The sequence below is a fragment of the Lactonifactor sp. BIOML-A5 genome, assembly GCF_009677585.1.
Classification (GTDB): Bacteria; Bacillota; Clostridia; order Lachnospirales; family Lachnospiraceae; genus Lactonifactor.
Genome location: NZ_WKYV01000006.1, coordinates 229100 through 285652, shown reverse-complemented (window position 1 = coordinate 285652; position 56553 = coordinate 229100). Strand labels below are relative to the sequence as shown.

Annotated in this window: 67 protein-coding genes; 53 read left to right on the top strand and 14 right to left on the bottom strand. The window is 44.3% G+C overall.

From position 1 onward, the window contains the following. Positions 1–3 precede the first annotated feature (3 nt). The 9 genes from GKG41_RS07300 to GKG41_RS07260 are packed head-to-tail and all read left to right on the top strand — an operon-like array spanning position 4 to position 8661. Positions 4–315, top strand: a complete 312-nt coding sequence (locus GKG41_RS07300) for a hypothetical protein (protein ID WP_154257866.1) — start codon at positions 4–6, stop codon at positions 313–315. A gap of 44 nt (positions 316–359) precedes the next feature. After that, positions 360–2381, top strand: a complete 2022-nt coding sequence (locus tag GKG41_RS07295; protein WP_154257865.1) for a V-type ATP synthase subunit I — start codon at positions 360–362, stop codon at positions 2379–2381. Then, positions 2378–2857, top strand: a complete 480-nt coding sequence (locus GKG41_RS07290) for a V-type ATP synthase subunit K (protein ID WP_072854613.1) — start codon at positions 2378–2380, stop codon at positions 2855–2857. The genes GKG41_RS07295 and GKG41_RS07290 overlap by 4 nt, the downstream gene beginning before the upstream one ends. Positions 2858–2896: 39 nt before the next feature. Beyond that, a complete protein-coding gene (locus GKG41_RS07285; protein ID WP_154257864.1) occupies positions 2897–3490 on the top strand; it encodes a V-type ATP synthase subunit E family protein in 594 nt (197 codons plus the stop codon). Between the two features lie 29 nt (positions 3491–3519). Then, entirely contained in the window at positions 3520–4491 is a 972-nt protein-coding gene (locus GKG41_RS07280; RefSeq protein ID WP_154257863.1) for a V-type ATPase subunit, read from the top strand. After that, entirely contained in the window at positions 4484–4804 is a 321-nt protein-coding gene (locus GKG41_RS07275) for a V-type ATP synthase subunit F (protein WP_072854616.1), read from the top strand. The genes GKG41_RS07280 and GKG41_RS07275 overlap by 8 nt, the downstream gene beginning before the upstream one ends. A gap of 21 nt (positions 4805–4825) precedes the next feature. Continuing rightward, positions 4826–6592, top strand: a complete 1767-nt coding sequence (locus GKG41_RS07270; RefSeq protein WP_072854617.1) for a V-type ATP synthase subunit A — start codon at positions 4826–4828, stop codon at positions 6590–6592. After that, positions 6592–7965, top strand: coding sequence for a V-type ATP synthase subunit B (locus GKG41_RS07265; protein WP_072854618.1), 1374 nt, complete (start codon positions 6592–6594; stop codon positions 7963–7965). Before GKG41_RS07270 ends, GKG41_RS07265 begins: the two co-directional genes overlap by 1 nt. Before the next feature lie 33 nt (positions 7966–7998). Then, the gene (locus GKG41_RS07260) at positions 7999–8661 is read left to right on the top strand and encodes a V-type ATP synthase subunit D (protein WP_072854619.1); all 663 of its coding nucleotides are present in this window, start codon (positions 7999–8001) and stop codon (positions 8659–8661) included. A gap of 806 nt (positions 8662–9467) precedes the next feature. Here the strand turns inward: GKG41_RS07260 and GKG41_RS07255 are convergent. The 3 genes from GKG41_RS07255 to GKG41_RS07245 form a co-directional block, all read right to left on the bottom strand. Beyond that, on the bottom strand, positions 9468–10343 hold the full coding sequence (locus GKG41_RS07255) for a YitT family protein (RefSeq protein ID WP_154257862.1): 876 nt from the start codon (positions 10341–10343) through the stop codon (positions 9468–9470). A 110-nt stretch (positions 10344–10453) separates the two neighbouring features. Continuing rightward, positions 10454–11854 carry an MFS transporter gene (locus tag GKG41_RS07250; protein WP_154257861.1) on the bottom strand — a complete coding sequence of 467 codons (1401 nt, stop codon included), beginning with the start codon at positions 11852–11854 and terminating at the stop codon, positions 10454–10456. Between the two features lie 514 nt (positions 11855–12368). Then, positions 12369–13241, bottom strand: coding sequence for a YitT family protein (locus GKG41_RS07245; protein ID WP_072854622.1), 873 nt, complete (start codon positions 13239–13241; stop codon positions 12369–12371). Between the two features lie 134 nt (positions 13242–13375). On the opposite strand from GKG41_RS07245, the gene GKG41_RS07240 reads away from it, so the two are divergent. From GKG41_RS07240 to GKG41_RS07200, 9 genes are all read left to right on the top strand, one after another. Next, positions 13376–13999, top strand: coding sequence for a hypothetical protein (locus GKG41_RS07240; protein WP_154257860.1), 624 nt, complete (start codon positions 13376–13378; stop codon positions 13997–13999). Positions 14000–14123: 124 nt separating this feature from the next. After that, on the top strand, positions 14124–15305 hold the full coding sequence (locus tag GKG41_RS07235) for an SAM-dependent methyltransferase (protein WP_154257859.1): 1182 nt from the start codon (positions 14124–14126) through the stop codon (positions 15303–15305). Continuing rightward, positions 15286–17742 (top strand): hypothetical protein, encoded by a 2457-nt coding sequence (locus GKG41_RS07230; protein WP_154257858.1) that lies wholly within the window; start codon positions 15286–15288, stop codon positions 17740–17742. Before GKG41_RS07235 ends, GKG41_RS07230 begins: the two co-directional genes overlap by 20 nt. Before the next feature lie 19 nt (positions 17743–17761). Then, positions 17762–18877 (top strand): aminopeptidase, encoded by a 1116-nt coding sequence (locus GKG41_RS07225; RefSeq protein ID WP_154257857.1) that lies wholly within the window; start codon positions 17762–17764, stop codon positions 18875–18877. 264 nt (positions 18878–19141) lie between these two features. Further along, positions 19142–19663 (top strand): sigma-70 family RNA polymerase sigma factor, encoded by a 522-nt coding sequence (locus GKG41_RS07220; RefSeq protein WP_154257856.1) that lies wholly within the window; start codon positions 19142–19144, stop codon positions 19661–19663. 16 nt (positions 19664–19679) lie between these two features. After that, positions 19680–21776 carry a beta-propeller domain-containing protein gene (locus tag GKG41_RS07215; RefSeq protein WP_173015649.1) on the top strand — a complete coding sequence of 699 codons (2097 nt, stop codon included), beginning with the start codon at positions 19680–19682 and terminating at the stop codon, positions 21774–21776. A gap of 105 nt (positions 21777–21881) precedes the next feature. Beyond that, positions 21882–23273 carry an asparagine--tRNA ligase gene (gene asnS / locus GKG41_RS07210; protein ID WP_154257854.1) on the top strand — a complete coding sequence of 464 codons (1392 nt, stop codon included), beginning with the start codon at positions 21882–21884 and terminating at the stop codon, positions 23271–23273. 31 nt (positions 23274–23304) lie between these two features. Continuing rightward, positions 23305–24357, top strand: a complete 1053-nt coding sequence (locus GKG41_RS07205; RefSeq protein ID WP_154257853.1) for a metallophosphoesterase — start codon at positions 23305–23307, stop codon at positions 24355–24357. A gap of 19 nt (positions 24358–24376) precedes the next feature. Further along, positions 24377–25912 carry an ATP-binding protein gene (locus GKG41_RS07200; RefSeq protein WP_173015650.1) on the top strand — a complete coding sequence of 512 codons (1536 nt, stop codon included), beginning with the start codon at positions 24377–24379 and terminating at the stop codon, positions 25910–25912. Between the two features lie 83 nt (positions 25913–25995). Here GKG41_RS07200 and GKG41_RS07195 read toward each other — a convergent pair whose 3' ends face one another. The 4 genes from GKG41_RS07195 to murC all read right to left on the bottom strand — a co-directional run bounded on the left by GKG41_RS07195 (position 25996) and on the right by murC (position 30964). Next, on the bottom strand, positions 25996–27171 hold the full coding sequence (locus GKG41_RS07195) for a ribose-phosphate pyrophosphokinase (protein WP_154257851.1): 1176 nt from the start codon (positions 27169–27171) through the stop codon (positions 25996–25998). A 2-nt stretch (positions 27172–27173) separates the two neighbouring features. Further along, positions 27174–28163, bottom strand: a complete 990-nt coding sequence (locus GKG41_RS07190) for an ATP-binding protein (protein ID WP_226903771.1) — start codon at positions 28161–28163, stop codon at positions 27174–27176. A gap of 17 nt (positions 28164–28180) precedes the next feature. After that, positions 28181–29281, bottom strand: coding sequence for a DnaD domain protein (locus tag GKG41_RS07185; protein WP_154257850.1), 1101 nt, complete (start codon positions 29279–29281; stop codon positions 28181–28183). A 303-nt stretch (positions 29282–29584) separates the two neighbouring features. Further along, positions 29585–30964, bottom strand: coding sequence for a UDP-N-acetylmuramate--L-alanine ligase (gene murC, locus GKG41_RS07180; RefSeq protein ID WP_154257849.1), 1380 nt, complete (start codon positions 30962–30964; stop codon positions 29585–29587). Between the two features lie 301 nt (positions 30965–31265). Here murC and GKG41_RS07175 point away from each other — a divergent pair, with 301 nt between their 5' ends. The 3 genes from GKG41_RS07175 to spoVG are packed head-to-tail and all read left to right on the top strand — an operon-like array spanning position 31266 to position 33978. Then, positions 31266–32540: a glucose-1-phosphate adenylyltransferase gene (locus tag GKG41_RS07175; protein WP_154257848.1), complete on the top strand. Its 1275-nt coding sequence runs from the start codon at positions 31266–31268 to the stop codon at positions 32538–32540. After that, entirely contained in the window at positions 32537–33652 is a 1116-nt protein-coding gene (gene glgD, locus GKG41_RS07170) for a glucose-1-phosphate adenylyltransferase subunit GlgD (protein WP_154257847.1), read from the top strand. Before GKG41_RS07175 ends, glgD begins: the two co-directional genes overlap by 4 nt. Before the next feature lie 38 nt (positions 33653–33690). Further along, entirely contained in the window at positions 33691–33978 is a 288-nt protein-coding gene (gene spoVG / locus GKG41_RS07165; RefSeq protein WP_072854483.1) for a septation regulator SpoVG, read from the top strand. 45 nt (positions 33979–34023) lie between these two features. Here spoVG and GKG41_RS07160 read toward each other — a convergent pair whose 3' ends face one another. The 6 genes from GKG41_RS07160 to GKG41_RS07135 all read right to left on the bottom strand — a co-directional run bounded on the left by GKG41_RS07160 (position 34024) and on the right by GKG41_RS07135 (position 39706). Beyond that, the gene (locus tag GKG41_RS07160) at positions 34024–34257 is read right to left on the bottom strand and encodes a helix-turn-helix transcriptional regulator (RefSeq protein WP_154257846.1); all 234 of its coding nucleotides are present in this window, start codon (positions 34255–34257) and stop codon (positions 34024–34026) included. Positions 34258–34378: 121 nt separating this feature from the next. After that, complete coding sequence (locus GKG41_RS07155) at positions 34379–35758, bottom strand: RsmB/NOP family class I SAM-dependent RNA methyltransferase (RefSeq protein ID WP_154257845.1); 1380 nt, start codon at positions 35756–35758, stop codon at positions 34379–34381. Positions 35759–36059: 301 nt separating this feature from the next. Beyond that, the gene (locus GKG41_RS07150; protein WP_173015651.1) at positions 36060–37340 is read right to left on the bottom strand and encodes a tyrosine-type recombinase/integrase; all 1281 of its coding nucleotides are present in this window, start codon (positions 37338–37340) and stop codon (positions 36060–36062) included. A gap of 158 nt (positions 37341–37498) precedes the next feature. Further along, a complete protein-coding gene (locus GKG41_RS07145; RefSeq protein ID WP_154257843.1) occupies positions 37499–38806 on the bottom strand; it encodes a DUF4041 domain-containing protein in 1308 nt (435 codons plus the stop codon). 48 nt (positions 38807–38854) lie between these two features. Beyond that, entirely contained in the window at positions 38855–39214 is a 360-nt protein-coding gene (locus tag GKG41_RS07140; RefSeq protein ID WP_243141043.1) for an ImmA/IrrE family metallo-endopeptidase, read from the bottom strand. 69 nt (positions 39215–39283) lie between these two features. Continuing rightward, positions 39284–39706 (bottom strand): helix-turn-helix transcriptional regulator, encoded by a 423-nt coding sequence (locus GKG41_RS07135; protein WP_154257841.1) that lies wholly within the window; start codon positions 39704–39706, stop codon positions 39284–39286. A 205-nt stretch (positions 39707–39911) separates the two neighbouring features. Here GKG41_RS07135 and GKG41_RS07130 point away from each other — a divergent pair, with 205 nt between their 5' ends. The 26 genes from GKG41_RS07130 to GKG41_RS07000 all read left to right on the top strand — a co-directional run bounded on the left by GKG41_RS07130 (position 39912) and on the right by GKG41_RS07000 (position 54132). Continuing rightward, positions 39912–40100, top strand: a complete 189-nt coding sequence (locus GKG41_RS07130) for a helix-turn-helix transcriptional regulator (protein WP_347563354.1) — start codon at positions 39912–39914, stop codon at positions 40098–40100. Positions 40101–40150: 50 nt separating this feature from the next. Then, on the top strand, positions 40151–40345 hold the full coding sequence (locus GKG41_RS07125) for a DNA-binding protein (protein ID WP_347563353.1): 195 nt from the start codon (positions 40151–40153) through the stop codon (positions 40343–40345). Continuing rightward, on the top strand, positions 40330–40545 hold the full coding sequence (locus GKG41_RS07120; protein ID WP_154257840.1) for a hypothetical protein: 216 nt from the start codon (positions 40330–40332) through the stop codon (positions 40543–40545). Before GKG41_RS07125 ends, GKG41_RS07120 begins: the two co-directional genes overlap by 16 nt. Before the next feature lie 286 nt (positions 40546–40831). Next, positions 40832–41110, top strand: coding sequence for a hypothetical protein (locus GKG41_RS07110; protein ID WP_154257838.1), 279 nt, complete (start codon positions 40832–40834; stop codon positions 41108–41110). Further along, a complete protein-coding gene (locus GKG41_RS07105; protein WP_154257837.1) occupies positions 41100–43076 on the top strand; it encodes an AAA family ATPase in 1977 nt (658 codons plus the stop codon). The genes GKG41_RS07110 and GKG41_RS07105 overlap by 11 nt, the downstream gene beginning before the upstream one ends. Further along, complete coding sequence (locus GKG41_RS07100) at positions 43076–43324, top strand: hypothetical protein (RefSeq protein WP_154257836.1); 249 nt, start codon at positions 43076–43078, stop codon at positions 43322–43324. Before GKG41_RS07105 ends, GKG41_RS07100 begins: the two co-directional genes overlap by 1 nt. Then, positions 43321–44040 (top strand): hypothetical protein, encoded by a 720-nt coding sequence (locus GKG41_RS07095; RefSeq protein WP_154257835.1) that lies wholly within the window; start codon positions 43321–43323, stop codon positions 44038–44040. Before GKG41_RS07100 ends, GKG41_RS07095 begins: the two co-directional genes overlap by 4 nt. A gap of 1 nt (position 44041) precedes the next feature. Next, the gene (locus GKG41_RS07090) at positions 44042–44266 is read left to right on the top strand and encodes a hypothetical protein (RefSeq protein WP_154257834.1); all 225 of its coding nucleotides are present in this window, start codon (positions 44042–44044) and stop codon (positions 44264–44266) included. Continuing rightward, positions 44259–44417, top strand: a complete 159-nt coding sequence (locus GKG41_RS07085; RefSeq protein ID WP_154257833.1) for a hypothetical protein — start codon at positions 44259–44261, stop codon at positions 44415–44417. Before GKG41_RS07090 ends, GKG41_RS07085 begins: the two co-directional genes overlap by 8 nt. Before the next feature lie 5 nt (positions 44418–44422). Next, entirely contained in the window at positions 44423–45388 is a 966-nt protein-coding gene (locus GKG41_RS07080) for a recombinase RecT (protein WP_154257832.1), read from the top strand. Positions 45389–45392: 4 nt separating this feature from the next. After that, positions 45393–45692 carry a hypothetical protein gene (locus GKG41_RS07075; protein WP_154257831.1) on the top strand — a complete coding sequence of 100 codons (300 nt, stop codon included), beginning with the start codon at positions 45393–45395 and terminating at the stop codon, positions 45690–45692. Next, complete coding sequence (locus GKG41_RS07070) at positions 45679–45978, top strand: hypothetical protein (protein ID WP_154257830.1); 300 nt, start codon at positions 45679–45681, stop codon at positions 45976–45978. Before GKG41_RS07075 ends, GKG41_RS07070 begins: the two co-directional genes overlap by 14 nt. Then, positions 45975–46649: an MBL fold metallo-hydrolase gene (locus GKG41_RS07065; protein WP_154257829.1), complete on the top strand. Its 675-nt coding sequence runs from the start codon at positions 45975–45977 to the stop codon at positions 46647–46649. The genes GKG41_RS07070 and GKG41_RS07065 overlap by 4 nt, the downstream gene beginning before the upstream one ends. A 13-nt stretch (positions 46650–46662) precedes the next feature. After that, on the top strand, positions 46663–47472 hold the full coding sequence (locus GKG41_RS07060) for a hypothetical protein (RefSeq protein WP_154257828.1): 810 nt from the start codon (positions 46663–46665) through the stop codon (positions 47470–47472). Between the two features lie 69 nt (positions 47473–47541). Beyond that, entirely contained in the window at positions 47542–47745 is a 204-nt protein-coding gene (locus GKG41_RS07055; RefSeq protein WP_154257827.1) for a hypothetical protein, read from the top strand. A 14-nt stretch (positions 47746–47759) separates the two neighbouring features. After that, entirely contained in the window at positions 47760–48146 is a 387-nt protein-coding gene (locus GKG41_RS07050; RefSeq protein ID WP_154257826.1) for a hypothetical protein, read from the top strand. A gap of 40 nt (positions 48147–48186) precedes the next feature. After that, entirely contained in the window at positions 48187–48900 is a 714-nt protein-coding gene (locus tag GKG41_RS07045) for a hypothetical protein (RefSeq protein ID WP_154257825.1), read from the top strand. Between the two features lie 56 nt (positions 48901–48956). After that, on the top strand, positions 48957–49265 hold the full coding sequence (locus GKG41_RS07040) for a hypothetical protein (RefSeq protein WP_154257824.1): 309 nt from the start codon (positions 48957–48959) through the stop codon (positions 49263–49265). 3 nt (positions 49266–49268) lie between these two features. Beyond that, positions 49269–49694, top strand: coding sequence for a single-stranded DNA-binding protein (locus tag GKG41_RS07035; RefSeq protein WP_347563356.1), 426 nt, complete (start codon positions 49269–49271; stop codon positions 49692–49694). Positions 49695–49709: 15 nt separating this feature from the next. Then, entirely contained in the window at positions 49710–50111 is a 402-nt protein-coding gene (locus GKG41_RS07030; RefSeq protein WP_154257822.1) for a hypothetical protein, read from the top strand. Beyond that, positions 50089–50628 carry an ERCC4 domain-containing protein gene (locus GKG41_RS07025; protein WP_347563355.1) on the top strand — a complete coding sequence of 180 codons (540 nt, stop codon included), beginning with the start codon at positions 50089–50091 and terminating at the stop codon, positions 50626–50628. Before GKG41_RS07030 ends, GKG41_RS07025 begins: the two co-directional genes overlap by 23 nt. Before the next feature lies 1 nt (position 50629). Then, entirely contained in the window at positions 50630–50989 is a 360-nt protein-coding gene (locus GKG41_RS07020; RefSeq protein ID WP_154257820.1) for a hypothetical protein, read from the top strand. Further along, entirely contained in the window at positions 50976–51368 is a 393-nt protein-coding gene (locus GKG41_RS07015; protein WP_154265113.1) for a hypothetical protein, read from the top strand. The genes GKG41_RS07020 and GKG41_RS07015 overlap by 14 nt, the downstream gene beginning before the upstream one ends. Beyond that, a complete protein-coding gene (locus GKG41_RS07010; RefSeq protein ID WP_154257818.1) occupies positions 51355–51912 on the top strand; it encodes a CHC2 zinc finger domain-containing protein in 558 nt (185 codons plus the stop codon). The genes GKG41_RS07015 and GKG41_RS07010 overlap by 14 nt, the downstream gene beginning before the upstream one ends. Then, positions 51905–52309 carry a hypothetical protein gene (locus tag GKG41_RS07005; protein ID WP_154257817.1) on the top strand — a complete coding sequence of 135 codons (405 nt, stop codon included), beginning with the start codon at positions 51905–51907 and terminating at the stop codon, positions 52307–52309. The genes GKG41_RS07010 and GKG41_RS07005 overlap by 8 nt, the downstream gene beginning before the upstream one ends. Continuing rightward, positions 52309–54132: a hypothetical protein gene (locus GKG41_RS07000; RefSeq protein ID WP_154257816.1), complete on the top strand. Its 1824-nt coding sequence runs from the start codon at positions 52309–52311 to the stop codon at positions 54130–54132. The genes GKG41_RS07005 and GKG41_RS07000 overlap by 1 nt, the downstream gene beginning before the upstream one ends. Here GKG41_RS07000 and GKG41_RS06995 read toward each other — a convergent pair. Further along, entirely contained in the window at positions 54129–54329 is a 201-nt protein-coding gene (locus GKG41_RS06995; RefSeq protein ID WP_154257815.1) for a hypothetical protein, read from the bottom strand. The two genes, GKG41_RS07000 and GKG41_RS06995, sit on opposite strands and share 4 nt — an antisense overlap. A 53-nt stretch (positions 54330–54382) precedes the next feature. Between GKG41_RS06995 and GKG41_RS06990 the strand changes: the two genes are divergently transcribed. The 6 genes from GKG41_RS06990 (at position 54383) to GKG41_RS06965 (ending at position 56390) form a co-directional block, all read left to right on the top strand. Continuing rightward, entirely contained in the window at positions 54383–54643 is a 261-nt protein-coding gene (locus GKG41_RS06990; RefSeq protein WP_154257814.1) for a hypothetical protein, read from the top strand. 97 nt (positions 54644–54740) lie between these two features. After that, complete coding sequence (locus tag GKG41_RS06985; RefSeq protein ID WP_154257813.1) at positions 54741–55079, top strand: hypothetical protein; 339 nt, start codon at positions 54741–54743, stop codon at positions 55077–55079. A gap of 26 nt (positions 55080–55105) precedes the next feature. Beyond that, the gene (locus tag GKG41_RS06980) at positions 55106–55252 is read left to right on the top strand and encodes a hypothetical protein (RefSeq protein ID WP_154257812.1); all 147 of its coding nucleotides are present in this window, start codon (positions 55106–55108) and stop codon (positions 55250–55252) included. A gap of 59 nt (positions 55253–55311) precedes the next feature. Beyond that, complete coding sequence (locus GKG41_RS06975) at positions 55312–55551, top strand: hypothetical protein (RefSeq protein ID WP_154257811.1); 240 nt, start codon at positions 55312–55314, stop codon at positions 55549–55551. 190 nt (positions 55552–55741) lie between these two features. Beyond that, entirely contained in the window at positions 55742–56002 is a 261-nt protein-coding gene (locus tag GKG41_RS06970; protein ID WP_154257810.1) for a hypothetical protein, read from the top strand. 157 nt (positions 56003–56159) lie between these two features. After that, the gene (locus tag GKG41_RS06965; protein ID WP_072854922.1) at positions 56160–56390 is read left to right on the top strand and encodes a helix-turn-helix transcriptional regulator; all 231 of its coding nucleotides are present in this window, start codon (positions 56160–56162) and stop codon (positions 56388–56390) included. Positions 56391–56553 lie beyond the last annotated feature (163 nt).

Below are 56553 nucleotides of genomic sequence, written 5' to 3'. Positions count from 1 at the left end.
GATATGGTGGTAGAAGAAACGATTAAAGCGATTAAGGAAACGGAAGTCCAGGCAGAACAGATAGTAAAGGACGCCGAACAACAGTGCGCACAGATTCTCGAAAAGGCAAGAGAGGACGCACTAGCTTTAAAAGTGGAACGAGAGAAGGAAGCTAATCGGAAAGCGGACAAATTAAAGGAAGACGCCAAAGCAGAAGGTGATCAATTTGCCGCAGAAGCTTCCAAGAGGGTGGATCAGGATATTGAACAGTTGAAAAACCTGGCCCAAAAGAAAAAAGAAGATGTTGCGAAGATGATTGTTACACAGCTAATCTGACGCAGGCATGTTCGAAAAGTTAAAAGTAAAGGAGGGATGCGGATATGGCAATTATGCAGATGCAAAAAGTAAGTATCTGCGCGCTGAAAAAAGACCGGAAGGCGATTCTGGAAAAGATTCAGTCCATGGGGATTATGGAGATCACCCCTGTACTGGAGGATGAAGAAGGTCTGGAAAAGCTGAATACAGCCAGCTCCAGGGCGGTTTTTGATAAGAGAGCTCAGGTTGCGGATCAGGCTCTGGATGTGTTAGACCTTTATGTGCCGGAAAAGAAGTCCATGTTATCCAGTCTTGAAGGTAAGGCTCTGATTGACAGGGAATCCTACGAGAAACTGCTGGAAGACAAGGGAAAGATCCTGGAAAAGGCAGGAAAGCTGGTCTCTATGAATAAAGAGATCGCGGAGAAACGATCTACGATTTTGAAGCTGGAAAACCAGATTGAGGCAATAACGCCGTGGCTGCCTCTGGATATTCCCATGAATTTTGACGGAACCTCCAGGACGGCTGTTTTAATAGGCACCATTTCAGGGGCTTTGACCCTGGAGCAGGTCTATGCCGTTTTGGCAGAACAGGCGCCGGAAGTTGATGCCGTAGATGTTTCCGTAGTTTCCGCTGATAAGGATGTCGCCTACATTGCAGCAATCTGCCTGAAGAATGAGGCGCAGGAAGTAGAAAATGCCCTGCGGACAGGTGGATTTGCCAGATTATCCGTAAAGTCAAGAGATATACCTAGTGTATATAAGCAGAAACTGGAAGAGAAAATTGAAAAACTGAATAAAGAAATAAGCGAAACTGAGGCAAAAATTGCCGAATATGCGGCAGCGAGAAGTGAATTCCGCCAGGTATCCGACTATTTCCGGGTAAGGGCTGAAAAATACGAGGTACTGGGTACTCTGCCGCAGTCTAAAAAGACATTCCTGCTTGGAGGCTTTGTGCCGGCAAAGGTTGTTCCGGCTCTTGAGAAGGAAATTGGTGAACGATTTGACTGTACTCTGGACGTTGAGGACGTGAAGGAGGATGAGGAAGCACCTGTTCTTCTCAAAAATAATAAAGTATCACAGGCAGTAGAGGGGGTTCTGGATTCTTACGGGCTGCCTGCCAAGGGAGATGTTGATCCCACGGGAATAATGTCTATATTTTATATTATCTTTTTTGGAATGATGTTATCCGATGCTGCGTACGGTTTAATTATCTCAGTGGTATGTTTTGTATTGCTGAAGAAATATCCGCGCATGTCCAGAGGTATGTATAAGAATCTGAGCCTGTTTATGTACTGCGGTATTTCTACCATAGTCTGGGGCGTATTATTCGGAGGCTACTTTGGAGATGTGGTAACGGTAATTGCAAGGGTGTTCTTTGAGAAGGATGTTGTGATACCTGCCCTTTGGTTCGTTCCCCTCAATGATCCCATGAAGTTATTGATTTTCGCAATGATCTTTGGTTTAATTCACCTGTTTACCGGACTGGGAATCAAAGGGTATATGCTTCTCAGAGACAAGGCATACCTGGATTTCTTCTGTGATGTGGTACTTTGGGTGTTCCTGTTAGCAGGACTTTTGATCATGCTGATCCCAAGTGCAATCTTTGCGTCTATCATCGGAACACAGCTGGTATTCCCGGCTGCAGTGAATATGCTTGGTAAGGTATTGGCAATTATCGGCGCAATCGGTATTCTGTTCATGTCCGGGCGTTCTTCCAAGAATTTTGCCCTGAGACTGGGACTTGGGGCCTATGATTTATACAATATTACGGGCTGGTTAAGCGACGTATTGTCCTACTCCCGTCTGCTGGCACTGGGCCTTGCAACCGGAGTCATCGCTTCCGTAGTAAACCAGATGGGAAGCATGGGCGGAAAGAGTGTATTCGGAGCAATATTATTCATAATTGTATTTATCTTCGGACACATTTTCAGTATGGCTATTAACATGCTGGGTGCCTATGTGCACACAAACCGTCTGCAGTTTGTAGAATTCTTCGGTAAGTTCTACTCAGGGGGCGGAAAAGAATTTGAACCATTTCACTCAGATACAAAATATGTTGATATTAAGGAGGAAACTTATCTATGAGCGAGTATATAGGAATTGTTTATGCATTACTGGGTGCGGCAGCAGCAGTATTTCTTGCAGGTGCGGGATCATCCATGGGAGTTGGTATTGCAGGTCAGGCGGCAGCCGGAGTTATTTCGGAAGATCCAAGTAAATTTGCCAAAGTTCTGATTCTGCAGCTTCTGCCCGGTACACAGGGTATCTATGGCCTGCTGGTTGGATTTATCGTATTATCTAAAATTGGTTTATTAGGCGGATCTATGGCTGAAGTATCTGTACAGACCGGACTGCTGATTCTGGCTGCCTGTCTGCCAATCGGTATCGTTGGTCTTGTTTCCGGTAAATATCAGGGAAAAGCAGCCGCTGGAGCTATCGGCGTTGTTGCTAAGAAACCTGAGCAGTTCGGTAAAGCAATGCTTTTCCCGGCCATGGTTGAGACATATGCCATCCTGGCTCTGCTGATTACGATCCTTGTAGTAAGTGCTATTCAGGTTTAATTTATTTCGTTACAAACTAAGTAAAAGGAGAGCTTGAGAATGACTGGATTAGAAAAAATGAAAAACCAGATTCTGGAAGAAGCAAAAACCTCCGCCGACGAAAAAATCAAAGATGCTAACGCGAAAGCTGAAGAGATTCTGGCTGCAGCCAGAGAGGAAGCAGAAAAAACAGCTGAGCGTATCTCCAAAAAGTCTGAAGCAGATATCGCTAACTATAAGGACAGGGTAAAATCTTCCTGTGACCTGAAAAAGAGGACCGCAGTACTGGAAGCAAAACAGGAGATGATATCTGAAGTTCTGGATAGAGCATTCGAGATGCTTAAGTCTATGGATGAGGCAGAATATTTTGGCATGCTGAAAAAGATGCTGGAAAAATATGTCCTGCCCCAGGAAGGAGAGATTTATTTTTCATCTGCCGATCTGGAAAAAATGCCGGAAAGCTTTAAGAGAGATATTGATGCTGTCGCAAAAGCAAAAGGCGGCAAGTTGACCCTTTCTAAGGAAGGCAAGAGGATAGAAGGCGGGTTTGTACTTGCTTATGGCGGAATCGAAGAGAACTGTACTTTCAAAGCCATCTTTGATGCGGAGAGAGACAGACTTTCAGATAAAGTACATGAAGTATTATTTGTATAAGCGCAGAACCGTAAAAAGGAGGATTATACATGTCTGATATAGATTTTACCTATGCGGTTGCGCGAACACGTGCGTTGGAGGTGCATCTGTTTTCCGCATCCACCATCGAGCAGCTTCTGGCCTGCACTACCTATGAGGAGTGTCTTGACTTTTTGCTGGAAAAGGGATGGGGAGATGATGACACACCCAGAGACGCAGAATCGATACTGTCCAGGGAAAGGGAAAAAGCCTGGGAGACGGTCAGGGAGCTTGCTCCGGATATGTCCATGTTTGACGTGCTTTTTTATCCGAACCTCTTTCACAACCTGAAAGCGGCCATTAAGGAGGTGTGCACGTCAGAGACTAACGCACATATCTTTTATGAGGACAGCCCGATTTCCGGGGAACAGATGATGGAAATCATCCGGGAAAAAGATTTTGGGCGTTTGCCCCAGAGTATGGTGAGAGCGGCGCAGGATGCATATGACACCCTTCTCCATACCAGAGACGGACAGTTATGCGATGTAATTGTGGATAAAGCGGCATTGGATGCTATCTATGCGGCAGGGAAGGCAGCAGAGGATGATATTATCCGGGATTATGCCGAATCTGTGGTAGCGGTAGCAGACATTAAGATTGCCGTACGTGCGCAGAAAACCGCGAAAACAGCAGAATTTATGAAACGGGCGATGGCAGACTGCAGTACCATCAGTGTGAATGATCTGATTCGTGCTGCGGGCAGCAGTATGGAAGCGATCCAGGAATACCTTTCCGGCACCGTATATGCCGCAGGGGCAAAGGCTCTGGAGGAGTCAACCTCCGCCTTTGAGCGCTGGTGTGATAACCGTATCATTGAGACCATTAAGCCTCAGAAATATAACTCCGATTCCGTAGGACCTATTTTCGCCTATGCCATCGCGAGAGAAAATGAGATTAAGACGGTGCGAATCGTTCTCACAGGAAAACAGAATGATTTACCTGTGGATTCTATCCGAGAAAGGGTAAGGGAAATGTATGTATAAGATTGCAGTAGTAGGCGACTATGACAGTATCTACGGCTTTGCAACCTTGGGACTTGATACATTTCCAGTAACAGCCCCTAAGGAAGCCGGAGAAAAATTGAACCAGTTGGCAGGCAACGGATATGGAATCATCTATATTACAGAGGTACTTGCGGCTGAGATTAGACAGGAAATAGAAAAGTATCAGGACCAGGTAATGCCTGCAATCATCCTTATTCCCGGAGTGAACGGGAACACGGGAGAAGGCATTGAGAACGTGAAGAAATCTGTAGAACAGGCCGTTGGTTCCGATATTCTGTTCAGTAATAATTAGAAAGGTGGGTGATTCGTCCCAATGAGTAGAGGTACGATTAAAAAAGTAGCAGGGCCGCTGGTTATTGCCGAGGGTATGAGAGATGCGAACATGTATGACGTGGTTCGTGTTAGTAATCAGCGTCTGATCGGGGAGATCATCGAGATGCACGGAGATCAGGCATCTATTCAGGTATATGAGGAAACTTCAGGCTTAGGACCGGGAGAACCGGTGGAGTCTATGGAGGTTCCCATGTCTGTTGAGTTAGGTCCTGGACTCATTGCCAGTATCTATGATGGTATCCAGCGTCCATTGGATGATATTATGAAGATTTCAGGAAACAGCTTAAAGCGTGGTGTTGAGGTTGCTTCCCTGAAGAGAGATAAAAAGTGGACATTTGTTCCAGTTGCAAAACCAGGGGATGAGGTTGAAGCCGGAGATGTGCTGGGAACAGTTCAGGAAACCATTGTTGTAACACAGAAAATCATGGTTCCCTATGGAATAAAAGGTAAAGTAAAAGATATAAAAGCGGGTGAATTTACGGTAGAAGAGGTGGTTGCCACCATCGAGACTGCTGACGGAGACAAAGAGCTTACTATGATGCAGAAATGGCCGGTTCGTAAGGGCCGCCCCTATCTGAAAAAGCTTCCTCCGGAGATGCCTCTGGTAACCGGACAGCGTGTGGTGGATACCTTCTTCCCCATTGCAAAAGGCGGTGTAGCTGCCGTTCCCGGTCCATTCGGAAGCGGTAAGACAGTGATTCAGCATCAGCTGGCAAAATGGGCGGAGGCTGACATCGTAGTTTATATCGGGTGCGGTGAGCGTGGAAATGAGATGACAGACGTTCTGAACGAGTTCCCTGAACTGAAAGACCCTAAGACGGGGCAGTCTCTGATGGAGAGAACCGTTTTGATTGCCAATACTTCTGATATGCCCGTTGCTGCCCGTGAGGCTTCCATCTATACAGGTATTACCATCGCTGAGTATTTCCGTGATATGGGATATTCCGTAGCTCTTATGGCTGACTCCACCTCCCGCTGGGCCGAGGCTCTCCGCGAGATGTCAGGACGTCTGGAGGAAATGCCCGGTGAAGAAGGTTATCCGGCATACTTGGGAAGCCGTCTGGCTCAGTTCTACGAGAGAGCCGGACATGTAATCTCTCTGGGGAAGGATCAGAGAGAAGGCGCACTGTCTGTTATCGGCGCTGTATCGCCTCCCGGAGGTGATATCTCCGAACCTGTATCTCAGGCAACTCTGCGTATTGTTAAGGTATTCTGGGGACTGGATGCATCTCTGGCCGCAAAGCGTCACTTCCCGGCCATTAACTGGCTGACCAGCTATTCTCTGTATGTGGATAATATGGAGCACTGGTTTAACGAGGAAGTAGCGGCTGACTGGATGAGCAACCGTCAGAAACTGATGGGACTTCTTCAGGATGAGGCGGAACTGGAAGAAATTGTTAAGATGGTAGGTATGGATGCACTGTCACCCTCTGACCGTCTGAAAATGGAAGCGGCAAGATCTATCCGTGAAGACTTCCTGCATCAGAACTCCTTCCATGAGGTTGATACGTACACATCCCTGAGAAAACAGTACCTGATGATGAATCTGGTAATTGCATTCTATGAGCAGTCAGTAGATGCCCTGGAAAAGGGTGCATCCGTGCAGAAGCTTATCAGCATGGAGGTACGTGAAAAAATCGGACGTTTCAAATACACTCTGGAGAATAATCTGGAGGAAGAATATAAGAAAATCAGCGATGAACTGGTTACAGAGATCGCTAATGTATTAGGGAAGGAGGACTTCTAATGCCAAAAGAGTATAGAACCATACAAGAAGTTGCAGGTCCTCTGATGCTGGTGCAGGGTGTAGAGAATGTACACTTCGATGAGTTAGGTGAGATCGAATTGGCCAGCGGAGAAACACGCCGCTGCAAAGTACTGGAAATTGATGGAAGCAATGCGCTGGTTCAGCTGTTTGAGAGTTCTACAGGTATCAACCTGTCTAACAGTAAAGTAAGATTTTTGGGACGAAGCATGGAACTGGGGGTATCCGGCGATATGCTGGGCCGTGTATTTGACGGTCTGGGACGCCCGATTGATGACGGACCTGAAATTCTGCCGGATGAGAGAAGGGATATCAACGGTCTGCCCATGAATCCCGCGGCCAGAAGCTATCCCGAAGAGTTTATCCAGACAGGTGTTTCTGCCATTGACGGTCTGAATACCCTGGTTCGTGGTCAGAAGCTGCCTATCTTCTCAGCATCGGGTCTTCCCCATGCCAATCTGGCGGCTCAGATAGCCAGACAGGCTAAGGTTCGAGGGTCAGGAGAACAGTTCGCCGTTGTATTTGCAGCCATGGGTATCACCTTTGAGGAATCCAACTTCTTCATTGAGAGTTTTAAGGAGACAGGTGCTATTGACCGTACCGTTCTCTTTATTAATCTGGCAAATGACCCTGCGGTAGAGCGTATCGCGACTCCCCGTATGGCCCTTACCGCCGCAGAATATTTAGCATTTGAAAAAGATATGCATGTTTTGGTTATCCTGACAGATATCACAAACTATGCGGACGCTCTCCGTGAGGTTTCCGCAGCCCGTAAAGAGGTTCCGGGGCGCCGTGGATATCCGGGATACATGTACACTGACCTTGCCTCATTATATGAAAGAGCAGGGAGACAGAAAGGAAAGAACGGAAGTATCACTATGATACCGATTCTCTCCATGCCTGAAGATGATAAGACACATCCCATCCCTGACTTAACAGGATACATCACAGAGGGACAGATTATCTTAAGCCGTGAATTATACAGAAAAGGCATTACGCCGCCTATCGACGTACTCCCCTCGCTGTCACGTCTGAAGGATAAAGGTATCGGTGAAGGAAAGACACGTGCCGATCATGCCAATACTATGAATCAGCTGTTTGCTGCGTATGCCCGAGGCAAGGATGCCAAAGAGCTTATGGTAATTCTGGGTGAGGCTGCCCTCTCTGACATGGACCTTATCTATGCCAAGTTTGCTGATGCATTTGAGGAAGAATACGTATCACAGGGGTATATGTCCAACCGGGATATTGAGGAAACTCTCCGTATCGGCTGGAAATTGCTCTCCATTCTGCCGAGAAGCGAACTGAAACGTATTGATGACAAGTTCTTAGATGAGTACTACGGTAAATTCTAATGTTTCAGGAACTACTAAGAAAGAGGTGATTGTGTGGCATCTACCCAGGTGAATCCAACCCGTATGGAGCTGACCAAGTTAAAGAAAAAGCTTGTCACCGCTACCAAAGGCCATAAGCTTTTGAAAGATAAGCGTGATGAGTTAATGCGTCAGTTCATGGATTTGGTTAGGGAAAATATGGCCTTGCGCCAAAAAGTAGAAGCCGGCATCCTTTCCGCAAATAAGAACTTTGTCATTGCAAGAGCAGGTATGTCTGAGGAGATCTTAAATACGGCTCTGATGGCTCCCAAACAAGAGGTGTATCTGGAAGGCTCAAAGAAAAATGTCATGAGCGTTGATGTCCCGGTCTTTGAATATAAGACCAGGACAGCCGATGACAACGACATCTATTCTTACGGCTTTGCCTTTACCTCAGGGGATCTGGACGACGCAGTGAAGTCTCTGGCAGACATACTGCCCGATATGTTACGGCTTGCAGAATGTGAAAAGGCTTGTCAGCTGATGGCGGCTGAGATTGAAAAAACCCGCCGTAGAGTAAATGCTCTGGAACATGTAATCATTCCGGAGACCAGAAAGAATATTAAGTATATTACCATGAAGTTGGATGAGAATGAGAGAAGTACTCAGATTCGTCTGATGAAGGTAAAGGATATGATGCTGGAAGAGGCGCATCATTACAAAGAGAGAGGGTATTGATAGAATACCTTTGGCTTTGTTGGATAGGGGATCTGCTGCTTGAAAGAGCGGCGGATCCTTTTTTAATGTCAATTTAGAGTTTGACTTCCGATGCTTTAGAGCTTCTAGTCGGAAGGTATGGGGTGGCTGGGGGACGGTGAGAGGAATTCTGCGGCGGCGGGCTGGAAGAGCTGGGGGAGGAAGGGCTGGGGTCCGGGGACACCTCCGTCGTGAAGAGAGTCTAAGGCAAAACCGGAATCCTCTCCGGAGCACCGTTCGTATGGCCAAAGAATGCTTTATGTGCATTCTCTGCCCATGCTCACTTTTTTTTGGCCCGGACTGCCGAAAAAATCTCCTGCGGGAATCCCGGTTTTGCCTAAGACTCTCTATTCACTCCTGCGGAATCGTCCGCGGACCCCAGCCCTCCCTCCCCCAGCTCTTCCAGCCCGCCGCCGCAGAATTCCTCTCACCTGGGTATGGGAAAGTTCCAAGGGGCAGGTTCACCAGAGACATTGAGCTAACAAAAATGATAACAAGGTGTAAAGTGTACAACTCACGACCTTCCCTACCCGTTTTCCGTGAATGTGAAGGGAGTCTCAGCCAGGATATAGAAGGGATCACCGGGGAGACAGGGCCAGGGCGTAGGAAAAGGTCAGGGAGGTTAAGCGGAGCCTCGAGCTGACCTTTTCCTACGCCCTGGCCCTGTCTCCCCGGTGATCCCTTCTATATCCGTCCGTCTGCGACACCCTTCTCTTGACCATCCGTCTGCGACACTCCGTCCGCCGACTATATAACCTCGAACTTCACATACACAAAACCCATCATTTTTACAGATGCGGCTGAAAATACCCTTCTATTGCTGACACTGTCTGAAAGGCAATAAAGGAATGGGGATCCAGGGCATGAACCTTCCGTCTTAGTTTATTGACCTCATATTTGGAGAGTACGGTCATATAAACATGCATTTTTGTATGGCTGTATACTCCCTGCCCGGTCCATTCGGTGCCGCCGCGGCTGAGATCTTGGGTTATGACCTGTGCTACTTCCGGGTTAGAGGTTACAATGAATGCGCTTACCTTTACGGTCTGATAATGAAACCGATCCAGGGCAAAGGAGCTGGTGAAGGTAAAGATGGCGGAATATACTACAACTTCGAAGTCATAGAGAAACAGACAGGTTGTAAATACAAAGATTGCCACGATGACTACTACCTTGCCAACGCTGAAATTTGGTCTTTTTTGGGCAAAATACATGCCCAGGATATCGAGTCCGCCGCCGGAGCTTCCTTCCCGGAGGATCATGCCTGCGCCGAAGCCTGCCACAACGCCTCCGATGAGACAGGCGGTCAGGGGATCGCTGATAATGGGTTCCGGGGGTACCGGGATCAGGGAAAAGAACAGGGAGATCAGGGCAGTGGTGATTACTGTTTTCACAAAGAAAAACTTGCCCAGCTTGAGGAACGCCAGAGTGAGCAGGGGAATATTTATAAGAAATAAGATGATACCAGTAATGTCAAACCCCCTGGGCAGGGCCACATGAGCATAATCTACCAGCAGAGTCCGGAGGATCTGGGCGATACCGGTGAAGTTGCCGCTGTATAAATGCATGGGGGTGATAAGCAGGTTGTAGGGGAGTACAAAGATGATGGCACCTACCCCAACCAGAAACTGTTTTTTTATAAACTCTTTCTTAGCCGTATCCATAAGCTACCTCCTAAAATGGGCCATGATTCATTTTGATATATAAGAATTATATCATGAATCATGGCTCATTCATAGGCTGTTAAAGTCTGGATTTGTAACTGCCGGAAACTTTATTCCTTCACTTCTGCACGTGTCCTCACGGATGTCAGGCCAATAATAAAGATAAGGAACAGGCAGATACCGAAGATCAGAAAGATCATGCCAAGAGACTCTTCCAGTGGTGCATCGCGGTTCAGAATTACACCTGACACAGCGCCGCATACAGTGCCTGCGGCAGAACCGGCAAAAATCAGCATGCCTTGAGCAGCCCCATAATTTTCTTTTGGCATGGTGGACTGAAGGTAGGGGGTGTTCACTACCTGGTCACAGGCGTATCCGGCACCGCCTATCAGGGTCGTAATATAAATAAGGATAACCGATGAGCTGGGCGTCAGGAAAAAGGCCCATGCGAGAAGCGGTATGGCTCCGCAAAGTCCCATGAAGATATAAATTTTCTTGTAGTTCTTAGCACTCTTAGAAATGTACAATCCTACAAAGGAAGCAAGCACGGCACTGCAAATGGTCTGGGGCATGGCAAAGGTGGAGCTTACGGTCACTGACACCTTCATGACATTCTGCCCGAACAGAACAAGATAACCGCTTACCACTACTATGTACATGGTATATAGAAAATGACAAATCCAGGCAATGCGGAACTCTTTGTATTTAAAAAGCCTTACGGAGACTACCGGGTTCTTTGCATTATATTCAAAAATGATCAGCGCGATGAAGCCCACTATTCCTATGATCAGAAGAGCGATACCTATAGGAGAGGTTCTTGGGAAAATAACATTTCCAAAGTTCAGGAAAAATACAATGGAGCAGATGCTGACTACCAGAAGGAAAAGCCCCAAGATATCAATTTTATTATTTTCAGAGACAACTCCCAGCTTAACATGTGGATAGCAGGAAGCATAGAGGCAGATGACCACGATACCAAGGGGGATACCCACAAAAAACGGTCCCCGTACCAAACCGTTGTCAGCCAGAACCCCGGCCAGAAGAGGGCCGGCAAGCTGTCCTACTGCCGCAGCCGTTGCCAGATAGCCAATGTATTTGGGCCTTTCCTCAATGGTAGTAACGTCTGCAATCATGGAAAAAGAGGCGGAGACAAAGAAGCCGCCGCAGATTCCGGTGAGCGCCCAGAATACCATGAGCATCCAGCCGTTCGGGGACATACCTGTAATTGCTGCACATATGAGGAAGCCGGCCAAAGAAAAGATGGTGATCCATTTACGGCCCAAGGTATCACCAAGTTTTCCCGACACCGGGGAGGCAATCATAAGGCCTACAGAGCTGAACACCAGTACAGTGGCGTAAATATCCATAGCATTAAGTCCGCCTAAGAGCCTGGGAAGAGTCAGGCCGCAGCCCATGTTGGCAAACATGTAATTGAAATACATAATGATGGAGGCGAGGATTACCAGCCTCTTTTTCTTTGGATCTAAAACAATATTTACTTCGTTATTCATTTTACCCTCCTCTTTTAAGTAGTACCGTCAAATAAACGGGGTTTGGATTCAGCCCTCAGCTGGCTGTACATGATTCCTGGAGTGAGTAATAACTCATATGCCATATTATCAGCACCCGCATCGCCCCCCTTCGATCCTTTTACAGTCCTTTATGCAATAATTATAATCGGCTTCTTATGTATTCGCCTAAAATTAACCAAACACGTACTTTCGGTCAGATTCATTTTGCAGAAAAGCATTTTCTGTAAATGCAAATTTCGTTAAATGACTAGATTTTTTATTTTTTCAGACAACAATAGGAATACCTGCACATAAGGAGGCGGAACGTGAACTTGAACGACAAAAAAACATCCCCACCGGAGTCTTCAATGTTTTAAAACATTGACTCCAATGAGGATGTCATTTACCCTTGCAGATCCCATCTGCAAAAGCTCTATATTTAATTTTAGGGTCACGTCTTTACCCCGCTGATAAGTTTAGGAACAGGTAATTTTTACCCCGCAGTTTATCGGTTTTACAACCGAGACTCGTAATTGCCGGATACCTCAGTCACCTGCTGGAATACGATAAAGGCTTTGGGATCAATTTCCCGTACCTTCCGCTTCAGCTGACCCATCTCATATTTAGAAATGATCGTCATAAATACGTAAGTATCCTGGTGTGTATATGTACCTTCTCCCCGCCAGGTGTTGGCACCCCGGCCCAGGTCATGGGTGATAATGGGCCCCACATCAATATTCTTGGTGAAGATTGTTGCGGACATTTTGATATTCTGGAAATGTGTTTTGTCCAGAGCAAGGGAGCAAATAATGGTAAAAATTGCTGAAAAAATAACGGTTTCAATATTATAAAGGAAGGCGCATATCGTAAAGATAACAGCAGCCATCATCATGGTGATTTTGCCCACGCTGAAATTGGGATTTTTCTTAGTGGCATACATACCTACAATATCCATACCGCCGCAGGAACCGCCGTAACGGAGGATAATACCGCCCCCGAATCCGCTGACGACACCGGCTACCAGACAGCCTGCCATGGGATCACTGACTAAGGGTTCTGCAGATACCGGGATGATGGAGAAAAAGATTGTCATCACCGTAACATTAATTATTGTCTTGTAGAAAAAAGTTCTTCCCAGCGTTTTAAACGCCAGAACAAACAAGGGTATATTGATCAAATACAGGATAATACCTGTCCAGTCGAAGGTCATCTTAATGTGTGCGTAATCTGATAAGAGTGTCCTCGCAATCTGCGCAATACCCGTGAGATAACCACTGTATAAATGCATTGGAGTGGTTATGAGGTTGTACGGAACTACGTAAAGGAACACGCCGATGGTGATGATCAGCTGGTCCTTCCAGAAGTCCTTGCTCTTTAGTTCATTCATTTTCATCCTCCCAAAAAATTTTCATATACATGAAATAAATAATATAAATTTCTCCCAGCCCAATTATAGCACAAAGTATTCCCAGGGACTATACTATATATAGTAAAATATAATTATTTTTTAAGGGGAAAACAGTGTATTACGAAAAACCATTACCATTTTATATGACTTATCCGTATGCTGATATGTATGACCAGGAATGGATGCTGGAACAAGAGATGGAAAAAATGAAATCCTATTACCCAAAGAATGCAGCTATGGTACAGAAATTCGTGGAAGACGCCTGTGATAAGATAGAATATGAAGGAAGTATGATATACGATGAATACCCAGACCGGTTTATGATGAATCAAATGTGTGATCACATCTACAGCCAGGTAAAAGAGGAAAATGCTCGATTGGAAATGATGGAATTGGAAAAGATACAAAAGGAAGAAGAGAAGGTAATACCTATAGAGCTTCCGGAACGGCTGAGAAGAGAGCTGGAAAGGGAGAAGACACCCGGGGAAGACAATATGTATGAAGAAAATAAAATGTATGAGGAAGATAAAATGTCTGGGGAGGATCCGGAAGAGGAAATGACAGGGGATCCGGGATATGACCAGGAGAAGATAAAAAAAATCGAAAAAGATATGGCTGAAAAAATGCAGACCCAGGAGATTTCAGATCGGGCGCTGAGGGAACTGGTACAGGTTTTATTCTTTAATGAAGTGTACAGAAGACGCTGCAGAAGACGCAGATGCAGACGTTATTTTTAGGAATATTAGGTCTTGTGGTTTATCTTTAAAACCTTTACAATAATATCATGAATGAGCCGTGAGTTTTTCTCACGGTTCTTCTGAAGTGACAATAGGACAAACTCTCGCAGATGGAGATTATTATATGACAGATTTAATAGAATTTTTAAATAGATATGTAGAGCAGGGGCTGCATCAGATGACAATCAGCGGCCCAAGGAATAAAGAAGGGATTCGTAAGATTAAGATACGTCCGGTTATGTTGAAAGGTGAGCTGAAGTACCAGGTGTCTGAGACTCTGGGACAAAAGGAGCTGCACCATAATTATAGGAAGGAAGAGCTTATTCCCTATGTACAGCAGAAGATGGAAGGGCAGTTTCGGCAGCTTCAGATGGAGGGCGGCAGCGCCCGGGGAAGTGTACTGGTGAGCAAAAAGGGGAAAATGACGATCCAGGTGAAGGAAATGCAGGTATCCTGCTGCAAACAGGAGGTTTCTCTGGAGCATAACCGCAAAAAGAAATATCTTCTACAGGAAGGAATCCCTGTACCGTTTTTAATAGATCTGGGAGTTATGAACCAGGAGGGAAGGATACTCAAACCCAAATACGATAAATTTAAGCAGCTGAACCGTTTCCTGGAATTCATTGAAGATGTTCTTCCGAAACTTGACAGGGAGAGAGAGATTACTGTCCTGGATTTTGGCTGCGGAAAATCTTATCTGACCTTTGCCATGTATCATTACCTGAAGGAATTAAGAGGGTATGATGTAAAGATTATAGGCCTGGATCTTAAAGCTGATGTGATAGAGACCTGCAGCGGTCTGGCCAGAAAATATGGGTATGAGAAACTCCAGTTTCTCCAGGGGGATATTGCTTCCTACAAAGGTACCGGCCGGGTGGATATGGTTGTGACCCTGCATGCCTGCGATACTGCCACGGATTACGCTTTGGCAAAAGCGGTAGCATGGGATGCCTCTGTGATTCTGTCGGTTCCCTGCTGTCAGCATGAGCTAAACGGCCAGATATCTAATGAAATACTGGAACCAGTCTTTTCCTATGGGATTTTGAAGGAACGATTTGCTGCGATTCTCACCGACGGACTCAGGGCCAAGATTCTTGAGAGCCAGGGCTATGACACCCAGATACTGGAATTTATAGATATGGAGCATACCCCCAAGAACCTGCTGATTCGGGCGGTAAAGAGTTCTAAGGGAGTTAAACCGGGGAACCAATACCGGGAATGTATGGAATTCTTCCATGCCAGGCCCACTCTGGAGCATTTGCTGTGTGCAGGAGAGGAGGCCGAAGATGAAGCGAATTCTAACTAAGATTGGCATTTTGGCTGCTTTGTTTGTAATTGCCGTGCTGGTGATAAGCAGCAGAATGAACAAACAGACAACGGATAATAAGACAGATTTGGAGGCTGCCAGTCTGCCGGTGCTGTCGATGGAAATCGACGGCAATGAGCTGAATCAGCTGCTGGGATATAAGCAGGAGATGCAGGTAGACTTTATGCGGGACAGTCTGACACCCATAGATACGGATAAAGAGATTACGCTGGCAATCACCCCCTGCGGCCATAAGATAAAGAGCGTAGCCTACGAGGTACGTACCTCAGATGGAAGTAAGGTGGTAGAAAATGCAAAGATAAAATCATTCTCTAAAGAGGAAAATACGCAGAAAGCTACGTTTGCCATACAGCAGCCCATCCGGATGAACCAGGAATATTCCCTGAGGTTTGCCGTGGAGACGGATAAGGAGACGGTGTATTATTATACCAGGCTGATACAGAGGGCGGGGCTGAATACAGACAAATATCTGGAATTTGCGGAAACATTTTACCAGCTGTGTCTGGATAAGAGTTCCCGGTCAGAGTTGACCAAATACCTGGAGACAGACAGCTCTATGAATAGTCAAAGCTATACGGAGGTAAATATTAAGTCTACCAATGACATGGTGAGCTGGGGGAAACTGGAGCCTCAGCTGTTCCGGAAAGGAATCCCTACCATAAAGGACATTAATGAGACAACCGGGAGCATTTCCATTGAGTATATGATCTCAGCCAAGGATGAGGAGGGGAACCAGGAACTTTACCATGTGACAGATTTTTACAGGATGCGGTACACCCAGGCCAGGGTGATGCTGCTTGACTTTGAGCGTTCTGCCAGGCAGGTATTTGACGGAAATCTGCCCGTGATAACTAAGGATGGGATTAATCTGGGCGTGGCCTCCAAAGAAGTACAGCATGTGACTAACCAGAACGCAGATATTGTGGCCTTTGTTCAGGAGGGAGAGCTTTGGAGTTATAATAAGACGGCCAATAAGCTTACCAGAATTCTCAGCTTCAGAGAGGACGGGGAATCGGATATCCGATATGAAAGCACTGCCCATAGTATGAAGATTATCCGTGTAGGAGAGACTGGAGACGTGGATTTTGTGCTATACGGGTATATGAGCAGGGGCAGCCATGAAGGTGTCGTGGGGACAGGCGTCTATCATTACAGCAATGATCAGAATGTACTGGAAGAAAAATTCTTTCTTCCAACCACTCAGTCTTATGAATTTTTAAGGAAGGATCTGGAGAAGCTATCCTATATCAGTACTCAGGATCAGCTGTATCTCCTTCTGGAGGGCAGTCTGTACCGGTTCGATACACAGAGTAAGGAATATGAGGTGCTGAAATCCGGGATTCCCAAGGATGGGTTCTATGTATCGGCGACAAACGCTCACGCTGCCTGGATGGAGGGAAATGACGCTAATAATACAACACAGATTACGGAGATAGATTTTGAGTCAGGGGAAACCAGGACGATCACCGCGGCAGAGGGAACCAGGCTGAGAGCGGTAGGATTTATCAATGAGGATCTTGTTTACGGAATTGCCAATGAGTCCGATATCCTCACAGATGCATCCGGAAATATCCAGTTTGCTATGAATGAGGTTAGGATTGAAAGCTTTGACGGCACCCTGGTAAAGAATTACCAGCAGGAGGGGGTGTACATCCTGGGGATAACACTTCAGCAGGGGCTGATTGAGCTTTCCAGGGCTAACTGGCAGGACGGAGCTTATGTGGAGATTAACACTGACCATATTATGAACAATGTACAGCAGGAAGAGAAGGCAATCACCGTAAATGCGAAAGTGACAGAGCGGCAGGGAATGCAGATACGGCTGAACTTCAGCAGCAGTATCAGAGATAAGAATCCTCTGGTAATGGTTTCAAAGATGATGGAAAGCCAGGAAAACCGGACGCTCAATATGGAAGTTGAAAAAACACAGGATGGTCAGGCATACTATGTGTATGCAAAAGGAAAGCTGGACAGTATTTTCACCAGGCCAAATGAAGCCATAGTAAGGGCGGATGAACAAACCGGAGTCGTTCTGAACCGTGCGCAGCAGTATGTGTGGGAAAGAGGAAACCTGAAAACAAGGGTTACTATGGAACTGGGGGATATACCGGAGGTATTTAAGACTGGAGAGCTGGATACAGATGCTCTGGCAGAAGGGCTGGGCAGTTCCGGAACTGTGCATAATCTCACCGGCTGTTCCCTGCAGAGTGTTCTCTATGAGGTGAGTGCTTCCCGTCCGGTTATAGCTAAGATCTCGGATACAGAATCGGTTCTGATCATAGGATATGACCCATATAACACGATTCTTTATAATCCGGTTACCCAGGAAACCTACCCCTATGGTCTGAATGACAGCACTGAGCTGTTCCAGAGTGCAGGCAACGTATTTATCAGTTATATAGAATCCATAGATTAATCAGTAACAGGAGGACGCGATGGACGAGAGATTAAAAAAACTGGCCAGAGGGCTGGTACAGTATTCCTGCCGGGTACAGGAGAATGAAAAGGTGTATATCCACTATATTGGAGAGGAAACCGGGGATCTGGCCAGACAGCTGGTGAAAGAGGTATATGCCGCTAAGGGAATTCCATTTGTACATTACACGGATCCCCGTCTTCAGAGAGAGCTCCTTCTCTCTGCTAAAAAGGAACAGATGGAACTGATGGCAAAGGTGGATGCTCTGGAGATGTCAAATATGGACTGCTATATTGGAGTAAGAGGCAGTGATAACGTATCTGAGCTGTCAGATGTGCCGCCGGAGAACATGAAGCTGTACGAACAATATTATTCCACTCCGGTTCACCATGAGATTCGGGTGCCCCATACAAAGTGGGTAGTGCTTCGTTATCCCAATGCCTCTATGGCTCAGCTGGCCAATACCAGCAGGGAAGCTTTTGAGGACTTCTATTTCGATGTGTGTACACTGGATTACTCGAGAATGGAAGAGGCAATGAAACCGCTGGTAGAGTATATGAACCGGACGGACCGGGTCCGCCTGGTAGCTCCGGGGACAGATCTTACTTTCTCTATCAAGGATATCCCCGCGGTTTCCTGCAGCGGAACCTGTAATATCCCCGATGGTGAGGTATATACAGCACCGGTGAGAGATTCTGTAAACGGGACCATCACTTACAATACACCCTCTCCGTATCAGGGCTTTGTATTTGAAAATGTGAAGCTTACCTTCAGGGATGGGAAGATCGTGGAGGCTGCTGCCAATGATACCACAAGGATTAATCAGGTCTTTGACACGGACGAGGGAGCCAGATATATCGGAGAGTTTGCCATCGGGGTGAATCCTTATATTCTGGAGCCCATGAAGGATATTCTGTTTGATGAGAAAATACAGGGCTCCATCCATTTTACGCCGGGAAACTGCTACGATGAGGCGCCAAACGGCAATGAGTCTTCCATCCATTGGGATATGGTACTGATTCAGAGGCCGGAATATGGCGGGGGCGAGATTTATTTTGACGATGTGCTGATCCGCAAGGACGGAAGATTTGTAGTACCGGAGCTGGAAGGACTGAATCCGGAGAATTTAAAATAAAACTCTGCATACGAGGAACATTTGCATCACAGGCAATGTCCCCGGACACAGAGCGGGAGATCCGCCTAAGGGCGGTGCCGAAGCAGCTGAGGTGCGACGGCACCGCCTTTTCTATGCGGGTCTTGCTGTTATTTGGATATAAAATAGGATTTAATGCAACAAAAGGAAGTTTGAAGGACACTATATCTATGAATTCGAACTTCAGAACCAGCTGCTGAAGCAGGGTACCAGTGAAAGTGAAATCCATGGATGAGAGGTGAGGAGATGGGAGAATACAGTGAATTGGCCCAAAAAGCAAGGGAAAGGGATCCCAAAGCTTTCGCCAGTTTATATGAGATGGTTTACCAGGATATGTATCATATGGCGCTCTATACATTGAGAAATCCCCAGGACGCAGAAGACGCGGTCAGTGAAACAGTGACGGACGCCTATGCAGGAATACATAATCTCCGGGATGCAGATGCATTTCGGGGCTGGATATTTAAGATCCTTTCCAACAAGTGTAAGAGAAGACTGAAAGAATATCTGAATAAGACGGTGGAATTAGGGGAGGAGCTGACAGACTCGGTATCTCTGGAAATGCATGCTCCGGATCCGGATGAGAATATGCAGGTCAGAGAGGCCTTTTTCCGGCTGGGGGAAGAGGAGAGGCTGATAGTTGCCATGAAAGTTTTCGGTGGTTATCAGAGCAAAGAGATCGGTGCCATATTACATAAAAGCCATAATACAGTACGCTCAAAGTTAAGCCGGGCGCTGGAAAAGATGCAGCGCTATCTGGATGAATAGAAAGGAGGAAGGTGACATGAATGAATTGGATTTTCTGGAAAAAATCCGTCAGTCGGCCCAGGCAGATGAGATCCCGGAAGGACTACGTCCGGAACAGATAGAGAGAAAGCTGGAATCCTCCTCACAGGGACGGAAAAAGCATGTCATACGCCGCTGGGCTGCAGGTGCAGGAGCTGCCGCGTGTGTAGGTTTGGCAGTATTTTCATGGTTTGTCAGCTCGCAGACGGGAGACATGAAGAACCAGATGGAATCGGCAGAATCTCAAGCTGTGGCAGATTCGGCTCCCAGCAGTGACGAGAAGGCAGATACAGGGACAGAAGGGGAGATTGCGGCTGCAGAGGATGTTGAAAAGGTAATGGCCTCAGCTGCAGATTATCAGCAGGTCTATGATACGGTAAAGTATCCTCAGGCAGAAACTTATAAGGAAGACAGGGGAATTCTTGGAACTATATCCGACTGGATCAGCGGGGGCAGTAAGTCCGATGCTATGGAAAAGTCGGAATCTACCGCAGATACCGCAGCTGCTCCGGAGTCAGGCGCTGCCACAAATGACCAGGCAGCCGGTGCGGATACATCCGCAGACAGTGCAGACGGCAGCTCTTATTCTGATACGAATGTCCGGGAAGCGGGAGTGGATGAGGCAGATATCGTTAAGACAGACGGAAAATACATCTATCTTGTTACCCGGCAGGGAATGCTTCAGATAGTGGAAGCCAGGGGCGGGGACATGAAACTGGCATCCACGATCCGGCTGGAGGCTGCAGGTGAGGGGATACAGGAGATGTATGTAGACGGGGATGTGCTAAGTGTGATAACATCCGATTATGAGACTGCCCTTTATGAAAGAGAGAAGAATACTTACGATACCCTGGAACAGCAAACTACCCATTTGTATACGTATGATATCTCTGATCGGACGAAGGTAAGGCAGACTGGGCATATTTCTCAGGAGGGGTATTACCAGTCCTCCAGAAAGTCGGGGAAGTATGTATATCTCTTTACCAATTATACGCCGTATAATACAGAGGATCCGGAGGCTGTGGAGGAGTATATCCCCAGGGTTAACGGGGAGCTGCTTCCGGCAGAGGACATTTATCTGCCCAGGGAACAGAATATATCCAGTTATATTGTAATAACCTCAGTGGATACAGGAAAGCCTGATAAAGTACAGGATACCAAGGCCCTGGTTGCCGGGAGTGATATGATGTATGTGAGCAGCTCCAACATTTATATTACCAGGCCGGAATGGTCCCAGGGCGGAAACAGAACTTCCATTGTCCGATTTGCATATAAAGAGGGAAAGATCAAGGCCGAGGCGGCAGCCTCTGTCAATGGGTATCTCAATGATTCTTTCTCCCTGGACGAATATGAGGGGAATCTGCGGCTGGTGCTCACTGCCAGTGACGCCAGGGGAGTGGATACCAATGGGCTGTATATCCTGGATCAAAAGTTGGAGGTCACAGGGAAGATTGAGAATCTGGCAGAGGGAGAACGGATAAAATCTGCGCGGTTTATGGGGGATAAGGGATATTTTGTAACCTTCAGAAACACAGATCCCCTGTTCTCCGTTGACTTGTCGGATCCCCAGAATCCTGCGGTTTTGGGAGAACTGAAGATCCCGGGATTCTCAGAGTATCTGCATTACTACGGAGACAATCTTCTTCTTGGCATTGGCAGAGATGCGGATCCCGAGACGGGCAAGGAACTGGGACTGAAGCTGTCTATGTTTGATATCAGCGATCCATCCAATGTGACGGAGAAGAGCAAAATGATTCTGGACGCAGTTTCGGAGTACAGTGTTGCAGCTAACTATAAAGCAATTATGATAGATCCGGAAAAGAATCTCTTTGGGTTCGCCTACACAGAAGGAGGATATTCTCCTTCAGGGGAATATCCCAACGCATATTACGGTGTGTTTTCCTACGAGGAGGGAACCGGATTTGTCAATAAACTGGTCTGGCCTCTCTATGAAAATCAGGAGGATCACTACGGAGGGTTTACGGATGCCAGGGGTCTCTATATAGACAATACTATCTACATTTATAATGGGAGCAGTTTGACAGCTTTTGACATGAATCAGGAGTATCAGCAGACCGGGAAATTGGAATGGTAGTTTTTATGTTAGTCCTTGCGTGATAATTTGCAATGCGATATACTAAAGGGTGGAGTAAGCCAGGGAGAACTTACTCCGCCTTAATATTATAAAAGGAGTAAGAATATGGACCTTATAACAGTAAAGGATATTTACAAAGACAGAGATAAGTACATGGACCGGGAAGTAACCCTGGGCGGATGGGTTCGAAGCGTAAGGGACTCTAAGACATTCGGATTCATTGTACTTCATGACGGAAGTTTTTTTGAGACAATGCAGATTGTATACAGCGACAGTATGGATAATTTTACCCAGATTTCTAAATTAAATGTAGGTGCGGCTATTTTGGTTACAGGGACTCTTGTGGCTACTCCTCAGGCAAAGCAGCCTTTTGAGATTCAGGCCAGTGAAATCCTTGTTGAGGGAGAGTCCGCGCCGGACTATCCTCTCCAGAAGAAACGCCACAGTCTGGAATACCTGAGAACCATTTCTCATCTGCGCCCCAGGACGAATACATTTCAGGCAGTGTTTCGCGTGCGCTCTCTGATTGCCTATGCAATCCACAAATTTTTCCAGGAGAGAGGCTTTGTCTATGTGCACACTCCACTGATCACAGGAAGTGACTGTGAGGGCGCTGGGGAGATGTTCCGTGTCACCACTCTGGATCTGGAGAATCTGCCGAGAACAGAGGATGGCAAAGTGGATTACACCAGGGATTTCTTTAATAAGGAGACAAGCCTTACAGTGAGCGGCCAGCTGAATGGGGAGACATACGCACAGGCGTTCCGTAATATTTATACCTTCGGACCTACATTTAGGGCAGAGAATTCGAATACCACAAGGCATGCAGCCGAATTCTGGATGATTGAGCCGGAGATGGCGTTTGCGGATCTGGAGGACAATATGGCACTGGCTGAGGCAATGCTCAAATATGTCATCCGCTATGTCATGGAGGAGGCGCCGGAGGAGATGAAGTTCTTTAATTCCTTTGTGGACAAGGGCCTTCTGGATCGCCTTCAGGGAGTCGTAAATGCAGATTTTGCCCATGTGACTTATACAGAGGCAATTGAGATTCTGGAGAAGGTTAACGACAAATTTGAATATAAAGTATCCTGGGGATGTGATCTGCAGACAGAGCACGAGAGGTATCTGACAGAACAGGTATATAAGCGTCCTGTCTTTGTAACGGATTATCCCAAGGAGATTAAGGCGTTCTATATGAAACTGAACGGGGATGGCAGAACGGTTGCCGCCATGGACTGCCTGGTGCCTGGAATCGGGGAGATTATAGGAGGGAGCCAGAGAGAGGATTCCTACGAAAAGCTAACCGCCCGTATGGAAGAGCTTGGGCTAAAACCGGAAGACTATGAGTTTTACCTGGATTTGCGGAAATACGGTTCTACCAGACATTCTGGCTTCGGACTAGGATTTGAGCGCTGCGTGATGTATCTGACTGGTATGAGCAATATCCGTGACGTGATTCCATTCCCCAGAACTGTTAATAATTGTGAGTTATAAGCCATTGTGCTTAGGAGATGAGTGACTTTTAATGAGATTTATTCACATTGCAGATGTACACCTGGGGGCAGTGCCTGATAAGGGATATCCCTGGAGTGAGGAGAGAGAAAAAGAAATATGGAGAAGCTTTCAGAGAGTCATTTGTCAGGTCGGCCGCACAGAGGCCGACCTTCTTCTCATTGCCGGGGATTTATTTCACCGGCAGCCTCTGAAAAGAGAACTGAAAGAGGTGAATTATCTTTTTTCTACCATACCGGATACAAAGGTTATTTTGATGGCGGGAAACCATGATTATCTCAAGAAGGATTCCTTTTATCAGAGATTTCCGTGGAATCCCAATGTTTATTGCCTCTGGGGAAAAGAATGCGGGAAAGTCTGCCTGGAGGAACTGGATACCTGTATCTATGGTTTGAGCTATTACAGCCGGGAAATCCGGGAACCGCTTTACGATCACATACGCCCGGTCAGGACAGAGGGGTGTACGAACATACTTCTGGCCCACGGAGGAGACGAACGCCATATTCCAATCCACCGGGAACTTCTGCAGGTGGCAGGGTTTGACTATGTGGCTTTGGGTCATATTCACAAACCGGGCAAGATTCTGGGACACAGGGGTGCTTATGCTGGGGCGCTGGAACCTCTTGACAGAAATGATACGGGTCAACACGGGTACGTTCTGGGGGAATGCAACAGTTCAGGAACCACAATTCAATTTGTGCCTTTTGCCTGCAGATCCTATATTCCCCTGATTATTACAGTTGATCCTGAAGACACGCAGCTGTCGGTGGAGACGGAGATACGCCGTGAGATACAGGAAAGTGGAAGGGATAATATCTTTCAGATCTTTTTGGAGGGATTCCGGGATCCCGATCTGGAATTTGTATTGCCGGATTTGTATAAACTGGGGAATATTGTAGAAGTACTGGATGATACCCAGCCGGATTATGATTTTCAGACCATCCGTGAGAAATACGAGGGAAGTCTGATTGGCGAGTATGTGGCGCATTTTATGGAAAAGGACAGAACAATTATAGAGAATAAGGCTTTATACTATGGGCTGCGTGCCCTCTTGGGAGAAGAATAAGTTCCGGTGGAGATTATGTATGATTATAGAACATTTATGGATAAAAAATTTTGGTAAACTGCATAACAAAGAGCTGGACTTTGGAGAAGGCATCACTATTATTTTTGGAGAAAATGAGAGCGGAAAGAGTACTCTTCACACATTTATCCAGGGGATATTCTTTGGCATCCGAAAGATGAGGGGAAGGGCAGCCAAAAACGATGTGTACAGCCGCTTTGAACCCTGGGAGAACAGCAGCTACTACGCGGGGGTCATCCGGTTTTCCTGCGGGGGGAAAACCTTCCGTCTGACCAGGAATTTCAGCAAGGCAAACCAGCGGGCTGAACTTATCTGCGAGGATGACGGCGAGCAGCTGTCGGTGGAGGATGGAGATCTCGGTATTCTTCTGGGAAATATCAGCCAGGTGGTATACGACAATACCGTATCCGTGGGTCAGTTGAAGAACCAGACCGTAGAGGGGATCATGGCTGAATTACGCAATTATATGTCCAATTATCAAAGCGATACAGAAGGACAGATTGATATTGAAAAGGCTGTGGCTGCCCTGAAAGAGAAGAAAAGAGGGTTTGAGCAGGCAAGAAAAGAGGAAGTGGGAAAGCAGGAGGAGATACTTAACGGAATTAAGGGAAAGCTTTTATTTCTGGAGGAGGAAAGGGCGGAGCTGGAGGAGAAGATCAGTGATGCCGTGACGAGAAGGGAAAGGCTGAGGCAGAGAGACAGGAAAGCCGATAAAAGAGAGAAGGTTCCCGTTATGCAGAAAGAGCATCGCGGGAGCATAGGTGTCCTATTGGCAGGCGCCCTGGTTATTCTTCTGAGCCTTCTTCTGATCCCCGGGATGATAGGAGGAGTCACGGGGGCGGCAGCCGGTCTGGTGACTGTCTTTTTTCTGTTCCGATATCCGAAAAAAAGTTCCCCGGGCCCGCAGGAGGAGCACAATCTGCCGGAGGAGGAAGGAGATATTCAGGAAGAGGAAAAGAAACTGGAGTGGAAGCTGGAACATCTTAGGGAAGAGGCGGAAGAAAAAGAGACCTCCTGTGAGAATCTCAGGGAAGAATACCAGGAGCTGTTAGAAAAGCACAGCCGGGAGATGACTCCTCTCCAGGAGGAGATAAAAGGGATCGAGCTGGCTATAGACACCATACAGGAACTTTCCGGGGCAATGCAGACCCAGATTGGAGACCGCCTGAAGACCCAAACCTCGAAAATATTAGGCCAGCTGACAGGAGGCAGATATACGCAGATATCCATCAGTGATGAATTCCAGATTCACCTGAATACCAGCGAACACTTTAGCCCTCTGGAGCAGCTGAGCAGGGGCACTATAGAACAGGTATACTTTGCGCTGAGAATGGCAGTCTCAGATATCCTGTGCAGAGAAGAAGAACTCCCGGTACTGCTGGATGAACCCTTTGTCATGTACGACAGCCAGAGGCTCCGTAACACGCTGAAATGGCTGTCAGAGAATAAACAGCAGGTACTCATATTTACCTGCCAGGAAAGAGAGATAGAGGCGCTGGAAGCGCTGGGGCTGGAGTATCATATGGTCAGGTTGTAAAAAGGGACAGGGCAGTACTCAAAAGGGGACACCCTGGATCGAATTTGGGACGTGTTCCTTTTAAAAAGAACACGTCCCCTTTTTTAACTTTGACAATGCCGGTTCATTAATCTGTGGATTCTTTCCACTGGATCTAACAGCTTACTGATGGATGCATCGTGATTAATGGTATCAATCAGCAGTGCGATATATTTGCTCATGTCACAGTTTACATAATATGGTTTTTCCAGCAATTCAGGTGTCTGATATACAAGATTCGTTGTAAGGAGCCTGTCAAACAGTCCCTGCTCATACGCTCTGTCAAACTTTTCCAGGCCATTTGTGAAAAGTCCGAAGGTGGAACACATGAAGATCTTCCCTGCCTCTTTTTCTTTCAGCAAGGCGGCGACCTCCAGCATACTGTCTCCTGAAGAGATCATATCATCAATGATAATCATATTCTTGCCTTTTACATCAGCCCCCAGGAACTCGTGAGCCACTATGGGATTGCGCCCGTCTACGATATGTGCGTAGTCACGCCGTTTATAGAACATACCCATATCCACGCCCAGCACATTGGCAAGATAAATGGCTCTTTCCGTACCTCCGGCGTCGGGACTTATGACCATCAGATGACCGCTGTCCAGAGGGAGATCCGGTTCTACACGGAATAACCCTTTCAGGAACTGGTAAGTGGGGCGTACAGTCTCAAAGCCATGCAGGGGTATGGCGTTCTGGACTCTAGGATCATGGGCATCAAAGGTGATTATATTCTCCACCCCCATGTTCAGCAGTTCTTTTAAGGCAATGGCACAGTCCAGGGATTCCCGCCCGCTCCGGCGGTGCTGACGGCTCTCATACAGGAACGGCATAATGACATTTACTCTTCGGGCTTTTCCGCCCACCGCAGCAATAATACGCTTCAAATCCTGGAAATGGTCGTCTGGTGACATTCGGTTGGTATATCCGCAGAGAGAGTAGGTGAGGCTGTAGTTGCATACATCCACCATGATATACAAGTCATCGCCGCGTATGGATTCATTGATGACGCCCTTGGCCTCCCCGGAACCGAAACGCGGGGTTGAGGAAGCGATAATATAGGAATCCCTTTCGTACCCCTCAAACGCTATGGTAGATTTCAGCTCATTTTGGCGCTCCTTTCTCCAACGTACCAGATAATTGTCTACCTTCTGGCCCAGGCTCGTACAGCTTTGCAGCGGCAGAATACCCAGTCTTCCAACGGGAAGGGTATTCAGATTTGCATTTTCTTTCGGTGCCATTCTTACTTTCCTCCTAAAAGTTTTTTTTGTATTCTGATATCTTTGCCGATAAGTTTAATCATAGTGTAATTGCTGGATATCCGGGAAAAGGTTCGTTCCGAATAAGTCTCCAGGAAATTTTCTATGGAAAGATTTGTGGAGATAATCGTTGACTTTTTGCGGATGAGGCGCTCGTTAATACACAAGAAAAGCTGGGAAGACACAAAACTGTTGGTAAGTTCTGTTCCCAGATCGTCAATAATAAGCAGATCGCAGTCAAAGACATATTCATTCCCCTCTTCAGAACCGCTGTTTCTGTTAAAAGTGTTTTTCGCAAACAGGTCAAAGAGATCAAAGGCTGAAAAGTACATAACACAGTACGCCCGATCAATCAATTCTTTGCTGATGCAGTGGGACAGATAGGTCTTTCCCACACCTGTATCCCCGTACAGAAAAAGATTCCCAAAACTGCTTTGAAATCGGTTAATGAAGTCCCATGCCTTATCCACGGCCTGATGGGCAGTCTCCAGTGAGGTAAGCCCGGTAGCCGGATTGACAAGGGATCCGGAATAATAATCAAAGGAAAAATGATCAAAATTCTCTACTTCTAGTATATCCTTAATATTGGACTGTGTATACAGCAGATCTACAGATGCCTTTTTAAAACAGGTACATTTTTCGTTGTCAATATATCCCGTATCCTGGCATAGGGGACAGTCATAATGGAGATCCAGATAATCTGCCGGAAAACCATTGGCCGCCAGAAGACTTTTCCTTTCCAGGGACAGCGCTGAGATGGCAGAGGGGAGATCAAATTCCTCCCCCGGGGATTCCCCCAGAAGGAGTCGCGCCTTTTTCAGGCTTAAGGCTCCAATTTCCTGATCAATTTCTGCCAAACGGGGAATCTTAGTATATGCGGCGGCAATGTGTTCGTCCTGTATGTGCTTGTTGCGCAGCTGTCTGCGGTTATATTCCCGCATAATGGCATCGTATTGTGAGTTCTTTAGCGACACGTTTTGTCTCCTTCACTTTACTGGTTCAATAGTTGTCTTTCCAATGCACTTAATTCATCTTCGTCATAGTCCCGCTGGTGGAAATTATTAAACTTATTCTTAGAAGCATTACCGGAAGCCGGCTTGCGGGTATTGGCCTGAGGCGCAGAGACCGCCTTTTCGGCCTTTGCCTGCTGATGCCGGGTGTCCAGGACCTCGATATCCGATACGTGGTGTACACCTTGTTTTTTCCATCTGACGAGGATGCTGTCTGCATAGGGAAAGCTGGCCTGGTTGGTCTGAAGCACAGTGCGCTGGCAGGCCTGGGAAATAATATCCAGGGTAAACCCGTAATCCTTCATCCAGAGATCCATATAGCGGATCTCAGCCTCAATGGGATTGCGGCCCTTGATTCCAAATGCTTTTAAAATGGTATAGTAATCTTTATGGTAAGCAGAGGATTCCTTTTTGGCCATAGCCACGGTAGTAATACCATTCTTTGCCCAGGCAAGGGCCACCGCCTCAACGTAGTGCATACTGGCGCTCCCCTTGGAGACACAGTATTCTATAAGGTACTCAATGAGGTCTGCGGAAAAATGAAGCTCATCATAAAAATACAAAATTCGGGACACGTCTGTCTGAGACAGAGTTTTGCCCAGATACTGCTCTGCTATAAACAATAATTGTTTGATTTCATCATTTTCCTTCAGCTTTTTCTCCCTGTCGGAGGTAAGCTTTGCTTTTTTCGGACTTTTTTCCGCCGGCACACGTTCTGCGGTGGCGGCAACCGGGGCGGTGATATCTTCCCGGACAGCCAGGGACTCAGAGGAAGCCGGCCGGCTCTGCAGCGGCAAAAATACGATGTCCGTAAGATTTTTTTGTTCATCCAGGGTTATGTCCAGGATCCCGGCTTTTTTCCAGTAATTCAGTGCCCGGATTACATCCTTTTCCGTACAGGTAAAAGTATCCGCAATGGAAGAAAGGGTAATCGCCGCATCGGGTACGGCAGTTGCCCTTAACAGATGTAGGTATATTTTTACAAACTCTCCGTTGGCCTGAGGCATATAGTCATCCAAAAAAATATTAGAGATTACAGTAGTCTCAAGTGCACAATGGTTATGTATGGTAATCTGACGCATAAGTGTACACATCCTTTTTTCGTGTTCACGGTGATTATATCACACTTATCATTAAATGAGAACAAGCATTTTTTTGACAGCCTCTTTCTGAGTAATCCACAAGAATAATGTGGATAATGTGGATAGTGTGGGAACGAAAAGAAGAAAAAATATTATTTACAACCAATAAAGGTGAAAAAGCAAGGGATTTGTGGTATTTTGTAAAAAAATGCAGTCGAATTATGTCAACAGGGAAATGCACAAAAAAATCCACATGCCCTTCGCACACAAAATGTGTATAAGCATGTGGATAATGTGGATAAGTTAGATTCCCAGCAGGTTTTCCCCGATTTTAAGCACATCTCCGGCTCCCATAGTTATCAACAAATCTCCGTGGGTACAGTTTTCCAATAAAAAGTTTTCGACTTCATCAAAGGTGGGGAAATAATATACTTCTGTCCCCAGATCTGCTATTTTATCCCGGAGTATTTTGGAGGATATACCAAGGTTGTCGGTTTCTCTTGCCGCATAAATATCTGTCAGTATGACTTTATCCGCCAGTGTAAGCGCATGGGCAAATTCATCCATGAGCGCTTTTGTCCGCGTGTAAGTGTGTGGCTGGAAGACGCACCAGGTGGTATTATGGGGATAATTCTTTGCGGTGGTCAAGGTAGCGCGTATCTCTGTGGGATGGTGCGCATAATCGTCAATGACGGTTACCCCTCCTACCTTACCTTTATATTGAAAACGTCGATCGGTGCCTCCAAAGTGCAGCAGCCCTTTTTTGATAGTCTCTGCAGTGAGACCCAGCTTATTCCCAAGGGCAATGGCTGAGAGTGCATTGGATACGTTGTGAATGCCCGGTACCTGAAGGGTAAAGCGGCCTATCTTCTGTCCCTGGTACAGACAGTCAAAAGAAGGATGGGCAAACTCGTCAAAGGTAATTTCAGAGGCGGTGTAATCTCCCTGTTGTTCCAGACCGTAGGTAATGATGCCGCATGGCAGTCCGTCTGTGATTTCTGTATAATTGGGGATATCGCTGTTGATAATTAAAGTTCCGTCCTCGGGAAGCTTCTCTGCAAAAAGGCGGAAGGATCGGCGAATATCGTCAATATCTTTAAAAAAATCAAGATGATCAGCATCAATATTCAAAATAATACTGATCTTTGGGAAAAAGCTAAGGAAGCTGTTCGTGTACTCACAGGCTTCTGTGATGAATGTTTCCGAGGAACCCACACGGATATTCCCATGGATTGCAGGCAGAATGCCCCCCACGGAAATCGTGGGATCCAGTTCTCCCTCAAGGAGCAGGTGAGAGATCATGGAAGTGGTGGTAGTCTTGCCGTGAGTGCCGGAGACTGCAATGGGGGTATCATAATTCTTCATAATCTGTCCTAAAAGCTCAGCCCTTGACAGCATAGGCAGCTTCTTGTCTGCCGCGCAGGTGTATTCCGGATTGTCAGGGTGAATGGCCGCTGTGTAGACAACCAGCTGAGTAGTTTCTTCTATATTAGAGGCACGCTGTCCGTAATAGATACGGGCCCCCTGTTCCTCCAGACGCCGGGTGAGGCTGCTTTCCCTGGAATCAGATCCGGTAATGGTAAAATCCTCCTGGAGCAGAATTTCTGCAAGCCCGCTCATACTGATTCCACCGATGCCGATGAAATGGATGTGCATGGGTTTTTTAAAATCTATCTGATACATAGTACATTAATACTCCTTCATATATTTTCTCTAGAGTTATTATACTCTGAACTTCCAGAATTGAAAAGGATTTCTTCTCTTTCTATATTTTGGAACATGAAGGCGAGGAAAATAATTCATATCAATGAAAAAGGTGGAAATAACTATGTTTAAAATGCACAAAAAACGGGAAACCGAAGAAAAAGCTCAACAAATGTCACAAAAAGACAGAATATGGTTTTAAATTTTTGTTAAAAATGTTCACTAATTTCTGCTTTTATGATATAATAGAGAAATCATATATAGGACAAGAGGTGATTGCATGATTAAGAAAGAGATGATTGCGATGCTGCTTGCAGGTGGACAGGGCAGCAGGCTTGGCGTTTTAACGGCAAAAGTTGCAAAACCTGCGGTAGCATTCGGTGGAAAATATAGAATTATTGATTTTCCGCTCAGTAACTGTATTAATTCAGGAGTTGATACAGTAGGGGTATTGACACAGTACCAGCCTTTGAGGCTTAATACCCATATTGGTATTGGAATTCCGTGGGATTTAGATAGAAATGTTGGCGGGGTTACCGTGCTGCCCCCATATGAGAAGAGTACGAACAGTGAGTGGTACACCGGGACAGCCAATGCGATATTCCAGAATATGGACTATATGGAGACCTATAATCCGGATTATGTGTTGATTTTATCGGGAGATCATATTTACAAGATGGATTATGAGGTGATGCTGGATTTCCATAAGGCCAATAAAGCTGATGTGACAATTGCAACAATGCCCGTACCTATTGAGGAGGCAAGCCGATTTGGTATTGTGGTGACGGATGAAGTCAGCAGAATCAAAGAATTTGAGGAAAAACCAGAGAAACCAAGCAGTAATCTGGCTTCTATGGGTATTTATATATTCAGCTGGCCAGTGTTAAAAGAGGCTTTGATCGCTATGAAGGATCAGAGCAATTGTGACTTTGGTATGCATATACTTCCCTATTGTCATGAAAAGGGTCAGAGATTGTTTGCCTATGAGTATAACGGCTATTGGAAAGACGTAGGTACACTGGGCTCTTACTGGGAAGCGAATATGGAGCTGATTGACATCATTCCGGAGTTTAATCTCTACGAAGAATTCTGGAAGATCTATACTAAGGGTGACATTATTCCGCCACAGTATATTTCAGAGGATTCCGTGGTGGATCGCTGTATCATCGGCGAGGGCAGCGAGATTTACGGAGAGGTGCATAATTCTGTAATCGGTGCGGGGGTTACTATAGGCAAGGGTACTGTAGTAAAGGATTCTATTATTATGAGGCAGTCATCAGTGGGCAGGAACTGCGTGATTGACAAATCCATTATTGCAGAATGTGTACAGGTCGGGGATGATGTAGTCCTCGGAGTAGGAGAGGATGTACCGAATAAAGTAAAACCAAAAGTATATTCCTTCGGGCTGGTAACCATAGGAGAGAATTCCGAGATCCCATCCAATGTTAAGGTTGGCAAGAATACAGCAATTTCCGGCAGGACACTTCCGGAGGATTATCCGGACGGCACACTTGAGAGCGGTGAAACATTGATAAAGGACGGTGAGGAATCATGAGAGCAATAGGAATAATTCTGGCAGGCGGTAACAATTACAGGATGAGAGAGCTGTCTAATAAAAGGGCAATCGCAGCTATGCCAATTGCAGGAAGCTATCGCAGTATTGATTTCGCATTGAGCAATATGTCCAACTCTCATATCCAGAAGGTGGCAGTATTAACTCAATATAACGCAAGATCCCTGAACGAACATCTGAGCTCCTCCAAATGGTGGGACTTTGGAAGAAAGCAGGGAGGACTTTATATATTTACCCCCACAATTACCTCTGACAACAGCAATTGGTACAGAGGAACTGCGGATGCAATTTTCCAGAATCTCCAATTTTTGAAGAACAGTCATGAGCCGTATGTGGTTATCGCATCCGGAGACGGCATCTATAAGCTGGACTATAATAAGGTATTGGAGTATCACATTGCAAAGCGGGCGGATGTAACTGTGGTATGCACAGACGTCAACGGAGAGGATACCAGCAGGTTCGGAGTCCTTAAAATGAATGAGGACTGCAGAATCGAAGAATTTGATGAGAAACCAATGGTGTCATACTCAAACACGATCTCAACTGGAATCTATGTAATCAGAAGAAGACAGTTGATCGAGCTGATTGAGAAATGTGCCCAGGAGGACAGGCACGACTTCGTAAAGGATATTCTAATTCGTTACAAGAACCTTAAGAGGATTTACGGATATAAGATAAATACCTACTGGAGCAATATATCTTCTGTGGAATCTTATTACAGGACCAATATGGACTTCCTGAAACCAGAAGTGAGAAATTATTTCTTCCGCCAGTATCCGGAGATTCAGTCCAAGATTGACGATCTGCCCCCGGCAAAATATAATCCCGGGGCGGCGATAAAGAACAGTTTAATATCCAGCGGATGCATTATCAATGGGGAGGTAGAGAATTCTATTCTTTTCAAAAAGGTATTTGTTGGCAATAACTGTGTGATAAAAAACTCCATAATTTTGAATGATGTATATCTGGGGGATAATACACATATCGAAAATTGTATTGTAGAAAGCCGTGATACGATTCGGGCAAATTCCTACTACTGCGGAGAAGATGGGATCAAAGTAGTAGTGGAAAAGAACGAGAGGTACGTGCTTTAACAATAAAAAAGAGAAGGCTTATGAAAGGGGCTTAGGGTATGAACATTACAGACGTAAGAGTGAGAAAAGTAGCAAAAGAAGGCAAAATGAAAGCAGTAGTATCTATTACAATTGATGAAGAGTTTGTAGTGCATGATATCAAGGTGATTGAAGGAGAAAAAGGATTGTTTATTGCTATGCCTAGCAGAAAGGCAACAGACGGAGAGTACAGAGATATTGCGCATCCCATCAACTCCAATACGAGAGAACGTATCCAATCAATTATACTTGAAAAATACGAACAGGCTATGGCTGAAGAGCCGGCAGAAGCGATTGGGGAACTGTAATAGAATTGAAAAGCTGCTGTACCGATTTGTGTACAGCAGCCTTTTTTATGAGCGGAAATCAAATAAATCCTTCACAGGTACTTCCAGAATATCTGCGATATCGAATAGTTTATCCAGAGAGATAGACGTTTTCACCTTTGGTGCTTCAATATTACTTATATGTGTACGACTTAAGTCAACAGCCTCTGCCAGCTGAATCTGTGTAAGTCCTCTAAGTTTCCTGTAATATGCAATTGTAAGACCTAGTTCTCTGTATTGTTGCTCTCGTTTTTTATTCATATGGCAGACACACTCCTTTTTTATAGTGTATGCCAAATAAAATGAAAACTAAACAATCCAGAAATTTACAAATGCAAACTTATAATTTGCAAAAACCTGCCCAGAATGTGTTTATGTGGGATCAACGGATTCGCCATCCTGCCGGATATTTGTTTTTCAATACTCCTCTGACAAGTTTTCCCCAACCCAGAGGGAAATCGTCGACGCAGACGAGCTGATATCCTTCAGAGCGGCTTGTCTCGTGCCTCTCTACGGGGAGAGTTTCACCTTTCAGATAGCGGATAACCCTGGGATCTTCCGGGACGAGGGAGAGTACAGATGGATAATGATTTTTTTTCATGGCCAGAGCCAAAGGCTGGCCTGGCTCAAACCTATTTTTCTTTAGTTCGCCCAGACAGAGCCCGTTTCGGAGAAAACGGGGACCCCGCACTGCAGGGCAGGGGCTGGGAAGGTAATAAGCCTTGGATCCCCGTACTTCTACCCGGCTCCAATCCAGAGGCATGGTAACGTCCTGAAAAAAGGCATCCAGAATCTTGCGATCCTCTTTCCTTAGGCGAAGGCTGCCTTCTGTCCCTGAATGCTCCAGAGGGATACCTTCCTTCTGAAAAAGAGCCATAAAGTGTCCTTCTCCGTTCATGCGGTGCGGCCAGATACGGACACATTTTTGAAGCTCCGGATTTCCATTGCCCCAATCGGGTTTTCCCTGGGAGAATCCCTCATACCCTTCCATCTGCAGAAGACGGAGCTGGGGATTGGATTCCAAAAGAAAGGAGATCACACCTTCATTTTCATCCGGAGAAAAGGTACAGGTAGAATAAAGGAGCAGACCTCCAGGTGAAAGCATAGCAGCGGCAGCGGGCAAAATCTCTCTCTGGAGCTTGGCGAATTCCTTGGGACGTTCCGGTGTCCAGGTTCCGGCCACGGCGGGATCCTTCCGAAACATTCCCTCACCGGAGCAGGGGGCGTCCACCAGGATTTTATTAAAGTATTCCGGAAAAACCTCCGCGAGACGATAAGGGACCTCATTTAGAACAAACGAATTGGGAATTCCAAACAGTTCTATATTTTTGAGAAGGGCTTTTGCCCTGGAATTACTGATTTCATTGGCGGCCAGAAGGCCTTCTCCTCTCAGACGTGCCCCCAGTTCCGTAGCCTTCCCTCCTGGTGCGGCGCAAAGATCCAAAACCCTGTCCCCCGGCTGAATCTCCAGCCTGGATGCAGGTGTCATAGCGCTGGGCTCCTGCAGATAGTAGAGTCCGGCGTAATAGTAAGGATGCCTGGCCGGCCGATCCTCTTCGGAATAAAAGAATCCATTGGGGATCCAGGGGATTGGAGTAAGATGGAAGGGGGAGATTCTTTGAAATTCTTCTGGACTGATTTTTAATGTATTTACCCGGAGACCGTATTGTCTCGGAAGGCTGTAGCTTGCTTCAAATGCAGTATATTCATCTTTCAGCATTTCCTTCATCCTGGATAGGAATGCATCGGGGAGCTGGTTCATACGTAATCCTCTTTCCTTAATGTTTTTAGTAGATTTTACTGTAGAAAAAAACACCGTAAACTCTTAAAAAAGAGTTTACGGTGCCCCTGCCAAGGTAGTCGAAGCGACGTGATTCGAACACGCGACCTCTGCGTCCCGAAATTTCAAAATCGCTCTTAATAACAGAATGTATGTTCATGTAAATGCCGTTTTTGCTGATAAATACGCGATTCTTTTAAAATAGCTTTTTATAGCTTTTAGCGGCTTTTTATAACTTTGTTAGTCAAATGTTAGTCAAACGTTAGTCAGAACATGTTCTGTATTAAGCTTTCTTTTGAAATAAATCGCTGAGTGAATTGGCAGCGGCTTCATCTTTGTTTCTTAATGCATGGGCATAAATATTCATAGTGGTGGAGCACTCAGAGTGCCCTAATCGGCTGGACACTGTTCTTACATCATTCTTCTGTGCAATCAGCAGAGTGGCAGAAGTATGCCGGAGGCCGTGAAGCGTAATTTCTGGTAACCGTTTATTATCTTCTGCAGTAGCGTTATACCGCCGTATGATTTTTTTAAAGGTATGATTAGGGGTAGATATATCCATCTGCGTACCGTCATCTTGAATAAAGATATGCTTATCCCCTTTCCAGTAATCACCTACTGAGATCCGGTAAATATTTTGCTCCAGTTTATATTTCTTAAGCAAACGCATAGTATCAATTGGCATGGAGACAGTACGGATTGAAGAAATAGTCTTGGGAGCTTTCGTAATAAGGCCATTTTTTGTTCGTGCAGTAGATTTTGTAATACTAATAGTATTATTCTCAAAATCTATATCATCCCAGGTCAGTGCGATTAATTCTCCCAGGCGGAACCCACCGAAGAGGGCCAAATAGAAGAACACCTTAAACTGCAAGGGGGTTTTATGTGTTTCATATCGTACCTTCGCAGCGGATCCATCTTTTTTTGCTCTGCCGCTGTGCGTTACCACATACTCTTTATCTAGCTGTCCCAGAAAAATCTGTGCCTCCTCCAGCGTGAAATTTTTAATGTCAGAGACGTTTCTATCCGCTTTAGGAGGTTTGACACGGCTGCAGGGATTAGATTCTATTAATTGCCACTGTACGGCCGTATTTAGCGTGCTGCTGATGATTTGGTGCACGCGCTTAATAGTATTCGCCTTATACTTTTTTTGCTTCCCATTCACCGTATAACCGGTTTCAATTAGGTTGTTGTAAAGTCCCTGTATGTGCAGAGGCTGAATCTTTGCCAGCTTCAAGTGGCCGATGGCCGGCAGTATGATATTATTCAGCGAGCTTTCGCTGCGCTCTATTGAGGTTTGCTCCATCTGCTTATAAGCGTAATCCTTTAACCATAGGTCAATATAGTCCTTATAGGTCATTTTCTCACCGTCAAGGAACTTCCCGCTTTTTACTTTCTCTTCAAATTCAAACACAAACTTTTCCAGGGCTTTTTTATTTTGCTTCTCTGTTTTATTGGGATCTGGTGTAAATGTAGTTGTCTCTACCAGCTGCTTTCCGTTAACATCCCTGCCATTACTTACTGTTATTTGATACGTAGCACCTCTTTTTCTAACAGATGCCATAAAATCACCTCTCATAAAAGGGTATACGAAATAACCCTCGTCAGATTGAGAGATTTATGGTATAATCTACTTGCTGAAGGTAGGTGTATACCATAACCTCTGGTTAGCGAGTTACATCTATATTGACCGTCCCTGGTTGCCGCCGGGGGCGGTTTCTTTTATTTATTAATCTTCATCTTACAACTTATTCTATATTGCTCTGCGTCTGGAACATCAATGAATTCTACTGTTTTATCAAAATTCTTTTTGACGACTTCTTTTATTTCATCTAATGTAACATTGAAAAATTCTCTTCGCTGATTTACCATATTTAGCTTTCTATCTTCAAAGGCTCTATGTAACGCGGCCTCCAACGCTGGAGCATCGTCTGAAAATATCATAGCATGTACATCAAAGTTAAAAGGTACAGATGCATCCCCTAATTCATCTATTCTGTCCTGTGGATCCAGACGCCGGGTCATTCCAATTTTATATACATTCTCTCCAAATGCACCTATATTTGAAATAATATAAACATATCCGGCTTTCATATTGGCTTGTCTATAGTCTACATCGCTTAATGCTTTATCAATATCTGAAAGTTGGTTTTCTAATTCTGCTTTTTTACTTAATAAGTCAGGATTATCAGGATTTAATATAAGCTGTGCTTTGAGTTTATCATAAGCTGTTTGATAATGAGTCTGCTCTTTTTCTATCTTCCGTCGTTGTTCATCTAATTCTTTCTGCAATTTTGCTTGCTCTCGTTGTTCGGCCCTTGCTGCTTTTAGTTCCTCTTTTTCTTGTTGCTTTTTGACTTGATATTCAAAGGCTAACCTAAGTTCCTTTGCTTTGGATGCCAAATATTCTGTCTTAATAGATATATCCATTACGGCCCCTAGTTTGGAAATGTTTTCAGCTGATTTATATATCCTATTTAAATACGCATCAAAATTAGTGTACTTTACCTTGGACACCAGTTCATCGCATTCGCTATTAAAAGCACGTAATAACAATTTTTGTGTATCTGAAACCATTTTTTTACCCTTAGATGCGCTACCGTTAACTTGCCATTTAGTATTACCTGTTACTGCCTGTTTATTTTTAATCAATTCTTTTTGGAGAGAACGAACATTGGCAAGTTCTTCTTTATAATCTAGAGAGGAAGCGAAATCAAATTGTGGTTTGTAGAGTCCAAATTCTTGAACAAGTATTTCATCATCCATCCAGACAATATGTTTTTTCTTTTCATCAATTATTTGCTCAAGATTTGAAATTTCATTATTTTTAGATGAAATAATTCTATCTAGTTCTGAAATTTTTGCTTTTTCATTCTCCTGTTGTCTTTGAAGATTAGATATTTCGTTTTTCAATGCAAGCGCATCTTGCATTTCTGGAGACATCAAACTTTTGAGATTTTCATGTTCGCGACTAAGATCTTCTAATTCGTTTTTATACTGTTTACCTTTAAAAGTATCTAAAAAACTCATAATATTTCCTCCTATGTAAATTATTATAAAATCTTCTTAACAAATCAACTACATCATTCTTAATTTAATAAGTCTCTCATTATATCCAGTGATGCGTGATATCTGTTCAATGTTATGCTCTTTATAGCTATTTATTAAATCATCTGACAAAAGAAGCTGAATAGCAAATTTATCCGCCTCGGCTTCAAATTTTGAAGTGTTAAAATGTGTCCGCGTGTCCATAAAAATAGCATTAGATTTCTTATGTAAAAACATATGACCAAGTTCATGCGCACAAACAAAAAGTTTTTCATGTTCCGGGAGATTTTCATCTATGTAAATTATATTATTTCGTTGAAAATATTGATAAAACCCTCTAACCCCGCTCAAAGGACACGATACAAGAATTACATTCATACCTTGTATCATCTCAAATGGATTCCTTGTCTGATACCTTCTAACTAGGCTATTCACCTCTCTGCTAATGTCCATAGACAATCAGTCCTTTTTATATTTCTTGGGAGTATATTTCTCCTTGTTCTTTTTTTTCGCCAACTCCATGCCAATCTGCATTGCAGACAGGATAGATTCAATAGCTTCCGGACTGGCAGGATCTCCGTCGAACATCAGACCTTCCTGAGAAAGTAACTGCTGACGAGTCTGCTCCAGAATCTTTGATATGTCACGTTCGTCTTTTGTTGTTAACAGGCTTTCTTTTTTGTCTGGGCTATCATTTCCTGTTATTAAATAATCTACCGTTACACCAAAGTAATCAGCTATTTTTTGTAATTTGTCTTGTTTGAAATTCCATTTTCCTTGTTTCCATCCAGTAAAGGAGGCGGTTGAGATACCAGTGGCTTTTGCAACCTGATAAGTTGTTACGCCATATTTTTTTAATAATGATTCAAAAATTTCATACATAATTTAGTTCCTCTCTAAAAAAGGCTACGAAAACTAAAATATGCTATTGACAAACTACGAAAACTAAGTTATACTAAAAACAACTTAGAAATCATAGCTAAGTTAAGACATACCTTTGTTTTCTTATTTAGTTCAGCTGGTAACTTAATTATATAAGAAAACTTAGGTAGTGTCAATATAGTATATTTTTAAAGGAGGTGTAAAAGTGTACAAAAAATTTGCGGAGTTATTAGAAAAAACTAATAAAACAGCATATCAAGTATCAAGGGATACTGGAGTTTCAACCGCAACACTCACAAATTGGAAATATGGACGATATGTACCAAAAGCCGATAAACTCAAGCTCCTTGCTGATTATTTCGGAGTTTCAATCGAATACTTTCTTGAAGAATAGTATATCAGAATGTATGTTCTTGTCAAATGTAGTGAAAGGAGGTGTGAGGGGTGACCGATTTTCCAAGGATGTTAACGCTGAGACAGTGCAGTAAGGAAACCGGGTTAAGCTATGAATATTTAAGACAGCTTTGTCTTCAAAATAAGATTGTCTATGTAAAAGCAGGCTCAAAATATCTTATTAACGCTGAGAAGCTGGCCGATTACTTTAATGGAAAGGAGGACAACCAGTGTTTAAAAATGTAATCATCTCAATCCTCGCAGCAACCATATTAATGCAAAGCGGATTTTTCCAACCGGATAACATGCTGCAGGCTATGATCATACCGGTGGTGTGGTACGTAGTTTTTGTAATCAGCCTGACCTGGATAGACCTGAGGCGGGTTACAAAGTTAGCAAGAAGGAAGGACCTGCGAGAAAGGAGTGAGAAAAATCAAACAAGGTAAAAAGCCATCATTGGCACAGAAAAAGCTCATATCAAAAAATGGTCTGGATCCGAAGCAATGGAGAGTTGTATTCGAAGATAACTTTTACCTTCACCTTGTGGAGAATAAGCCGGCCGGGGATATGAGGGAGATTAAAATTCTTGACAAACCACAAAAATAAGTCCTGCGCCGACCAAAGCAAACAGGACTCAGAAATTTATTCCATTTTTATATTAACATTTTTTTGCGGAAATTGGAAGAGAAACGTATCTATTAATTGAGAAGAAAATATGGAAGTAATAAGCGAATGATTTTAAATAAAATTACAACGGTAGAAGCTACTACCACTGATGGTAAGAGAATGGTGGAAGGAACAGACTATGTGATTATCCTTTCTGATCGCAGTCTGTGCGGTACGTACCGGGGAATCACCAAGAAGAGTGCTCTTATGTTTGAGACGCCGGTGAAGGGTGAGAATGTTCAGTTCAATATTATGCCAGGAAGCATCAAGAAAATTTTTGAAGCCACCATTGAGGTAAAGCAGGAGTATATGAATAAACCGGAGGGCGCCACACATGAGGATTAACATTAAATCATTACATATTGAGAATTTCAAAGGATGCCGGGAGCTAAATATTACTTTTGGCAATACCACGAAAATTTACGGACAGAATGCTTCGGGTAAAACAACCATTGTGGATGCATTCATGTGGTTGTTGTTTGATAAGAACAGCGCCGGCGATTCCAAATTCCAAGTACGTCCTCTGGATGAGTCCGGCAACCAAATAGATAACATCGAAATCAAGGTAGTGGCGGTGCTGGACGTAGATGGGGAAGAAAAGAAACTCCAGAAAGTCCAGAAGCAGAAATGGGTGAAACCCCGTGGCAAGCAGGAGAAAGAACTTGCCGGGAATATCAATGAGTTTGAAATCAACGACATCCCAAAGAAAGAGAAAGACTACAATGCCTATATCACCTCCCTGGTGGATGAAAAGGTATTTAAGCTGATTACTAGCCCGGCGGCATTCACGGCGCTGAAATGGCAGGAACAGAGGGATATTCTGCTGAAATTGGTGAGCGAAGTGACGGATGCCGATGTGGTTACAACTAATCCAGAACTGCAGACTCTTTCTTCTGAATTGGCCCAGTTTACAGCCGAGGAATTGACCGCCAAAGCCAAGAAGGCTCTGTCGGCCTACAAAAAGAAACAGGTTGAGCTGCCTGCCAGAATTGATGAGGTCAGCAAGCAGATTGTGGACATTGATACAGCAGAATTGGAATTGCAGGCTAATGCCATCAAAGAGCAGATTGCGGAGCTGGAATCTCAGATGGACGATACCAACGCTCAGTACGAACAGTGGCAGAAGCAGTCGGATGAGATTTTACAGAAGAAAATGGATTTGAATGAATATGTTCGACAGGCGAATGCCGGATTGGTGGAACAGAAAAGCCGGCTTAATCGGGAACTAATGGAGTTACAGCAGAAGCTAAGAGATGTCCAGAATGCCTTTAAGATGGCGGAACTGGACAAGCAGCAGTGTGAACAGAATTTGGAACATCATAACAAGGAACGTGATTCTATTCTGGCACAGTGGAAAGAATGGAACTCCAAGCGGTTTGATGAGGGAGCATGGCAATTTAATGAGTCCGCTCTGGTGTGTCCGATGTGTGGTCAGGATTTGCCTGCAGGGGAAATTGAGAAGCGCAAATGTGACTTTTTTACACGCAAAGAAGACGCGGTTATAAAGTTTAACACCGAAAGATTGGATCGCCTTAATGAGCTTGAAAAAAATGGCACAGAAGCTATGGCAGCCATTAAGGCCGCCAGCGCTGGAATTAACGCAGCATCCGATAAGATGGGTAAGTTGGCATTACAGTCTGGTTTAATCAAGAAAGACATTGCCACCAAAGAAGCAGAACTGGCAGCCTTGCCCGAATCCGTGGACTTATCCGATAACCAGGAGTTCCAGGCTATGCAGGCGGAAGTAATCGCAATGGAAGAAGCTCACAATTCTATGACCTCCGCGGCAAATATTCGTAGTCAGCTTAAAATTGCCATTTCTGGTAAGAATGAGGAATTGTTAGCGGTGCAGCGTAAGATTGCGTCTGGGGACAATACGGCAGTTGAGGAGCGTATTGAGGAGCTGAAATCAGAGCAGAAGCAGGTTGGACAGCAGGTAGCAGACTGCGAGAAAGAATTGTATTTATTAGAACAGTTTACCAGAGCCAAGATGGATATGTTGTCAGAGAAAATCAATGGGCGATTTAAAAAAGCCAACTTCATTTTGTTCCGCAATCAAATTAACGGCGGCATGGCAGAGTGTTGTGAATGTGAATATTCCGGAGTGCCGTACAGTTCCCTGAATAGCGGACACCGGATTGTGGTTGGACTGGATATTATTAATACTTTGCAGGACATCTACGAGGTGAAAGCCCCGGTGTTTATTGATAACGCCGAGGGATTGAATGACTTCAATCTACCGGTGATGGATTGTCAGATGGTAACGCTGGCGGTGTCAGGTGATGCAGAGTTATATGTGGAGGTGGTGTGATGGATGATAATGAAACACTTCGCACAAGTCACACGTCCAAACAATTCGTGGTAACCATTGCCAGAAATGGGGTTTGCAAATATATTGACCGGAGCTTTAGCAAAAACTTGAATTGTACGGTGTGTCTGAACCGTGCAAAAAGATTCCAAAGTGAAAAACAGGCGTGGAACTATGCAAAATATCTGGGAATTGAAAATAGATGCGATGTTTTGTCGGTGATCGTAGAAATGAGATTGGAGGTTGAATGATGAAGCCGGTTATTACAGAGGAAATGAAAGTCCATGAGGAATGGTATAAGGAAGCGGAGAATATGACTATGGGAAAACTTCCAAAATTCCTCAATCACCTCATGGAAGATTATCAGCATGATTATGGGACAATCTGCCATGCGTTATCCGCGGGCGCGTTAGCTACGGTACACGCAATGAATGAAGCTCCCAGTGCTCGTGGTGGCATTACTGGGTTTCAAGCAGCGTGCGTGATGTGGGAGTTCATTCGTGTATTTAACTATAAAAACAATAAATGTGGTTTGAGATTACTGGATATGGACAATCTTCTTTATCCACAGTATGCCGATAAGTTCTATACGATTTCGGAAAACACTTGGAAAGCAGTCCAGAAAGAAGCGGCAGAGAGAATCAAACAGAGCGAAGCTGCTCATGAAAAATATATAGACGACATGGAGCGGTATAAAAAGGATGTGAAGCAGTTTCTGATTGATGTGAAGCAGTTTGAAGCGGAACACCCGGAATATCCGAAATATGAGGATAATCCACAATTTTATCAACATATTGGAGCTGGAACACTTGAAGAACATGAGGAGCATCAGGAGAAAGTCGAAGCGGGATTCCTGTTTGAGCCACGAAAGCCTTATGATGGTTCGGCACATCCAGCCGTGATTGCGCATTGGCTCAGAATAGTGGATGGAGAAATCCCATTCGGACTAAGATTGGAGGAACAGTAGCATGAATTTAATCAAAGTCAGATTTTTAAAGGACAGCCAGCCAACAGGTAAGCCATACACCTATAATTCCCCGGTAACCGTCAAGCCCGGAGATACCGTCCAGATTAACAGCAACGCCAAAGGTATTGTGGTGGAAGTTGATGTGCCGGAGGAGGAAGTTGCGGCGTTTCGGGATAAAGTGAAATCTATCAAAGGCTTGGCTGAGGAGGTGCCCGTCAATGAGTAATGCAACCACCAACCAATGCTGCGGTACTTGCGCATTCCATATTCCAATGGCTGCAGATGAATTTTGTTGTAATAACGAGGACAGCGAGGGTTATGGACTGAGTACGACCTATGATGATTGTTGTGATGAATATGAGGAAAGAGAGGCGTAGGAATTATGAGTAATACGCAGATAGCAACACAGAACCAGAAAACCGGCATTGCTTCCTATCTCGGGAGTGATGCGGTAAAGAACAATATCGCTGGTGTAATTGGCGAAAAGAATATTACCAGATTCATTTCCAGCGTGGTGTCGGCGGTGCAGGTCAACCCAACGTTGGCGCAGTGTACGAATCCAAGCATCCTGTCGGCAGCGCTACAGGGTGAAGCCTTGCAGTTGGCACCCAGTCCGCAGTTAGGACAGTTCTATATGGTGCCATATGATAAAAAAGAAAAAGTCAACGGAAAATGGCAGGTAGTAGCCAAGGAAGCACAGTTTCAGATTGGCTGGAAAGGATATGTACAGTTAGCGATTAGATCTGGGGAATACGAGAAAATCGTGGTTAATGAAATCAAAAAGGGTGAGATTGAGTACAACCCAATTACAGAGGATATCGCCACTCATCCGATTATGGAGCCAGAGGAAAGGGAAAAGGCTGAGACAGTAGGATACTATGCCATGTTTAAACTACATAGTGGGTATAAAAAGGAGATTTTCAGTCCAAAAGCGGCGATATTGGCTCATGCAAAAAAATATTCTCAGGCGTATCGTACCGACTTGAACAAGGGCTACCAGAACAGCAAGTGGACAACAGACTTTGATGCTATGGCTAAGAAAACGCTTATCCGCCAGTTAATTGGAAAATGGGGGCCGATGTCCGTGGAAATGCAGCAAGCATATGAGAAAGATATGTCTGTTATTGATGAGGATGGTTCTGCCAGATATGTTGATAATGCCGTGGATGTTGAGATGCAGGTTGCAGAGGATATCGAGACTCACGCAAATACAGTGGATTTCGAGGAAGCAGAGGTTGTGGAGAATCCAAAGCCTGCCGATCAGCCCAAGTCAGTTAAGGTCGAACCACCAAAGCCGGAACCGGAGCAGACAGCAGTAGAAGATGATATCCCGGCATTCATGAGGTAACGCCATGACAAACAAAGAAAAGATTGCCTTAATTGCTCACAACAATGGACTCGAGCTGGCCTTAGATAAACTGGCGGAGGAATGCGCCGAATACGCGGCCGCCAGAATCAAGGATAATATTGGTGGAGAAACCATAAACCGATATCCTTATGAGCTTGCCGATGTGGTGATTATGGTTGAAGAAGTCAAGCTTCTTATTGAGGATTCGCGTCCTGGATTATCGGAAATTATTCAGAAGGAGATAGAAAGCAAGTTAGACCGTCAGTTGCAGCGGATTAAGGAGAGGGAATATGAGAATTATTAGTCAGGACGGAGGAATAGACCTCCCATACGATAATGTGATTCTGGAAGCCATGTATGATTGCAAGAGTATATTTGCTCATACGGGTACTGGACAGCCGTATAGAATGGCGGAATATTCATCGGTTGAGAAGATGGATAAGGCTATGGAGATGGTCAGAAGCAAGTATGGAGAATATCTGTACGGTGAGGGTGGCGCAATGGCAACAGCAAATTTTTATGTACCGGCATTTGCATTTACACCGCCAAAGGTGTTTCGGTTCCCGGAAGATGATGAGGTGAAATTATGAAGCTGCGTTGTCTCGGGAGTGGGTCAAGCGGGAATTGTTACATCTTGGAAACCACCACCGAAGCCCTGATAATCGAAGCTGGGGTGAGATTCAAAGACGTGAAGATTGCGCTGGATTTTGATGTGGGCAAAGTGGTCGGGGTGCTGGTAAGCCATATTCACAAAGACCATTCGGCATCCGCAGGCGACTTTGAGAAAATCGGAATCCCAGTGTTCAAGCCCTATGAATCAGATATGGAACGACAAGTTCGGAGATACGGAAATTTCGTGGTTAAATCTTTTCCTCTGGTGCACGATGTGCCATGCTTCGGATTTCTGGTGGTACATCCAGAAATGGGGCGGTTGCTCTACGCCAGCGATACTGAATATATTCGTTATAAATTTCGCGGATTGAACCACATTTTCGTAGAATCTAACCACGATAAAAATATGCTTGACGAGTCAAAGCCACAGTATTTCCATCAGATTACCGGGCATATGGAAATCAGTACAGCGTTGGATTTCCTAAATGCAAATAAAAGCGTCGAATTAAGAAATGTGATATTACTACACCTATCTCAAGAGTACAGTTCGGAAAGTGTGTTTTTGAAAGAAGCATCAAAAGTGACCGGAGTAAATTGTTTCATAGCAAACAAGGGGTTGGAAGTCGTATTAAACAAAGCCCCTTTTTGAGGTGGTGATAATTATGAGGCGTATTAAAGACTTAACGGGGCAGCAGTTTGGAAAACTGACTGTTATAAGGTATTCACATATAGACTCCACAGGTAGGGCAGTTTGGGAATGTCATTGCGAATGTGGAAAATCCGTAAATGTAAAATCAGTAAATCTTGTGAGAGGCTTCACGGAAAGCTGTGGATGCGGTAGAGCAGAAAATTTAGTTGGAAAAAATTTCGGGAGGCTTACTGTTGTTGAGCGTTCTGAAAATGGAAGGACATCTGGAGGGAGAAGCATTGTTAAATATTTGTGTAGGTGTTCTTGCGGAAATTATGTAACGGTTAGGGCGAATCATCTAAGAAGTGGAAATACGAAAAGTTGCGGATGTTTGAATAAAGAGAGCACTGCAAAGCGTTCTACAACCCATGGTTTGAGTCATGAAAGACTATACAATATATGGCAGTCCATGAAACAAAGATGCTACAATTCCAAAACTGAATTCTATATGTATTATGGTGGAAAAGGAGTCTGTGTATGCGATGAGTGGATGAGTAATTTTGAAAGTTTTTATAACTGGGCCATAGCAAATGGATACTCAGATAGCAAAAGCATTGACAGAATAGATGTAAATGGTAATTATGAGCCACTAAATTGTAGATGGGCCACTTCTGCTGAACAGGCTTTGAACCGAACAGATAACCATATACTTGAGTTTGATAAAAAGGCTTTAACATTAACGGAGTGGGAAAGAGAAACTGGAATACATAGATATACGATTTATAGTAGGTTGAAGAGAGGATGGTCAGTAGAAAGAGCATTAACTGAACCAATACATAAGTAATACAACAATTTTGACCGGTCAGATCAAATATAGTAACTGTAGATTTTGATATTGAAAAGGAGAGATACCATGAATAATCAAATTGAAAATAATTTTATGTATCATGTGCCAAAAGCAGGTCAGCAGGAGAAATACGAAGCAATCCGTGCAAAAGCAAAGGAACTGGCGTACCTGATTGATGAGGAATGTCCGCCTAGTCGGGAAAAGTCCCTTGCTATGACAAATCTTGAGGAGTCTGTTATGTGGGCAAATGCTGCTGTAGCAAGAAATTAAGGAGGAAGAATACCATGGCACTGAATATTGATTTAGAGAATTTCGCTGGTGGCGAACTGGCCGAAAAATTTGAGGATGCAATGGAAAAAGTCATTGCAAATATGATGGACCCGAACACTCCATATAAGAATAAACGGAAAATCACTATTAATTTGTCGCTTGAGCAAAATGAGGACAGAAGCGATGTGGCGATAGACTGCGTAGTTAAAACTACACTTGCCCCTGTAAAGTCTGCAACCACCAGAATGTCTATCGGGAAAAATCTGCTTACAGGAGAGCTTTTCGCTGAAGAGTATGGCTCTGCTATTCGGGGGCAGGCGAGGATGGAAGACTATGCCGACGAAAAAGGAAACTATTCCATAGAACAGAAAAAAGAAGCATCACAGCAAATTATTTATTAATTATTGATTATTAATTATTAAGAAAGCAGAGGTATAAACCATGATTAAAGAAGCATTACAGTACATCGTAGGATTACAGCAGCCAAAGATTATTGAGAGCGGAGACAGCCGTTACACAGATGTGAACCTGAGAAGAATTGACGAGGAACTTCGGGCAGATGCTATCGAGATGACGACTCTGTCAGGACTGATTGAGTACATAAAAGCTGGTGTAGATGATATGGCGGACAGTATGCTGGTGCAGGTGGTTTCTCCAACTGAAGTCAGATTAATTTCACAGTTGGATTTTGACCGGAAACGTGAGTGTTTGGTGGCAGTCAAGGCAGATATTCCGGAGTTCGCTTATGGGAAATTTATTGATTCCGAGGCGTTCTTGATTGGTGTGCGTTCCAAATTTATTCAGAATGAGGGGGCCGAAGTTATTCTAAAATTTGCCGGTACGGTGGAGAGTGGTACAGTTGCCACGTACGGGGACGATGGAGTTTCCCAATCTGCTACCGTCAAGAAAGGAATCGCCGGGAAAGAGGATAAGTTGGTTCCCAACCCTGTTAAACTTCGTCCTTATCGCACATTTACAGAGGTAAAGCAGCCGGAATCTGAATTTGTATTCCGCATGAAAAATGACAGCATGAGTGTATATTGTGCATTGTTCGAAGCTGATGGCGGAGCATGGAAACGGGAGGCTATGAAAAATATTAAAGACCATCTGGAGATTGAATTGGCCGAGCTTCCGAGGTTCACGGTGATTTCATAAATATAAATGTATCGGCTGTCCTTTGAGGGCAGCCGGGGATTGTAGGAGGTACAACAATGAAATTATATAGGTTTTACATAGACGCAGGCAAGCTCCAGAAAGAAATCCTGGAAGTAGAGGAAAAGCCAAAGTCCTACACAATAACCGGCTGTGATTGGCGGCAGAGAATCGCCAAGGATGATATTGGTGCAGTGGACTGTCACAAGAGAGTACATTTGTTGGATGACAATAAAGATTACGCAATAGAAATTTTGATGGATTTCTATTCGGATAAAAAGAGCCAGCATGACAAGTACCACGAAAAGCAGTTGCAAATGTATCATCAGATATTTAATGCTTTGCAGGTAGCCAAAAAGGAGGGATGACTTATCAATAAGGCAGTTTTGATGGGACGCCTCACCAGAGATCCGGATGTGAGATACTCCCAAGGCGATAACCCCATTGCCATAGCAAGATATACTCTGGCGGTTGACCGCCGCTTCAGGAGAGATGGAGAAGCTACCGCAGACTTTATAAGCTGTCTGTGCTTCGGGAAGGCTGCTGAGTTTGCAGAAAAGTATTTGAGGCAGGGAACTAAAATGACTGTATGTGGTCGAATCCAAACTGGAAGCTACACCAATAAGGAGGGGCAGAAGGTCTATACCACAGAGGTAGTTGTGGAGGAACAGGAGTTTGCGGAGAGTAAAGCAGCTAACGAAGGACATGGTACGGCACAACAAAGTACGCCAGTTCCTGGAGCAGATGGGTTTGTGAATTTACCTGACGATATTGATGAAGATCTTCCTTTCAATTGATAAGGCGGTGACAGTATGACAAAACAATCTGAATACAAGCCTTCGGAAATCATTGAAGACTTTATAAACCTTATTGTACAAAGCCACGAAGAATATGAGACAAATATGAGTATTGCAAAAGGCTACGACAAGAAAACTATTACTTGGATTCATGATTTTGAAGTGGCGAACAACTATGATGAGCGCTGCAAATTAGCCACGGCACTTCATAAGGAAAGGGAGATTCGTCGAAAACATAAAGACCGGGCCAAACTTTTCCAGAAAATCCATGAATTTGCGGGACAGGAACGAAACAAGCAGGTTTTAAAAAGCCTGAAATGGCTATTAAGCGAGCAGAGGAAACAGGAAGAATACCTGGAGAGTGACCGGGAATTTAAACATAGGGTAGGTGATGATGGCATTGGTGATACAAATTGACAGCCGGGAAAAGGCGCGGGCTATAAAGAAAATTGAGGCGGAATTTGACCGGCAAGGAATACAGCATCCAGTTTCGAAATTGTTGGTGGGAGATTACATGAACTACGACAATCCCCGCCTGATCGTTGACCGCAAGCAGAATCTCACAGAAGTCTGCGGTAACCTCACCCAGCAGCATGAGCGGTTTCGCCGGGAGGCAGTGAAAGCACAAGAACTGGGAATAAAACTCATTATCCTGGTAGAAGATGGTCTGAAAATTAAATCCCTTGCAGATGTAGAAAACTGGGTAAATCCTCGGCGCTGGCAGTATTGCAAAAAGCATGGAATCCCCACCAAAGGGGATGTTGAGGCTGAAATCGCTGAATTTGTCCGGGCAGGAGGCCAGAAACCTCCTACGCCTGGCCCACAGCTTGCCAAAACTATGCGCACCATGTCGGAAGACTATGGTATCATCTGGGAATTTTGTGATAAGCGGCACACCGGACAGCGGATTATAGAGTTACTGGGAGGCGACTAATATGGGGAGAAATTACACAGTATATGCTGTGGATTTTGATGGGACGCTTTGTGAGAGCGTATACCCAGGAATTGGTGCACCAAATATCGCGCTTATCAATCATCTAATTAAGCGAAGGATACAGGGAAATAAAATTATCTTAAATACCTGCCGTGAAGGAAGACGCCTGCAGGAGGCAGTCGATTGGTGTGCGGATTTCGGACTGGGATTTGATGCAATCAATGAGAATTTGCCAGATCTGATTGAGTTTTGGGGGCATGACTGTCGGAAGATTGCAGCGGATGTTTACATAGATGATAAGGCAGTAAATAAGCCAAAGTATCATGTTCCTTATAGGAGTGATCTGTTTGCAAAGACCTGATAATTGTTGTCATCCTGATTGTTTTTCCTGTCCCTATCCGGACTGTATGTGGGACGGGATGGAAATACAGGATTACCAAGATACTACTATTGACGATTTAAACCATCCAGTTGCTCAAAGCATATTGAAAGCCCGTGCCAGAGCAAATCGGTATGCGGCAAAGCACAGAGAAGAAATACGTGCCAATAGCTTAAAATGGTATTATGATCACCACGAGGAACAGAAAGCCAGAGGCAGAAAGTGGGCACGGGAGAATAAAGACCGGATGGCTGCCGCAAAGAGAAAGCGCTGGGCGGAGAACCCAGAATATTATAGGCAGAAACAAAGAGAATACAGGGCCAGAAAAAAGAAAGAGAGGGAAGCTGATGCTACGAGATGATGATATTGAATTGGTGAAATCACAAGTCAATATGCGGATGTTGGCTGAACATTTTGGTATCCGAGTGTATCGTAATGGGCTGGCCCTGTGTCCCTTCCACAATGATCGGAATCCCAGTATGAAGGTCCATAGTGGATACCTTGAGCATGATGGGTATTACTGCTGGGCCTGTGGTGCTGGTGGAACAATCTTTAATTTTGTTATGGATTACTGTAATCTGGATTTTGAGGCCGCCGTGAAATATATAGCGGGAGCATTTGGAGTCAGAATTACGGGTGAACAGGAGTTGTCTCAGGAGGAAAAAGTGAAAATTTTCCATCAGAAGAGGAGAAGAGAACTTGAAGTAGAGTTGCGAACATTGTCCATCCAGGCATTATCGCTGTTGTCTAAAAAAATAAGGCTCTATGAGCGACTACAGCATTGTGTAGAGCCGTTCGGAGAGTTGTTTTGCTGGATTTCTAATCAGCTTCCACTGCTTCAGGGGCAGTGGGAAGAACTTTTTGAGGAACTGTATAGCAAGAAGGGAGTGGGGCGTATTGGATGAGAAAATGACATATGCAGTTTATGTGGACTTACTTAGAATTCACAAGGAATTCTGTAAGAAGGATCCGAACTATAACGAACGGGAATTATTTGTGCAGAAGATTAATGTAATTAATTCGAATCATAACTCCTGCTTCTGCTTTTCAATGTGCAATGCACTTTATAATTGGTTCTTAAAAGGCTTTATAGGGATAACAGATATTGGAAAATATTACTCTGAATTATGGCACTTCCACAAAGCGTATCTAAACCAACCAATAAATGAATTGGATTGGGGAAAAACCGTGAAAGAGGCAGAGGCATTAAGCGGAACATATAAGATAGAAGCATGTGAGGATATGGTCCTAGCGATAGTTACAGATTTGGACTCAAGAATTAAACAGCAAGCAGGTGCATAATGAAAAGAAAAAATGGCGGTGAGGAACCGAGAGATTCTCCTGAAAAAGAGGTAAGAACCACATCAAATCCGATCTGGGAGTCTGGTAATAAATATATTGCAAGCAGAGGAGATAAGTCACCGAAGGATATAACCAATTTTGTGATGCGGCCAGTTAATGGAATACGAAGCGATAATGCATATTTGATGGACATTGAATTCACTATGGCTGACGGACAAGTCTTTACAAGCCAGTTTGACAGTTCAGTGTTTGCAGGAGCACAGATGTTTAAAAAGGCCATTAAGAAAATTGGCGGAATTGATATGGTGTTCTCTGGAACTGAGGATGACTTAGCAAATATCCAAAAGTATATGACTAATAAATACCGGGATTATAACCATTGTTTGGGTATTAGCTATGTTGGACTGTTTCAGATGGATGGTGAATGGGTATATGTTGGGACTGATGGGGCAATTGACCGGAAAGGAAAGCCTACTGATAGCGTGGTTTCCATTTTGGAGGACAATGAGGCGTTACGGTCTGGGATAGCAGAGTCGCCAATGATTAAAAAATCGGAGCTTAAAGAGATATCGGAGGATTTATTCCGGTTTAATACTTTTGAACGTACCATAAATATCCTTGGATGGGTGGGGGTGTGCTTTTTGAAAGAACGCCTTCGCCAAAGGAAAATTAAGTTATCTCATCTGGTTATTGCTGGCGGCGCCGGTTCGGGCAAGTCGGAAACGCTGGAAAAGATAATCCAGCCTATATTTGGATTACAAGGCAGCGGCATTGGTTGTAGCGGTATTACTAAGTTTTCCACTCTGAAATCCACCAGCAGCACTAATCTCTTACCGGTAATCTTCGAGGAGTACAAACCCCACAAACTCAGCAAGGTTGAGTTGGATTTGATATCCGGGACACTCCGTAGCACTTATGATTATCAGACAAGCCAAAGAGGCCGCGCCGACCAGTCCGTAGTAAATTACCTGCGCAGGAGCCCTATATGTTTGGTGGGAGAATCTTCTTTTGACGAGACCGCTATCAAGGAGCGTATTGTAGACGTCCAATTTGCAAAGAGTGACCGAACAGCAGAACATACTAAATCATACCGGAATCTATCCAAGCATGAGCTGAGGTTAAACGGGCTGGGTAAAGCCTTGCTCATGCTGGTGATGAATATGCCGGATGATGCAGTGGACAGCCTCATACAAAAAAGCCGAGTATTTGAGAAACTGGACTTTGAAACCAGGACAATCCTTGGAATGTCAAATGTGTATCTTGGTATTTTGCTTATAAAAGAGCTGTATGAATCGTTTGGATTGGACTTCTGGGGCGAGGCTGGAATTTCAGATAAATTGGTACAGGACTCTATTATCAATAATACTTACAACTCCCTGGATGGTAGCAGCAAGGTAAATAGTGCCGTAGACTTAATCATTCAGACTTTTGATACCATGGCGCTGAAAAATCGTATCCGCAAGGATTACGATTATACGGTTAATCAATCTAATGGTGAGTTGTGCCTGCGTCTCAATCTAATTTATGACGAATTCACCAAATACGTCCGAGAATTTAATGTATCCGATGTAGAGGTCCTGGGTATACGGCAATTCACCAGGCAATTACGTCGGGAAACATACTGGTTGGACTATGGGTTAAGAAACTTTAAAGAGCGCGACAATAATAGTAATGATGTTAATATACGCCAGAGGTGTTATGTTCTGGATTTGAAAAAACTAAATGAAAATTTAAGCCTTGAAGCATTTGCATGCGAAATAGATGCCGGAGAAGATTCTGGTTTTATGAAAATTAACGAGCAGGAAGAGCTACCTTTTGACTAGCAATCATCAATATAATCCCATCCTTTTACTGCGTAAGCGGTTTTGAGCATTGTGATCATAAAATGCGAGCTGACAATAAAGTTTGGGGGTATTGAAAATCCGAAAGGGTTGTCTGGAATTTGCAAGAATTCCTCATACAACAGTGCTGCCTCAAATGATTCAAAAAATATAGTTGGAGTTTTAGATATTTTTTTCATAGGGCTCCTTGCGAGATACTAATAAATTTGGGTTATAAAAGAGAAAAGTATTTATGAGAAAAAATAAAAAACCATTTTATACAGAGTATATGATAAAACACTGGCCAAAGCCTCCGCGCTGTATATGCAGCAACAGAATTAACAGAGAATTAGGGATTGTATCCCCGTCACTGGAAATGTATACAGCCTTAGGATGGAAGGGGAAGCAGGCCGCAGATGAACTAAAAGAATATAAGGTACGTAGTTTGAAGTATCTATGCTATAAAAGAAAACTAAGCAAGGCACAGTGGAAAGCTTTATATAGGACAGTGTAAAGACTTTTGAAACAGGACAGTATATAAGGTATGCTGATGAATCTGCTCTTACTTCGGCAACTTAAGAGTTTACGGTTCAAACCAAGAAAGGGATAGTATGGGTAGAAACTTAAAAATGCCGTGGAGTATGGAGGACACCATAGAAAATATGGAGCATATCAGAGACATTATGATTAAAAAGGTACGCACCATAAATCTGGACGGAAAAGCGGAAGAGGATGTAAAAGAGGTTAATTTTGATTTTGGAAGAGTGAAAAAAGCATTGGAAAAGCAGATACCTATGAAAGTGAATCAAAGACATATATTAAGGGGTTTTAACAATTATCCGTATTCGATACGTGGAGATTGCCCAGTTTGCGGTTCAAAAAATTTAATGGCAACGGATACAGACTATTGTAATTGCTGCGGGCAAAAAATTAGATTGGAACTAACTTAGGATTTAGGCGATTGCCGGAAAGGAAAATGATGAGTAAAGAAGAGCTTGAAATGATACAGGAAGAAATAAGAGATGTAAGTTTTGTAGACATAGAAGAGGAGTATACGGATAATGGACAGCTACTTGTCTCGACAACGCTTGTATTACAGATATTAAAAAAATACGTAAACTGACAATTGACTTCATTAAGATTTAGCGGTCGGCTGCTGAGTGCCGGAGAAAGAGGTAGAGAATGAAATATAAGGTTGGTGATAGATTTTTAATTCCGGTTGAGATTACATTCGTAGATGAGGGAAGGGTAACACCCTATTTCGTGAGTGGGTGCACCGGAACTGGCTGGTGGAGCGAGGCGGCTTTGAGTGATATGAAAAAAATGGCTTGCGCTGATTGCAAATGGAGGGGGAAGAGACACCAGAAATGCTCTTGCTGCATAAGAAATACAGGGATGAAGGATAACTATCAAGATAACTAAACCGCAATTTTTAGAAAAGGGGATAGAAAATTTTGAGCCTACTTGTCCAAGAGGCACCTATGAATTACAGCTGGAGTCAATGCGAAACTACATGACAATTTTGGAGATGAGGGCAGTTATGGAAGGCATTGAGTTGGACACAACTGCATCTACAAATTAGGATTTCCGGTAGAACCGGAGAAAGGATATTATGAAAAAGAGTATAGATTTTTTTTACAGAGTGGCAAAAGAAGCAGGATTCGCAGAAGATGAAGATGGAAACCCATCGGATTGTTATTTAAAAATTGGCTTTAACTTAAAAAAACCAGTCAGTGCCGAAAAGATTGAGGTTGAAAGAGAAAAAACGAAAGACGATGCCTTAAAAGCTGCTGCCGAGTTCCTGAACATAGATGTTTCACTTTTAAGCATAGTCTCCGAGGAAGAATATCTCACAGAAACCGAAGAAGATTGATTTACAAAACTGGAATTAGATGGAGGGAAGCTCCATAGCTTGATTATACAAAACCACAAAATACATGTAAAGCAAAAAGACTCGACGATAATCGACATATTTCATATAATATGATATAATTGCAAATATATAATTTGCATTTTACAATAAGGAGTTGATGAAACGTTTGTTTAATGATAAGCACAGGGTACTAGGTCTTACAATAGCCTATTACCGAAAGATTAAAGGATACACCCAAGCGGAGCTTGCGGAGCAGGCAGGCATCAGCCGGACGCATCTTAGCAACATTGAGGCATCCAACATGGATGTAGGGGTATCGTTGGATACGGTTTTTATGATCGCAGATGCCCTCGAAGTACCAATATGCACATTATTTGAAAAATGTTAAAAACAGGCGCCTTGATTATCCAGGGCGCCTTAAGCATTTGATAGAAGATTAGGTTTTATTGCGCTATAATGCAATATTAGAGACTATATTGGTATATTTGGTTAAATGTTCGTATCAAAACTGTTTTAGTATAAAAACGCTAATGTAAGCAATCATTCTCCCT

Bases quoted from the DNA above. Each gene is read 5' to 3' on its own strand.
- GKG41_RS07020 (WP_154257820.1), top strand. From the start codon at position 50,630: ATGGGGAGAAATTACACAGTATATGCTGTGGATTTTGATGGGACGCTT.
- GKG41_RS06990 (WP_154257814.1), top strand. From the start codon at position 54,383: ATGAGAAAAAATAAAAAACCATTTTATACAGAGTATATGATAAAACAC.
- GKG41_RS07080 (WP_154257832.1), top strand. From the start codon at position 44,423: ATGAGTAATACGCAGATAGCAACACAGAACCAGAAAACCGGCATTGCT.
- GKG41_RS07280 (WP_154257863.1), top strand. From the start codon at position 3,520: ATGTCTGATATAGATTTTACCTATGCGGTTGCGCGAACACGTGCGTTG.
- GKG41_RS07250 (WP_154257861.1), bottom strand. From the start codon at position 11,854: ATGAATAACGAAGTAAATATTGTTTTAGATCCAAAGAAAAAGAGGCTG.
- GKG41_RS07085 (WP_154257833.1), top strand. From the start codon at position 44,259: ATGAGTAATGCAACCACCAACCAATGCTGCGGTACTTGCGCATTCCAT.
- spoVG (WP_072854483.1), top strand. From the start codon at position 33,691: ATGAACATTACAGACGTAAGAGTGAGAAAAGTAGCAAAAGAAGGCAAA.
- GKG41_RS07195 (WP_154257851.1), bottom strand. From the start codon at position 27,171: ATGGCACCGAAAGAAAATGCAAATCTGAATACCCTTCCCGTTGGAAGA.
- GKG41_RS07265 (WP_072854618.1), top strand. From the start codon at position 6,592: ATGCCAAAAGAGTATAGAACCATACAAGAAGTTGCAGGTCCTCTGATG.
- GKG41_RS07000 (WP_154257816.1), top strand. From the start codon at position 52,309: ATGAAAAGAAAAAATGGCGGTGAGGAACCGAGAGATTCTCCTGAAAAA.
- GKG41_RS06975 (WP_154257811.1), top strand. From the start codon at position 55,312: ATGAAATATAAGGTTGGTGATAGATTTTTAATTCCGGTTGAGATTACA.
- GKG41_RS07150 (WP_173015651.1), bottom strand. From the start codon at position 37,340: ATGGCATCTGTTAGAAAAAGAGGTGCTACGTATCAAATAACAGTAAGT.
- GKG41_RS07270 (WP_072854617.1), top strand. From the start codon at position 4,826: ATGAGTAGAGGTACGATTAAAAAAGTAGCAGGGCCGCTGGTTATTGCC.
- GKG41_RS06995 (WP_154257815.1), bottom strand. From the start codon at position 54,329: ATGAAAAAAATATCTAAAACTCCAACTATATTTTTTGAATCATTTGAG.
- GKG41_RS07145 (WP_154257843.1), bottom strand. From the start codon at position 38,806: ATGAGTTTTTTAGATACTTTTAAAGGTAAACAGTATAAAAACGAATTA.
- asnS (WP_154257854.1), top strand. From the start codon at position 21,882: ATGGACCTTATAACAGTAAAGGATATTTACAAAGACAGAGATAAGTAC.
- GKG41_RS07290 (WP_072854613.1), top strand. From the start codon at position 2,378: ATGAGCGAGTATATAGGAATTGTTTATGCATTACTGGGTGCGGCAGCA.
- GKG41_RS07215 (WP_173015649.1), top strand. From the start codon at position 19,680: ATGAATGAATTGGATTTTCTGGAAAAAATCCGTCAGTCGGCCCAGGCA.
- GKG41_RS07070 (WP_154257830.1), top strand. From the start codon at position 45,679: ATGAGAATTATTAGTCAGGACGGAGGAATAGACCTCCCATACGATAAT.
- GKG41_RS07090 (WP_154257834.1), top strand. From the start codon at position 44,042: ATGAATTTAATCAAAGTCAGATTTTTAAAGGACAGCCAGCCAACAGGT.
- GKG41_RS07105 (WP_154257837.1), top strand. From the start codon at position 41,100: ATGAGGATTAACATTAAATCATTACATATTGAGAATTTCAAAGGATGC.
- GKG41_RS06985 (WP_154257813.1), top strand. From the start codon at position 54,741: ATGGGTAGAAACTTAAAAATGCCGTGGAGTATGGAGGACACCATAGAA.
- GKG41_RS07185 (WP_154257850.1), bottom strand. From the start codon at position 29,281: ATGCGTCAGATTACCATACATAACCATTGTGCACTTGAGACTACTGTA.
- GKG41_RS07050 (WP_154257826.1), top strand. From the start codon at position 47,760: ATGGCACTGAATATTGATTTAGAGAATTTCGCTGGTGGCGAACTGGCC.
- GKG41_RS07065 (WP_154257829.1), top strand. From the start codon at position 45,975: ATGAAGCTGCGTTGTCTCGGGAGTGGGTCAAGCGGGAATTGTTACATC.
- GKG41_RS07155 (WP_154257845.1), bottom strand. From the start codon at position 35,758: ATGAACCAGCTCCCCGATGCATTCCTATCCAGGATGAAGGAAATGCTG.
- GKG41_RS07055 (WP_154257827.1), top strand. From the start codon at position 47,542: ATGAATAATCAAATTGAAAATAATTTTATGTATCATGTGCCAAAAGCA.
- GKG41_RS07175 (WP_154257848.1), top strand. From the start codon at position 31,266: ATGATTAAGAAAGAGATGATTGCGATGCTGCTTGCAGGTGGACAGGGC.
- GKG41_RS07100 (WP_154257836.1), top strand. From the start codon at position 43,076: ATGGATGATAATGAAACACTTCGCACAAGTCACACGTCCAAACAATTC.
- GKG41_RS07135 (WP_154257841.1), bottom strand. From the start codon at position 39,706: ATGTATGAAATTTTTGAATCATTATTAAAAAAATATGGCGTAACAACT.
- GKG41_RS07255 (WP_154257862.1), bottom strand. From the start codon at position 10,343: ATGGATACGGCTAAGAAAGAGTTTATAAAAAAACAGTTTCTGGTTGGG.
- GKG41_RS07045 (WP_154257825.1), top strand. From the start codon at position 48,187: ATGATTAAAGAAGCATTACAGTACATCGTAGGATTACAGCAGCCAAAG.
- GKG41_RS07160 (WP_154257846.1), bottom strand. From the start codon at position 34,257: ATGAATAAAAAACGAGAGCAACAATACAGAGAACTAGGTCTTACAATT.
- GKG41_RS07295 (WP_154257865.1), top strand. From the start codon at position 360: ATGGCAATTATGCAGATGCAAAAAGTAAGTATCTGCGCGCTGAAAAAA.
- GKG41_RS07300 (WP_154257866.1), top strand. From the start codon at position 4: ATGGTGGTAGAAGAAACGATTAAAGCGATTAAGGAAACGGAAGTCCAG.
- glgD (WP_154257847.1), top strand. From the start codon at position 32,537: ATGAGAGCAATAGGAATAATTCTGGCAGGCGGTAACAATTACAGGATG.
- GKG41_RS07225 (WP_154257857.1), top strand. From the start codon at position 17,762: ATGGACGAGAGATTAAAAAAACTGGCCAGAGGGCTGGTACAGTATTCC.
- GKG41_RS07010 (WP_154257818.1), top strand. From the start codon at position 51,355: ATGCTACGAGATGATGATATTGAATTGGTGAAATCACAAGTCAATATG.
- GKG41_RS07040 (WP_154257824.1), top strand. From the start codon at position 48,957: ATGAAATTATATAGGTTTTACATAGACGCAGGCAAGCTCCAGAAAGAA.
- murC (WP_154257849.1), bottom strand. From the start codon at position 30,964: ATGTATCAGATAGATTTTAAAAAACCCATGCACATCCATTTCATCGGC.
- GKG41_RS07095 (WP_154257835.1), top strand. From the start codon at position 43,321: ATGATGAAGCCGGTTATTACAGAGGAAATGAAAGTCCATGAGGAATGG.
- GKG41_RS07275 (WP_072854616.1), top strand. From the start codon at position 4,484: ATGTATAAGATTGCAGTAGTAGGCGACTATGACAGTATCTACGGCTTT.
- GKG41_RS06970 (WP_154257810.1), top strand. From the start codon at position 55,742: ATGAAAAAGAGTATAGATTTTTTTTACAGAGTGGCAAAAGAAGCAGGA.
- GKG41_RS07140 (WP_243141043.1), bottom strand. From the start codon at position 39,214: ATGATACAAGGTATGAATGTAATTCTTGTATCGTGTCCTTTGAGCGGG.
- GKG41_RS06980 (WP_154257812.1), top strand. From the start codon at position 55,106: ATGATGAGTAAAGAAGAGCTTGAAATGATACAGGAAGAAATAAGAGAT.
- GKG41_RS07285 (WP_154257864.1), top strand. From the start codon at position 2,897: ATGACTGGATTAGAAAAAATGAAAAACCAGATTCTGGAAGAAGCAAAA.
- GKG41_RS07025 (WP_347563355.1), top strand. From the start codon at position 50,089: ATGGCATTGGTGATACAAATTGACAGCCGGGAAAAGGCGCGGGCTATA.
- GKG41_RS06965 (WP_072854922.1), top strand. From the start codon at position 56,160: ATGAAACGTTTGTTTAATGATAAGCACAGGGTACTAGGTCTTACAATA.
- GKG41_RS07230 (WP_154257858.1), top strand. From the start codon at position 15,286: ATGAAGCGAATTCTAACTAAGATTGGCATTTTGGCTGCTTTGTTTGTA.
- GKG41_RS07205 (WP_154257853.1), top strand. From the start codon at position 23,305: ATGAGATTTATTCACATTGCAGATGTACACCTGGGGGCAGTGCCTGAT.
- GKG41_RS07075 (WP_154257831.1), top strand. From the start codon at position 45,393: ATGACAAACAAAGAAAAGATTGCCTTAATTGCTCACAACAATGGACTC.
- GKG41_RS07030 (WP_154257822.1), top strand. From the start codon at position 49,710: ATGACAAAACAATCTGAATACAAGCCTTCGGAAATCATTGAAGACTTT.
- GKG41_RS07200 (WP_173015650.1), top strand. From the start codon at position 24,377: ATGATTATAGAACATTTATGGATAAAAAATTTTGGTAAACTGCATAAC.
- GKG41_RS07060 (WP_154257828.1), top strand. From the start codon at position 46,663: ATGAGGCGTATTAAAGACTTAACGGGGCAGCAGTTTGGAAAACTGACT.
- GKG41_RS07235 (WP_154257859.1), top strand. From the start codon at position 14,124: ATGACAGATTTAATAGAATTTTTAAATAGATATGTAGAGCAGGGGCTG.
- GKG41_RS07245 (WP_072854622.1), bottom strand. From the start codon at position 13,241: ATGAATGAACTAAAGAGCAAGGACTTCTGGAAGGACCAGCTGATCATC.
- GKG41_RS07110 (WP_154257838.1), top strand. From the start codon at position 40,832: ATGATTTTAAATAAAATTACAACGGTAGAAGCTACTACCACTGATGGT.
- GKG41_RS07220 (WP_154257856.1), top strand. From the start codon at position 19,142: ATGGGAGAATACAGTGAATTGGCCCAAAAAGCAAGGGAAAGGGATCCC.